Annotated in this window: 41 protein-coding genes and 1 other annotated feature; of the genes, 2 read left to right on the top strand and 39 right to left on the bottom strand. The window is 28.7% G+C overall.

The window, feature by feature from the left end:
- The 38 genes from J7M87_RS12420 to J7M87_RS12605 form a co-directional block, all read right to left on the bottom strand.
- Positions 1–356, bottom strand: a 356-nt coding sequence (locus J7M87_RS12420; RefSeq protein ID WP_291651364.1) for a substrate-binding domain-containing protein, incomplete at its 3' end; no start/stop codon positions are given.
- A gap of 208 nt (positions 357–564) precedes the next feature.
- The gene (locus J7M87_RS12425; protein ID WP_291651365.1) at positions 565–2,271 is read right to left on the bottom strand and encodes an ATP-binding protein; all 1,707 of its coding nucleotides are present in this window, start codon (positions 2,269–2,271) and stop codon (positions 565–567) included.
- 3 nt (positions 2,272–2,274) lie between these two features.
- Positions 2,275–2,973 (bottom strand): response regulator transcription factor, encoded by a 699-nt coding sequence (locus J7M87_RS12430; RefSeq protein WP_291651366.1) that lies wholly within the window; start codon positions 2,971–2,973, stop codon positions 2,275–2,277.
- Positions 2,974–2,984: 11 nt separating this feature from the next.
- Positions 2,985–3,722 carry a peptidoglycan editing factor PgeF gene (gene pgeF / locus J7M87_RS12435; RefSeq protein WP_291651367.1) on the bottom strand — a complete coding sequence of 246 codons (738 nt, stop codon included), beginning with the start codon at positions 3,720–3,722 and terminating at the stop codon, positions 2,985–2,987.
- A gap of 159 nt (positions 3,723–3,881) precedes the next feature.
- A complete protein-coding gene (nrdR, locus tag J7M87_RS12440; RefSeq protein WP_008678297.1) occupies positions 3,882–4,337 on the bottom strand; it encodes a transcriptional regulator NrdR in 456 nt (151 codons plus the stop codon).
- 80 nt (positions 4,338–4,417) lie between these two features.
- Positions 4,418–4,735, bottom strand: coding sequence for a YlmC/YmxH family sporulation protein (locus tag J7M87_RS12445; protein WP_291651368.1), 318 nt, complete (start codon positions 4,733–4,735; stop codon positions 4,418–4,420).
- Between the two features lie 128 nt (positions 4,736–4,863).
- The gene (gene sigG, locus J7M87_RS12450; protein ID WP_291651369.1) at positions 4,864–5,637 is read right to left on the bottom strand and encodes an RNA polymerase sporulation sigma factor SigG; all 774 of its coding nucleotides are present in this window, start codon (positions 5,635–5,637) and stop codon (positions 4,864–4,866) included.
- A gap of 81 nt (positions 5,638–5,718) precedes the next feature.
- Positions 5,719–6,426 carry an RNA polymerase sporulation sigma factor SigE gene (gene sigE / locus J7M87_RS12455; RefSeq protein WP_291651370.1) on the bottom strand — a complete coding sequence of 236 codons (708 nt, stop codon included), beginning with the start codon at positions 6,424–6,426 and terminating at the stop codon, positions 5,719–5,721.
- Between the two features lie 8 nt (positions 6,427–6,434).
- Positions 6,435–7,232: a sigma-E processing peptidase SpoIIGA gene (locus J7M87_RS12460; RefSeq protein ID WP_291651371.1), complete on the bottom strand. Its 798-nt coding sequence runs from the start codon at positions 7,230–7,232 to the stop codon at positions 6,435–6,437.
- Positions 7,233–7,452: 220 nt separating this feature from the next.
- Positions 7,453–8,574, bottom strand: a complete 1,122-nt coding sequence (gene ftsZ, locus J7M87_RS12465; RefSeq protein WP_291651372.1) for a cell division protein FtsZ — start codon at positions 8,572–8,574, stop codon at positions 7,453–7,455.
- 586 nt (positions 8,575–9,160) lie between these two features.
- Entirely contained in the window at positions 9,161–10,216 is a 1,056-nt protein-coding gene (locus tag J7M87_RS12470; RefSeq protein ID WP_291651373.1) for a type IV pilus twitching motility protein PilT, read from the bottom strand.
- A 117-nt stretch (positions 10,217–10,333) separates the two neighbouring features.
- Positions 10,334–11,029, bottom strand: a complete 696-nt coding sequence (gene sigK / locus J7M87_RS12475) for an RNA polymerase sporulation sigma factor SigK (protein WP_008678288.1) — start codon at positions 11,027–11,029, stop codon at positions 10,334–10,336.
- A 263-nt stretch (positions 11,030–11,292) separates the two neighbouring features.
- On the bottom strand, positions 11,293–12,906 hold the full coding sequence (locus J7M87_RS12480; RefSeq protein WP_291651374.1) for a penicillin-binding transpeptidase domain-containing protein: 1,614 nt from the start codon (positions 12,904–12,906) through the stop codon (positions 11,293–11,295).
- A 64-nt stretch (positions 12,907–12,970) separates the two neighbouring features.
- Positions 12,971–13,588, bottom strand: coding sequence for a uridine kinase (gene udk, locus J7M87_RS12485; RefSeq protein ID WP_291651375.1), 618 nt, complete (start codon positions 13,586–13,588; stop codon positions 12,971–12,973).
- Positions 13,589–13,609: 21 nt separating this feature from the next.
- On the bottom strand, positions 13,610–14,845 hold the full coding sequence (locus J7M87_RS12490) for a U32 family peptidase (protein ID WP_291651376.1): 1,236 nt from the start codon (positions 14,843–14,845) through the stop codon (positions 13,610–13,612).
- Positions 14,846–14,849: 4 nt separating this feature from the next.
- A complete protein-coding gene (locus J7M87_RS12495; protein WP_291651377.1) occupies positions 14,850–15,494 on the bottom strand; it encodes an O-methyltransferase in 645 nt (214 codons plus the stop codon).
- A gap of 48 nt (positions 15,495–15,542) precedes the next feature.
- A complete protein-coding gene (gene mltG, locus J7M87_RS12500; RefSeq protein ID WP_291651378.1) occupies positions 15,543–16,550 on the bottom strand; it encodes an endolytic transglycosylase MltG in 1,008 nt (335 codons plus the stop codon).
- A 96-nt stretch (positions 16,551–16,646) separates the two neighbouring features.
- Complete coding sequence (gene typA / locus J7M87_RS12505; RefSeq protein WP_291651379.1) at positions 16,647–18,473, bottom strand: translational GTPase TypA; 1,827 nt, start codon at positions 18,471–18,473, stop codon at positions 16,647–16,649.
- 150 nt (positions 18,474–18,623) lie between these two features.
- Positions 18,624–20,291 carry a ribonuclease J gene (locus J7M87_RS12510; protein ID WP_291651380.1) on the bottom strand — a complete coding sequence of 556 codons (1,668 nt, stop codon included), beginning with the start codon at positions 20,289–20,291 and terminating at the stop codon, positions 18,624–18,626.
- Positions 20,292–20,366: 75 nt separating this feature from the next.
- Positions 20,367–20,834 (bottom strand): Fur family transcriptional regulator, encoded by a 468-nt coding sequence (locus tag J7M87_RS12515; RefSeq protein ID WP_291651381.1) that lies wholly within the window; start codon positions 20,832–20,834, stop codon positions 20,367–20,369.
- A 52-nt stretch (positions 20,835–20,886) separates the two neighbouring features.
- Positions 20,887–21,162, bottom strand: coding sequence for a DUF1292 domain-containing protein (locus J7M87_RS12520; protein WP_291651382.1), 276 nt, complete (start codon positions 21,160–21,162; stop codon positions 20,887–20,889).
- A gap of 80 nt (positions 21,163–21,242) precedes the next feature.
- A complete protein-coding gene (gene ruvX / locus J7M87_RS12525; protein ID WP_291651383.1) occupies positions 21,243–21,659 on the bottom strand; it encodes a Holliday junction resolvase RuvX in 417 nt (138 codons plus the stop codon).
- 47 nt (positions 21,660–21,706) lie between these two features.
- Positions 21,707–21,964, bottom strand: coding sequence for an IreB family regulatory phosphoprotein (locus J7M87_RS12530; protein WP_008678270.1), 258 nt, complete (start codon positions 21,962–21,964; stop codon positions 21,707–21,709).
- A 159-nt stretch (positions 21,965–22,123) separates the two neighbouring features.
- Complete coding sequence (gene alaS / locus J7M87_RS12535) at positions 22,124–24,763, bottom strand: alanine--tRNA ligase (RefSeq protein WP_291651384.1); 2,640 nt, start codon at positions 24,761–24,763, stop codon at positions 22,124–22,126.
- A 65-nt stretch (positions 24,764–24,828) separates the two neighbouring features.
- Positions 24,829–25,001: a binding site (T-box leader), on the bottom strand.
- A 63-nt stretch (positions 25,002–25,064) separates the two neighbouring features.
- Entirely contained in the window at positions 25,065–26,096 is a 1,032-nt protein-coding gene (locus J7M87_RS12540; RefSeq protein ID WP_291651385.1) for an AI-2E family transporter, read from the bottom strand.
- Positions 26,090–26,572 carry a PRC-barrel domain-containing protein gene (locus J7M87_RS12545; protein ID WP_291651386.1) on the bottom strand — a complete coding sequence of 161 codons (483 nt, stop codon included), beginning with the start codon at positions 26,570–26,572 and terminating at the stop codon, positions 26,090–26,092. The genes J7M87_RS12540 and J7M87_RS12545 overlap by 7 nt, the downstream gene beginning before the upstream one ends.
- A gap of 87 nt (positions 26,573–26,659) precedes the next feature.
- On the bottom strand, positions 26,660–27,748 hold the full coding sequence (gene mnmA, locus J7M87_RS12550) for a tRNA 2-thiouridine(34) synthase MnmA (protein ID WP_291651399.1): 1,089 nt from the start codon (positions 27,746–27,748) through the stop codon (positions 26,660–26,662).
- A 2-nt stretch (positions 27,749–27,750) separates the two neighbouring features.
- On the bottom strand, positions 27,751–28,182 hold the full coding sequence (nifU, locus tag J7M87_RS12555) for a Fe-S cluster assembly scaffold protein NifU (protein WP_291651387.1): 432 nt from the start codon (positions 28,180–28,182) through the stop codon (positions 27,751–27,753).
- On the bottom strand, positions 28,166–29,365 hold the full coding sequence (gene nifS / locus J7M87_RS12560) for a cysteine desulfurase NifS (RefSeq protein ID WP_291651388.1): 1,200 nt from the start codon (positions 29,363–29,365) through the stop codon (positions 28,166–28,168). Before nifS ends, nifU begins: the two co-directional genes overlap by 17 nt.
- A gap of 2 nt (positions 29,366–29,367) precedes the next feature.
- Entirely contained in the window at positions 29,368–29,820 is a 453-nt protein-coding gene (locus J7M87_RS12565; RefSeq protein ID WP_291651389.1) for an Rrf2 family transcriptional regulator, read from the bottom strand.
- A gap of 102 nt (positions 29,821–29,922) precedes the next feature.
- A complete protein-coding gene (locus J7M87_RS12570) occupies positions 29,923–31,164 on the bottom strand; it encodes a replication-associated recombination protein A (protein WP_291651400.1) in 1,242 nt (413 codons plus the stop codon).
- Positions 31,165–31,190: 26 nt separating this feature from the next.
- On the bottom strand, positions 31,191–31,670 hold the full coding sequence (locus tag J7M87_RS12575) for a hypothetical protein (protein ID WP_291651390.1): 480 nt from the start codon (positions 31,668–31,670) through the stop codon (positions 31,191–31,193).
- Between the two features lie 145 nt (positions 31,671–31,815).
- Positions 31,816–34,440: a bifunctional acetaldehyde-CoA/alcohol dehydrogenase gene (gene adhE / locus J7M87_RS12580; protein ID WP_291651391.1), complete on the bottom strand. Its 2,625-nt coding sequence runs from the start codon at positions 34,438–34,440 to the stop codon at positions 31,816–31,818.
- A 698-nt stretch (positions 34,441–35,138) separates the two neighbouring features.
- Positions 35,139–35,552 carry a HutP family protein gene (locus J7M87_RS12585; protein WP_291651392.1) on the bottom strand — a complete coding sequence of 138 codons (414 nt, stop codon included), beginning with the start codon at positions 35,550–35,552 and terminating at the stop codon, positions 35,139–35,141.
- Between the two features lie 104 nt (positions 35,553–35,656).
- A complete protein-coding gene (locus J7M87_RS12590; RefSeq protein WP_291651393.1) occupies positions 35,657–36,109 on the bottom strand; it encodes a MarR family transcriptional regulator in 453 nt (150 codons plus the stop codon).
- 122 nt (positions 36,110–36,231) lie between these two features.
- On the bottom strand, positions 36,232–36,948 hold the full coding sequence (locus J7M87_RS12595; RefSeq protein WP_291651394.1) for an MgtC/SapB family protein: 717 nt from the start codon (positions 36,946–36,948) through the stop codon (positions 36,232–36,234).
- Positions 36,949–37,105: 157 nt separating this feature from the next.
- Positions 37,106–39,103 (bottom strand): methyl-accepting chemotaxis protein, encoded by a 1,998-nt coding sequence (locus J7M87_RS12600; RefSeq protein WP_291651395.1) that lies wholly within the window; start codon positions 39,101–39,103, stop codon positions 37,106–37,108.
- A 214-nt stretch (positions 39,104–39,317) separates the two neighbouring features.
- Entirely contained in the window at positions 39,318–39,722 is a 405-nt protein-coding gene (locus J7M87_RS12605) for a hypothetical protein (RefSeq protein WP_291651396.1), read from the bottom strand.
- A 289-nt stretch (positions 39,723–40,011) separates the two neighbouring features.
- Between J7M87_RS12605 and J7M87_RS12610 the strand changes: the two genes are divergently transcribed.
- Positions 40,012–40,332: a cytochrome C biogenesis protein gene (locus tag J7M87_RS12610; RefSeq protein WP_291651397.1), complete on the top strand. Its 321-nt coding sequence runs from the start codon at positions 40,012–40,014 to the stop codon at positions 40,330–40,332.
- 143 nt (positions 40,333–40,475) lie between these two features.
- The gene (locus tag J7M87_RS12615) at positions 40,476–41,744 is read left to right on the top strand and encodes an FAD-dependent oxidoreductase (protein ID WP_291651401.1); all 1,269 of its coding nucleotides are present in this window, start codon (positions 40,476–40,478) and stop codon (positions 41,742–41,744) included.
- A 93-nt stretch (positions 41,745–41,837) separates the two neighbouring features.
- On the opposite strand, the gene J7M87_RS12620 is transcribed toward J7M87_RS12615, so the two are convergent.
- Positions 41,838–42,448, bottom strand: a 611-nt coding sequence (locus J7M87_RS12620; RefSeq protein ID WP_291651398.1) for a collagen-like protein, incomplete at its 5' end; no start/stop codon positions are given.

Raw genomic sequence — 42,448 nt, forward strand, 5'->3', positions numbered from 1 at the left:
ATTATTGCTATACCATCATAAGCTATAACTGTTGATTTGACTTCCTTTTCTTCTTCAGTCTTTAATTCTCTTGAAGCCATACCGATTTCAGATACACCATTTATAGCATCTTTTATTCCTGCTGAAGATCCTACTTGATTTATTTCTATTGAAACATTACTATTGCTACTCTCATACTTTTCTGAAATTTTCTCCATTAAAGGTCCAATTGATGTTGATCCAGAAATTGATATTGTTGTAGATTTTCCTCCAGTGCTTTCACCATTTGCATCATCATTGCCACAACCAACAAAAGCCCCTCCCACCATTGTAACTAATAAAGCTGTACATATAAGTCTTAAGCTCTTTCTTTTCATAAAATTCTCCTCCAATTAATAATTTAATTTAATTCAATTTTGTTTAATAATCTATATTTATTAATTTTCTCTACACACTTATATTAATCCCTAAAAGTTAAGTAAATATTAGTTCAAAGTTAAGAAAAGTTATGAGACTGTTAAAAAAAATTAACAGTACTACGCATTTATATACAAAAAAAGAAAAGGCTAGTAAAGCCTTTTCTTTTTAATAGGTAAAATCATCTATTTTTATATTCTTTCTTAACTTTATTGTAAATTTAGTTCCTTCATTTAAAGTTGAATTAACAAAAATTTCCCCGTTGAACATTCTTGCTATATGTTTTACTATGGCTAAGCCTAATCCAGTCCCACCCTTAGCTCTTGATTTATCAACCCTATAAAATCTTTCAAATATTCTTGGTAAGTCTTCTTTAGGTATCCCAATACCATTATCCTCCACCTCTATATAAGTATAATCATTAATATCATACGTTCTAATACTTATTATAGTTTTATCATTTGAGTATTTTATAGCATTTTCAACTAAATTCAATATCATTTGAAAGAATTTATCTCTATCTCCACTCAATTCATTTGTACCCTTATTTAGAAAATTTATTTCTACTTGTTTACTATTCATCTGTGGAGTAACCATATTTATTACATCTTCTATTACTTTTGCTGGATTAAACTCTTCCGCTTTCATTCTATGATTATTTTCAATATTAGAAAGAATTAATATATCGTTTATTAAATTAGTTAATCTTTCTGCCTCTTTATCAATTATATCTAAAAATTTATTTCTAGTAGATAAATCCTCTACAAATTTAAGTGTTTCAGCAAAACCTTTTATGGATGTTAAAGGTGTTTTTAATTCATGAGATACATTTGCAACAAACTGACTTCTCATATTTTCAAGTCTTTTTATATCAGTAATATCTAGAACAGTAATTACTACACCTATTGGTATTTTTTTATCGTTTATTATTGGTGCCTTCTTAATTCTAAGTTCTCTTAATATTGGATGAATAAGCTTTATTTCCTTCATTTCTATTGCTGGAACATTCTTCATAAAGCTTAATATATCATAATCAATTATATACTCTGAAATATTCTCGCCTATAATATTCTTTTTTATACCAAACAACTTTTTAGCATATGGATTAATAAGCATTACCTTTTGCTTATTATCTACTGCAATTACTCCACTTTCCATACTTTCTAATATAGCTTCTAACTTATTTTGTTTATCTAATGAATCACTAATTCTAGATTGCAACTGATCTGCCATATTATTAAAAGTATTTGCAAGCGAACCAATTTCATCATTTGTATATATACTCACCCTTCTACTATAGTCACCGTTTGCAATTTTATTAGTAGCAATTTCAAGTTCCTTAACAGGATAAATTATAGCTCTGATCAGTTTTAAAGAAAGTCCTAAGGATAATAAAACTACAAATACTATAACTATAAAATAATATGTTATATAACTTTCAGAAAATACCTTTATTGTATACAAAGGTACAGAAGATCTTACTAATGTATTATCATCTATCTTAGTTGCATAGTAAATCACATTTGTAGCTTGAGTATTGCTATATCTTGTTGCAGAAGCCTCTCCATCTTTTAAAGCTTCTACTATTTCATCCCTATTCAAATGATTTTCAAGATTTTCATTACTAGTATCTTTTAATACATTTCCTTCATTATCTACAAAAGTAAACCTTACTTTTGTATTATTTATTTTAAAATCCTCTAAATCTCCATCCTTAAAGTTATTTGATTTTATTACTAATTTATTATAAACAGATAGAATTTCTTTAGTTTTATCAATTTCTTTAATATTAACTAATGCTATAAAGGAGCATGTTACGATTAGTAATGCAAAAATTACAGTTATTAATGACGATGCTAATATTCTCTTCTTCATAATTTAGTTATTAGGATTAAACCTATATCCTACTCCTCTTATAGTTTCTATAAACTTTGGATTTTTATCATCTAGTTCTATCTTTTTTCTTAAATATCTAATATGAACATCTACAGTTCTAGTTTCACCAACATACTCATATCCCCATATTTTATCTAGAAGAGTTTCTCTAGTTAATATTTTCCCTCTATTTTTAACTAATATTTCTAACAATTCAAATTCCTTTAATGTCAAATCTATTTTTTTATCAGATATAAGCACTTCTCTTCTATCAAAATTTATTAGAATTCCATTTGCCTTAAATATCTCCTCGTTTCCCCCTAATGACTTTGTTCTTCTTAAAACTGCTTTTATTCTTGCTAATAATTCTCTTATTGAAAATGGTTTTGTCATATAATCATCAGCTCCAAGTTCAAGACCTAATATTTTATCTAGCTCTTCTCCTTTTGCTGTTAACATTATAACTGATATATCTTTAGTATTATTATCGCTTCTTATAGCTTTACAAACATCATATCCATCTAATCCAGGAATCATTAAATCTAATAGTATAAGCTTTGGATTTTCTGCTTTTGCTAGTTTAACAGCATCTATTCCATTATTAGCAGTTATAACTTTATAACCTGAATTTATTAAATTGTAACTTATTAGTTCTACTATATGATCCTCATCATCAACTACTAGTATTTTTTCTTCTGCCATTAATATCCCCCCTATTTTATAAATGCAAATGAAAATAGTCTTCCGTAAGTACCCACTGATTTTCTATATGAATATAATTTTAAATTTTTCTCACAATGTGTACATAAATTTAATGAATATATATTATTTTCCATAATCCCAAATTCTCTTAAGTCTTTTAAAATACATTCCTGCATACTTAGATTTCTTCCATCAAATAATTTATCTTCATCTATCTTTGTTTTCTCTATAAACTTTTCTTTCAACTCCTCTGAAACTTCATAACAACATTTTCTTATATGTGGACCTATGAAAACCTTAGTTTCGTTGGTATCTATGTTAAATTCGTCCTTCATTTTTAATAAAGTCTTTAAAACTATTGAATTGTATGTTCCTTTCCAACCACTATGAATAGTTGCTACTACATCACTTTTTTCATTCGCTATAATTATAGGTACACAATCTGCTGTAAATACGCCTATCGCTATATTTTTTTCTTTTGTAATTAAAGCATCTCCTTCTTCATCTCTTATATTTATATAATTTTTATTATAAGTATAAATTTTATCACTATGGATTTGATTTAAATAAATAACATCACTTAAATTAAACTCTTTTATTATACTATTTAAATTATTAATTCCATACTCTGTATTTCGATTAAAACTTCTATCTTCTTCTGCTGTTGAAAAAACCAGCTCTAATTTTCCTAAATCATAAACTAAAAAATCTTTTTTTAACTTAAAATCCCTTACAGATAAGCTTATCATGTAGTCACCTCTTTAATTTGTTTTAATACATTTTACCATTTATTAAACATATTTTCTATTTTTTTTGCTTTATCAATCATGTTTTAACTTACTTTTAACCTTGTTTTTCACATAAAAAAGTTAACTTAAAATAGAATTTTTCTATTTTAAGTTAACTTTCTATTCATTAGATACTAAATTTTTAATTTCTTCTAAGAAAGTATTTATATCCTTAAACTGTCTATAAACAGACGCAAATCTAACATATGATATTTCATCTAGATTTTTAAGTCTATCCATTACCATTTCTCCAATGATTTTAGAATTAACTTCTGTTATCATTTTATTTGAAATAGCCTTTTCTATGTCTTCTGCTAACTCTTCTATTTGCTTTCTTGATATAGGCCTTTTTTGACAAGCTATAATTAGACCATTAATTATCTTTTCTTTATTAAAATTCTCTCTTGTTAAATCTCTCTTAACAACTAATATTGGAATATCTTCAACCTTTTCATATGTAGTATACCTTTTATTACAGTTTAAACATTCTCGTCTTCTTCTAATAGTAGTATTATCATCCGTAGATCTAGAATCTACTACCTTACTCTCTTCAAAGGAGCAAAAAGGACATCTCATTTTATTCACGCCTTTCCTAAGTATTGTCTTAAGTATATATAGATTATACAGATTTTTTTAGAATTTTACTAGATATTATTTTATAAATTAAATCCTTCTATATCTGCACTATCAACTAATATAACTTCTACTCCTGCTTTTTTCACCTTACTCCATGGTATTTCTAAATCTTCTTCTTTGCTAAACCACCCCTTAGCTGTTCCCGGTAATATTATTGATATAACCTTGCTTTCTTCTATATTAATAACAAAGTCTTTTATATATCCCATTTTGGATCCTGTTTTGATATCTATGACTTCCATAGTTCTTAATGCATTTAAAGAATGTAATAATAGATCGTCATCTTCAACTTCAGAATACATTTCATTTTCAGTTTTCATATTGTCAAATAGTCCCATAAAAAATCCCCCTTTAAATAATCTTTATACTAATAAATATTCTTATGCCTTTAAAATTTAATTTATTCAATATAAAATAATAGCATGTACACCTTTTATTATTTTAAAAGAGCTCTCTTAAAAGAGCTCTATACATATTTCCTCATATGCTTTAATGCAGTTTTCTCTAATCTTGAAACTTGAGCTTGAGATATTCCTATTTCATCAGCAACTTCCATTTGAGTTCTTCCATTAAAGAACCTTAATGTTAATATAAGCTTTTCTCTATCATTCAACTTTTTCATTGCTTCTTTTATAGATATATTTTCAAGCCAACTTTCATCAGTATTTTTTGAGTCACTTATTTGATCCATAACGTATATGGCATCTCCGCCATCATGATATATAGGCTCAAATAAAGATACTGGGTCTTGAATAGCATCTAATGCAAATACTACCTCTTCCCTTGGTAAATTAAGTTCTTTTGCTATTTGTGAAACGGTAGGTTCTTTATTATTTTCTTTTATTAGTTTATCTCTTACTAACAAAGCTTTATAAGCTATATCTCTTAATGATCTACTTACCCTAATTGAATTATTATCTCTTAAATATCTTCTGATTTCACCTATTATCATTGGTACTGCATAAGTTGAAAATTTAACATTTTGACCTAAATCAAAATTATCTATCGCCTTCATTAAGCCTATACATCCAACTTGGAATAAGTCATCAACATTTTCTCCTCTATTATTAAATCTTTGTATGACACTTAAAACCAACCTTAAATTACCTTTAATAAAAGTTTCTCTAGCACCTTTATCTCCGTCTCTCATTTTTAAAAGTAACTCTCTTTTTTCTTTTTCTTTTAATATAGGTAGTTTTGAAGTATTCACTCCACATATTTCTACTTTATTAATAATCAATCTCATCAACCCCTTCGGAAGTAATAACATACTGCATTAAAAAGTATTTCCGAGAGTGATTAGTTTTATACTAAAGACAACCTAAATCATTTTATTGATTTCTTTTTTCAATCGATTTATTATTTTCTTTTCTAATCTTGAAATATATGACTGTGATATTCCAAGCATATCCGCAACCTCTTTTTGAGTCTTTTCTCTAGTACCATTTAATCCAAATCTTAGCTTAACTATTTCTTTTTCCCTATCATTTAAATGCTTTAATGCTAGAAATAATAACTGTCTATCAACCTCATCTTCAATTAAATTATAAACTATATCATTTTCAGTTCCCAAAATATCTGATAATAAAAGTTCATTACCATCCCAATCAATATTTAATGGTTCGTAAAAAGATATCTCTGCTTTTACCTTACTATTTCTTCTTAAATACATTAATATTTCATTTTCTATACACCTAGAAGCATATGTAGCTAATTTTATTTTTTTCTCTGGATTAAAAGTATTAACTGCCTTTATTAATCCAATGGTTCCTACAGAAATTAAATCTTCTACGCATACTCCTGTATTTTCAAATTTTCTTGCTATATACACTACTAATCTTAAGTTTCTTTCAATTAATATATCCCTTATAGATTCATCCCCATGTATAAGTTTCTCTACAAGCTCTTCTTCCTCCTCCTTTTTTAAAGGTGGTGGAAGAGCATCATTTCCTCCAACATAATGGACTTCACTTTTAAAAATTTTAATTCTTTGTATAATTCTATTTATCAATACTCTTAAACTCATCATATTCTCACCTATATTACTCCTCTTGATAATAATGCATTAAATTCATTTTCTTTGCTTAATTTATTTTTACAGCTACAAATTATAGCTTCTATAGTTCTCCATTCTTTATCTTCTCCCCGAATCCTGACTTTTTCACTTTTGAATCCCTTTAAATTTCCTTCTTCTCCAATGGTGCTATAAGGAATATAAAATTCTTCATTCTTTTGTATATCAAATCCATTCAAAAAATCATTTTCTATTATAATGCAAGGTAAATTAGTAACAGGCTCCCTTAAAGCATTTCCAGTATCTAATAATCCTTTAATAAATAATGTATTTTTTTCATCCGATATTTCAATTTCATATATAAAATTATTAATTACAGCTCTTTCTCTTAAGTAATCTACTACCCTAACTATAACTATGTATAGTATCATTATTGATATTATTAAATATTTCATAGAGTAATTACTTATTTCAAAAGAGTTAAAAATACTATACCGGTTGTCCATCAATGAAAAACTAAAACTAACTCCAGCTAGCGTAAAGGACATAATTAAAAATGTTATTGAAGCCTTTATATTATTAAGTATTTTAAAACTTTTACTTGTTATTGATGTCATTATTAATACTACCAAAAGTTTAAATGGTAAAGATGTTAAAATACTATTTTCAAAGAATAATAATATCGTATAAAATGCTCCAATTGCAGCTGCAAAATAAATAGTTTTATTGTATTTATATCTAGACACCTTCATAGTAATTAACAGTAAAAATAAATTTACAATAAAGTTTTCTATTACAAGTATATCTATGTAAACTACCATACACATCTCCCCCTCGTACTTAAATTATAAACTGTTACTCTTTAAAATTTTGTCATAAAAACTCTTCGCAAAATATATTTTCATCTCTTATTTATTACATATAATTACAGTTATTTGATTATTATAATAAAAAATAACAAAGAAGTACCGTTATTATCAATATATATTAATAATAAAAAAAGACTAAGAAAGTATTACTTTCTTAGTCTTTTTTTATTATTTATTTTCTTGATCTTAAAAAGCTTGGTATATTTACACTATCAGTTTCAATATCTAAAAGAGGATCTACTCTTTTTGTTGGCTCTGGCATTTCAACTTCCTGTTTAACCGGTTGCTCTTTAATTATTCTTTTCTCAAATACTGGTTCACGATTCAATATTTTATTATTATCTTCTTCAAATCCTGTAGCTATAACTGTTATTCTGATTTCATCAGATAATGTTTCATCTATAACAGCTCCAAATATTATATTGGCATCTGGATCAGCCGCTTCCCTAACAATATCAGCAGCTTCATATACTTCTATAGCCCCTAAATCTACTCCACCTGTAAAGTTGATAATAACTCCAGTTGCACCATCTATTGATGTTTCAAGTAATGGAGATGAAATAGCTTGTCTTACTGCATCTTGTGCTTTAGTATCTCCAGTTCCATGACCCACACCCATATGCGCAAGTCCTTTATTTAACATAACAGTTTCTATGTCTGCAAAGTCAGCATTAACTACCCCTGGAATAGTTATAAGGTCAGATATAGCTTGTACCCCTTGTCTTAATACTTCATCTGCTAATTTGAATGAATCTAATAGAGTTGTTTTCTTATCCGCCATACTTAGTAATTTTTCATTTGGTATTATAACTAAAGTATCAACTGCTTTCATAAGATTTTCAATTCCCATTTCCGCATGTCTCATTCTTCTTTTACCCTCAAATGGGAATGGCTTTGTAACTACACCTACTGTTAATATACTCATAGATTTAGCTATTTCAGCAACTACAGGGGCTGCACCAGTACCTGTTCCTCCGCCCATACCAGCAGTTATAAATACCATGTTGGCTCCCTTTATAGCTTCTGCTATTTCTTCTCTACTTTCTTCTGCTGCCTTTTTTCCTATTTCAGGATTAGCTCCAGCTCCTAGCCCCTTTGTTAACTTTTCTCCTATTTGGATTTTAACATTAGCATGAGATAGCATTAAAGCTTGTTTATCAGTATTAACGGCAATAAACTCAACGTTTTTTAGCCCTTCAGCAATCATTCTATTAACGGCATTTCCTCCACCGCCTCCGCAACCAATTACCTTAATATTGGTTAACTCTTGCATATCTACTTCGAAATCTAACAAAATAATTCCTCCTTTAGAAAATATCTACTAGTAATTTTTCTACTTTGTTTCTTCTCTTCATTCATTTACTAATCTCAAATTCAATAATAATATATCTTCATATATTAATTTTACATCATACTGTACCTTTTTAACAATACTTTAATATCCTAAATAATAAAGATTTTGTTACTTAAAGACAATAAATGTATATTTTTGGACTTCCACTTGTATTTTTTTATTTATATTCCTTTTAATTACTATTAAAATTTAGAAATCAATGTAAATTTTATTTAGTTTTATAAATATAACCATAATTTTTATAATTAAATTTAATAAAATTCAATTATATTTTATCATCTACAATGAAATAACTCAACCTTTTAGTTAATATTATGATTATTTTTAAAGAAATCATACGTACTTCTTTTAATAACACTCCCTTTTTCTGTGTATAATAAGCTTTTCTTATTATCTATTGTTAAATACATTTAAAATATATAAAAAAACATTTATAATCTTATATTCAACAAAGATTCTAAATTTCCTCTAATAAGTTATATTATTTTATAAATTTAATAAAAAAAACAGAGCATATGCTCTGTTTTTATAACATCATTATTCTTTTTATAGTCTCTCTATCAACTGAATATGTTAATGCAGTTTCTCCACTTATGACACCTTTTTTATATAATTCTGCCAATGCCATATCCATAGTTTTCATTCCATATTTTCCACCTGTTTGAATTGCTGATTCTATTTGATGTGTCTTACCTTCTCTAATTAGATTTTGAATACCTGGTGTTGTAGTCATTATTTCTAAAGCAGCAACCCTACCTTTATTATCTTCAACCGGTACTAATTGCTGAGATACAACGCCTTGCAATACAGCTGCTAATTGTACTCTTATTTGCTGTTGCTGATGTGGTGGAAAAACATCTATAATCCTATCGATAGTTTTAGCAGCTCCTATTGTATGTAGTGTGGAGAATACTAAATGACCTGTTTCAGCTGCAGTTATTGCAATTGAAATAGTTTCTAGGTCTCTCATCTCCCCTACAAGTATAACATCTGGATCTTCTCTTAAAATAGCTTTTAGTGCACTTTGATAACTTTTGCTATCTTTTCCTATTTCTCTTTGATTTATTATGCAATTATTATGCTTATGAAGGTATTCTATTGGATCCTCTAATGTTATAATATGAGCCTCTCTTGTATTGTTTATTTCATTTATCATGGCCGCTAATGTTGTACTTTTACCACTTCCTGTTGGCCCAGTAACTAATACCAATCCTCTTTGTTTTTGAATTATATCTTTTATTACTTTAGGATGCTTTAATTCATCTAAACTCGGTATTTTTAATGCAATTACTCTAATAGCAATAGCATCGCTGTTTCTTTGTTTAAATATATTTACTCTAAACCTTCCTGTCCCAGAAATAGAATATGATGTATCCATTTCACCAGTTTTATTATATAATTCAAAATTTTCTCCTAGTATTTCTTTTGAAAAATCCTTTAATGCACTTGGCATTAGTTTTTCAGTTCCTAATTTAATCAAACTTCCATTAACTCTTATAGTTGGAGGTAACCCAACTGTCAAATGTAAATCTGATGCACCCTTTTCTATTGTCTCATTTAATAAATCATTCAACACATACATTATTCTATATCCTCCATGTTGCTAGATTATGTCCATCTTATTTTATTCGATAAAACTTTCTATATTCCTTCTTTATATTACACAATATTTCAACATAGGATAGATATATTTATAATTTTATTTTGTTGATAACTCTTTTTTCAATTTCTTTAAAGCTTTCTTCTCGATTCTTGAAACATATGATCTTGATATTCCTAATAATGCTGCTATTTCCCTTTGAGTCCTGCACCTACCATCAATAAGACCATATCTCATCTTTACAATCTCGCCTTCTCTTTCACTTAATGAAACACATATTTTATTATATAATTGCTTAATTTGAAGATTACTTTCAACTTTTTCTAAAACAGAATCTTTTTCACTACTTAATACATCAATTAAGCAAATTTCATTTCCTTCCTTATCAACTCCAATAGGATCCTGTAAATAAACCTCATTTTTTTGTTTTTTGTTATTTCTAAAAAGCATTAATATCTCATTTTCTATACATCTTGATGCATAAGTAGCTAATCTAGTTCCTTTTGATGCATCAAATGAATCTATTGCTTTTATAAGCCCAACAGTTCCTATAGATATTAGTTCATCAATGTCTTTATTGGGAAAATTATATTTCTTTACTATATGTGCTACTAATCTAAGATTCCTTTCTATTAATATGCTTTTTGCTTCTTTGTCCCCATTTTTTAAAAGTTTTAAATATTGCTCTTCTTCTTCTTCATCAAGCGGTTTTGGAAATGTATTATTGCCTGATATATAACCTGTTAAAAATACAGAATTACATAACAGCTCTATAATATTAGATAAAAAAAACACAGAACTTCCTCCTCGTAGTGCTTATTATATAATATGATAAAATCCGAAAATATTGCTTGTGTTTCATAAAATAAAGTTGGAATATTTTTTTAGTAACGCTATATGAGATATATTATTATTATTAAGATTTATAACCAAATATGATTAATTATAAAGTCCATACTATCTTATAAAATAAAAACAGCCATAAAATCTATATTGATTTTATGGCTGTTTTTATTATTTATAATAATTTTATATTTTCCTCTTAATATTAAGTATTCTTATTTCTTAGTTAATGATGTAACTATATCTCTAAAGATAGGGGCTCCAGTATTTCCTCCACCAAGTTCTCTTCCATCAGGATGTTTTTCTCCAATATTAGGTGCAATAACTACTACAGTGTACTTTTTGCCATCCATCTCAAAATATCCAGCAAACCACCCATGGTTAGTGCCCCCATTTCCAGTTGATGTACCAGTTTTCCCTCCAATATTAACGCCTTCTACCTTAGCTTCAAACCCTGAACCTTCCCAAATTACTTTTGACATTGTTTCCTGAGCTAATCTTGAAGCCGTTTGACTAAACACCCTTACTTGCTCTTCTTTAAATTCTTTTACAATATTATCATTATCATCCACTATTGACTCAACTATAGTAGGCTTTATATAAACTCCATCATTGACTATTGTATTATATAATCCAGCCATTTGTACTGGAGTAACCATTATAGTTTGACCTATTGAAATATTATTCATACTATTTTCTACAGTAGGTTTTACTCCTGAAGCTTCATTTCTATTTTCACCCTTTATATTAAAAACTGGCTTGAATAGTCCCATCTTTTCTAAGTAAGTCATTGTTTCGCTATAACCAACTTTTGCTCCTACTTTCGCAAAAACATCATTACATGATATTTTTAGTGCATCTTCTACTGATAAATCCCCATGACCATAAGGTTTACCGTCCTTACTACAGATTACACCAGTACAAGAAAAAACATCTGTTGGACTTATAACACCTTTATCTAATGCAATTGTTTCTGTTATTACCTTAAATATTGACCCTGGCTCATAGCCTAATTGCTCTATACCTAAATTTACATTTGCTTGAGTTTCATCCTTTTGAACCATAGCTTTTATTTTCCCTGTTTCTGCTTCGGATACCACTACACCAACATTTTTTAAAAATGCATAATTTTCTTTTTGAAGCACTTCTCTAACCTTATCTTCCCAAGTTTCATCCACAGTTAATTTAATATTATTATTATTTTCTAAAGTAAGCTCTCCATCTCCATAAACAGCTTTTTCATCCAAATAAAATTTAGCTTCTGGATAAGTATTGTTTTTTATATAAGAATTCAAATCATATTCTAGTGAGTTTTCAATAACACTTTCATCAGATATATTAGCTAAAAAGTTACTTGTCTTCCATGCTTCCTTAGTATCAACTTCATCGTATGTATAGGTATATATCCCTTTTATATTTTTCAATTTATTTACTTTATTAAAAGTTTCTTCACTAACAGTATAGTATATTTTACCATCATTTTTCATAACATCTGAATAGTTAAAATCAGGGTCTTCAGATTTCATGATAAAATTTAAAGCCATTAAGTCTTCCAATGTCTCTTCATAATTATTAAGCATAAACGGTTTGGTGTCTAATATTACTATATATTTTTTATTATAGTCCATCATATCCTTTCCGTTAGTATCAAAAATTCTATATTTCATCTGTGATAGATTTTCTGCTTGATAATTCTTCATTTGCCCTGAAACATTAGATGATGGATGTATCTGAAGAAAATATAATCTAACAACCAATAAAGATATAATTATTAAGTAACTCCCCGTTATTATTACAACTCTTTTTAAATCTGTTTTATTTTTATCCATTATTAAAAAAACACCTCCCTAGGCTTAATTTTAGCCTTTGGAGGTGTTTTTTATACATTTATTTCTATTTTATAATATCTTTTATTTTAGTTACAAGTATATCTATTGCAACTTTATTCTGTCCACCTTCTGGAACTATAATATCTGCGTATCTTTTTGTTGGCTCTGTAAATTGCATATGCATAGGTCTAACAACATCTAAATACTGACTAACTACTGAATCTACAGTTCTTCCTCTTTCATTAATATCTCTAATTAATCTTCTAAGGATTCTTATATCAGCATCAGTATCAACATATACCTTTATATCTAACAACTCTCTAAGTCTTTCATCTTCTAATACTAATATACCTTCAACAATTATAATATCTTTAGGCTCTATTCTTACTGTTTCTTTAGCTCTATTATGATTTGAAAAATCATAAATGGGCTTGTTGATAGCAATCCCATTAATTAAATCGCTTAAATGTTTAATCAGCAAATCATTATCAAACGCCCTTGGATGATCATAATTTGTTTTTACCCTTTCTTCCATAGATAAATGACTTTGATCTTTATAATACATATCTTGTTGTATCATTGCTATACATTCATTGGAAAAACTTGAATATATGGCATCTGCAATACTACTTTTACCCGATCCTGTACCACCAGTTATTCCAATTAAGATTGGCTTTTTCATTATAGTTCCTCCTTCTTATGTCTACAGCTCTAAAACTTTCTTTCCTTTAATTAACATATCTTTTTCTTTTAATGGAGTTTCAACTCTAGCTTTAAATACCATATGTGCTCTATTAGCAACATTAGTTTTAACATCTTTCTCCACATCAAACATTTCATCAAGTTTTACATTGAAATTAGGTGTATGAGCTCTTAAAACTTCAACTACATCCCCTTCAAAAACTCTATTTTTTTGAAGAATAGTTGCTTCTTTTGTTTCAGGATCATAGCTTTGAACAACACCTACTATATCATAATCTCTAACATAAGATGACACATCATAATTTTGTTCTCCAGTTTTTCCAAAGAAGAAACCTGTATGATATTGTCTATGACTTATTTTTAATAATGTATCCATCCATTCTTGTTTAAACTCGTACCCTTCAGGATTAGCCATATATGAATCAACAGCTTCTCTATAAGCTTTAACTACTGAAGCTACATAAAATTCACTCTTCATTCTACCTTCTATTTTTAATGAATGAATACCACTCTTAATAAGTTCAGGTATATGTTTTATCATACATAAATCTTTTGAATTCATTATATATGTGCCATTATCATCTTCTACAACTGGATAATATTCACCTGGTCTAGTTTCTTCAACTAAATAATACTTATATCTACAAGCATTTGAGCATATTCCCTTGTTAGCATCTCTTCCTAACATATAATTTGAGATAAGACATCTTCCAGAATATGCAATACACATTGATCCATGTATAAATACTTCTAACTCGCAATCTTCTGGAATATTTTCTTTTATTACATTAATTTCATTAAGAGTTAATTCTCTAGCTAAAACTACTCTTTTAACGCCTTGTTCATACCAAAACTTAGTCGCCATCCAGTTAACTGTATTAGCTTGAGTACTTAAATGTATTTCTAAATCCGGTGCTGCTATTTTAGCCGCCATCACTATTGATGGATCTGCAGCTATAATTGCATCTATTCCTAAATCGTATAATCCCTTAATATACTCTTCTACACCCTTTAAGTCATGATTTCTTGGAAATACATTCATTGTTACATATAATTTTTTTCCTCTATCATGACAGTACTTTACTCCTTCTGCCATTTCTTCATTGGTGAAGTTATCTGAAAAGGCTCTTAAATTAAGTCTTCCTCCACCTATATATACTGCATCGGCTCCAAAGTCTATTGCAATTTTTAATTTTTCTAGGCTCCCTGCTGGTGCTAAAATTTCTGGTTTAATCATTTTTTTACCTCCTTTTAGTCACTGCAATTCCATCCCCCATTGGTATTACAGAAGTAATTAAATCTTTATCGTTAGATACTAATTCTAAGTATTCTCTCATTCTTTTTACTATTGTTATTTTTCGTCTTTTTACTAGTTCATTAGATGCAACCATACCTCTAAACAAAACATTATCTGCTACTATAACTCCATCATCTTTTAACAATCTTAAACAATGTGGTAAAAAATGATTGTAGTGACCCTTTCCAGCATCCATAAATATTAAATCATATGGTTCATTTAAATCTTCTAAAATTTCTAGGCAATCTCCTTCTTTAATCTCTATTTTATCTTCAAGATTATATTTTTTGAAATTTTCCCTAGCATATTTTATCATATTTTCATCACGTTCTATAGTAGTAATAGTTGGTTTTGTTCCTGAAGCTTCATACATCAAAACCGCTGAATATCCTATAGCTGTTCCAAGTTCTAAAATTCTTAAAGGTCTTTTCATACTAACCATAAATTCTAAGAATTTAGCTGTTTCTTTTTGTGCTATTGGAACTTTATTTTCCCTAGCAAAATCCTCTAATTCTTTATATTTATCACAAGCTTTAGGTATTAAGCTTCTTATATATTCTTCCATATAATCATGGGTTATTCCACTCATGTTACTCCTCCGAATAGGCATTGTTAATTATAGCCTTAAGTTTTTATCTTAATATCCAAGATCATTTTGTTTTTTTATAAAATCTTCGTAGTTATTAGTGAAGTAATGTGTTTTGTCATTTTGTAAAACGTAAAACAAGTAATCTGTTTGTTCAGGTTTAAGTGCTGCTTTTATCGATTCTAAGCCCGGATTTGAGATTGGCCCAAGAGGCAATCCATAATTTTTATATGTATTGTATGGAGAATTTGTTTCTAAATGACTGTATAATACCGTATCAACATGTTCACCTAATGCATATATTACGGTTGCATCTATCTGTAGCATCATGTCTATATTTAGCCTATTAACTATCACAGATGCAATAATCGGTCTTTCCGAATCAATCCTAGCTTCTTTTTCTATCATAGATGCTATAGTAACAACAGTTTCTATATCCTCATCTTTAACAGTAGTATTTGATTCTTTGATTGCTTCATTAAGCATTTCTTCAAACCTTGAAACCATTTTTGTAATTATTTCTTTAGGTGTTTCTCCAACTTTTATTAAATATGTATCTGGAAATAAATATCCTTCTAAATTATATCTTTTTTCACTATTTATGTTTACAAACGACGGCAACTCATACTCTTTTATAGCTTTAATAAAATCTTCTTCACTACAGATTCCTTCTTTTTCTAACTTTTGACTTATATCATCTATTGTATACCCTTCAGGAACTGTAAACTTAACAATATTTAATGAGGATTCACTTGTTAATATATTTATTAATTCATTAACATTTAAATCCTTCTGTAAAACATATTCCCCTGGTTTCACATCTATATCTTTCCCTGAAATCTTAACAAATAATTTTATAAGTGGTAAATTCTTTATTTTCTTTTCCTTTGACAAGGTATTTATTATACTATAAAAACTATCCCCTTCTTGTACATTGATTACTATGTCTTCTGAAGTATTTAATGGTTTATTTATTATTCTTTTGAATAAAACAAAAAAACTTATAATTAGTATTAAAATTATTATTATAGGAATTGTTTTGGATTTCGATTTTCTCATAAAAACCCCCTACATATAAAGTAAATAGCCTATTATGGCTATTTACTCTATTATAATACTTTTTTTTATACTTATAAAGATATTTTATTTCATTTATTATTTTTTACTTCTACTTGTTATTCTTCTTCTTTCAGCTGCATCTAATACTCTTTTTCTCATTCTTATATTCTCAGGGGTAACTTCTACCAATTCATCAGCATTAATAAATTCAAGACATTGTTCTAATGTCATTTGTCTTGGTGGTGTTAACTTAAGTGAATCATCTGATCCTGAGGCTCTAGTATTAGTTAACTTCTTACCTTTACATATATTTATATCAATATCTTCTGCTCTTGAACATTCTCCAACTATCATACCTTGGTATACAGGAACTCCTGCTCCTATAAATAATGTTCCTCTTTCTTGTGCATTGAATAATCCATATGTTATTGCATCTCCATCTTCAAATGAACAAATTGATCCTCTGCTTCTTCCTGGAATTTCTCCTTTGTATTTATCATATCCATGGAATACATGGTTCATTATACCATTACCTTTTGTATCAGTCATAAATTCATTTCTAAATCCTATTAATCCTCTGGCAGGAACAACGAATTCTAATCTTGTATAACCATTAACTGCTGAAGTCATATTAACCATTTCAGCCTTTCTTGGTCCTAACTTTTCCATAACAGGCCCCATAAATTCTTCTGGCACATCTATAGTTAAGTATTCAATAGGTTCTAGCTTTTTACCATTTTCTTCTTTAAAAATAACATTTGCTTTTGAAACTTGGAACTCATACCCTTCTCTTCTCATAGTTTCAATAAGAATAGATAAATGTAGTTCTCCTCTTCCTGAAACTTCGAAGCAGTCTGAAGATATTTCATTAACTCTTAAACTTACGTTTGTTTCTAATTCTTTTAATAATCTATCTCTTAAATGTCTTGATGTAACAAACTCGCCTTCTCTACCAGCAAAAGGTGAATCATTAACCATAAAGTTCATGCTTAATGTTGGTTCATCTATTTCAACAAATGGTAGAGCTTCTGGCTCTTGTGCATCTGCTATAGTTTCACCTATATTACAATCTGGAATACCACTTAAAGCAATTATATCTCCAAGAGAGGCTTCTTGTGCATCTTCTCTATTTAATCCATTGTAAGTAAATATACTTGAAACTCTATAACTTGAAGTGCTTCCATCTCTTCTTACTAAAGCAACTTGTTGATTCTTTTTAACAGAACCTCTATGTATTTTACCAATAGCTATTCTTCCTACATATTCATTTGTATCTAATGTAGTTACAAGCATTTGGAATGGGCCATCTATATATCCCTTTGGAGCTTCTACATTCTCTAATATAGTTTCAAATAATGGAATCATATCAGTATTTGTATCCTCAACATTATATCTTGCAAATCCTTCTCTTGCAGATGCATAAATAATTTGGAAATCTAATTGTTCATCATCAGCACCAAGCTCTAGGAATAATTCAAATACTTCATCAATTACTTCTTCTGGTCTTGCATTTGGTTTGTCTATTTTATTTATAACAACTATTGGTTGTAAGCCAAGTTCTAATGCCTTCTTTAAAACAAATTTAGTTTGAGGCATTGGACCTTCGTAAGAGTCTACTACTAATAAAACAGAATCTACCATTTTAAGTACACGCTCAACTTCTCCGCCGAAGTCAGCATGCCCTGGAGTATCTACTACATTTATTTTAACTCCATTGTACATAATAGCTGTATTTTTAGAAAGAATTGTAATTCCTCTTTCTTTTTCTAAATCATTTGAATCCATGACTCTTTCTTCTACTTTTTCATTATTTCTAAAAACGTGACTTTCTTTTAATAAAGCATCTACAAGTGTAGTTTTACCATGGTCAACGTGAGCTATTATAGCTATATTTCTTATATCATCTCTACTTATTAAATTCATCTAATTTCCTCCAGTATATTTTATAATGTAAACCTATAACTTATTTTTCCCAAAATAAAATTGGATACACCTGTATCCAATTTTTTAAAATTTATATCTTAGACTATATTCCATTCTAAGATTATTATTGCAAAATGTCAACCTTACAGATTATATTTCCATTATTATCGGTAATATCATAGGCTTTCTTTTTGTTTTTTCATATAGATAGCCTCTTAGTTCGTCTCTTACCTTAGACTTTAAGCTTGCCCAATCAGTTATATTATTTTCTTCACACTGTTTCAAAGCATTCTTAACTATGTCTTTAGCCTCGTCCATTAATCCTTCTGACTCTCTTACATAAACAAATCCTCTAGATATTATATCAGGTCCTGCAACAACTGAATTATTTTCTTTTGATAGAGTTACTACAACCGTTAGAATACCATCTTGAGATAAATGTTTTCTATCTCTTAAAACAATATTTCCAACGTCTCCAACTCCTAATCCATCAACAAAAACTTGACCTGAATTTACAGAGCCGTTTCTTCTAATACTACTTCTATTAACTTCTATAACTCCACCATTTTCAGGAATTATAACATTTTGCTCTGGCATACCTAAAGATATTGCTAGCTCACCATGTTGCTTTAAATGTCTATATTCACCATGAATTGGTATAAAAAACTTAGGTTTAACTAAACATTGCATTAACTTCAATTCTTCTTGACACGCATGGCCAGATACATGAATTTCAGCTAATGATTTATATATAACTTCTGCTCCCTTTTGGAATAATTGATTTATAACCTTAGAAACTAATTTTTCATTTCCAGGGATTGGTGTTGCAGAAATTATTACAGTATCACCTTCTACAATGTTAACTTTTCTATGTTCTGAACTTGCCATTCTTGCAAGTGCTGACATAGGTTCACCTTGACTACCTGTAGTTATTATTACTACTTTATCATTTGTATATTTATTTATTTGATCTATACTTACTAGAATATCTTTTTCGAATTCTAAATATCCAAGTTCTGCAGCTACAGCAACTATATTTTCCATACTTCTTCCTGATACTGCCACTTTTCTTCCATGCATACTTGCTGCATCAATTATTTGTTGTATTCTGTGTACATTTGATGCAAATGTTGCAACAATTATTCTTCCTTTTGCTTTTGAGAATAATCTTGCAAAACTTTCACCCACTACTTTTTCAGACATAGTGTATCCTGGCTTTTCAACATTTGTTGAATCAGCCATCATTGCAAGCACTCCTCTTTTACCAATTTCAGCAAATCTTGCAAAATCCATTGGTTCTCCATCTATAGGAGTGTAGTCGATTTTAAAATCTCCTGTGTGTAAAACTACTCCTAGTGGAGTGTGTATTGCTATTGCAACTGAATCTGCAATAGAATGGTTTGTTTTTATAAACTCTACTGAAACTGAGTTTAATTTAATTACATCTCTTGGCTTAACTCTTACTAGTTCTGTTGAACTTAACAATCCGTGCTCCTTAAGCTTAGTTTCAACAATTCCAAGAGTTAACTTTGTTCCATATACAGGTACATCTAATTGTTTTAAAACATAAGGTAATGCACCTATATGGTCCTCATGCCCATGAGTTAAAAATATTCCTCTTATCTTATCTTTATTTTTTAATAAATAACTAATATCTGGTATTACTAAATCAATACCGAACATATCTTCATCTGGGAATTTTAAGCCGCAATCTATAACTACTATATCATTTTTATATTCTATTGCAGTTATATTTTTACCTATTTCATTTATCCCACCTAAAGGAATAATCTTAACTTTTGCCTTCTCGTTTTTCAATATGTCCCCTCCTTCTTCCTAAAATATGTATTACAAAGGTTGTCGTCTCAATAGAGAGGAGTTCCCTTATTTATCTTATTTATTGTTATCAATCTTGCTTTGACATTTTCTACAAAGCCCAAAGAATTTAACACTATGGTCTAAAATTTTAAATCCATATGACCTTTCAACTTCTTCTTCAAGTTCGTCTAATAAATCATCTTGAACTTCAATGACACTTTTACATTCATTACAAACTAAGTGATGGTGTCTATGCCCCTCATCTTTACGAACTAATTCATATCTGCTACAACCATCATTCAAATCTAGCTTACATATCACACCTAATTCTTCTAATAAAATTATAGTTCTATATACTGTAGCTAAACCAATTTCAGGACAACTTTTTTTAACTTCATCATAAATTTCTTCTGCAGTTAAATGTTCCCCTTCTTTATCTATAATAGTGTCAACTATAGCTCTTCTTTGAGGCGTCAATTTATACCCTTTTTGTTTTAAGTCTTCTTTTAAAACATTAAAATCTATACTATTTGATTGTTCCACAAACAACACCCCTTTCCTTTATTATTAGTTAGATTTTACTCTTAGTTAAATTTTATTCTTCATCAGCAAAAATAGTGTCATAAGCTTCTTGAACTGCTGCTAATTCTACTTCATCATCTATAGGTATTAATAGATCGTCTCCATCTTCATCTACTCCTACCTTTAAAGCAAATATATCATCTTCAGTATAATCATCATCATAAACTATAACATATTCACTTTTTTCTTCTGTATCTGGATTTACCATATCAAAAAATGCAACAACATTTAACTTTACTAATTTTCCATCTTCATCATATAATTCTAATTGTTTTAAATCCTTATTCATAAATTTTCTCTCCTTTTTTTATAATTGTAATTTTTACCTTAACGGTTGTCAATAATAATTTTCAATTGGAAATGAATTAATTATTTCATACTAAGCCTATCTAAATATCCTTGTAGTATATATGTAGCGGCTATTTTATCAACTATTTTCTTTCTTTTTCCTCTTGATAAATCTGCTTCAAGCATAGCTTTATGAGCTGCTACCGTAGTAAGTCTCTCATCCCACATCTCAATCTTTATACCTGTAGCTTCTTTTATAATTTTAGAAAGTTCTAGTACTCTTTCTCCTGATTCCCCTATAGTTCCATTCATATTTTTAGGCAATCCTATAACTATAGTTTCAACAGAATATTCTTTACATAACCTCTTTATTTCTTCTATATCTTTCTCTTTTTTACTTCTTCTTATCGTAGTAATCCCCTGTGCAGTCCAACCTAATGGATCACTTATAGCAACACCTATAGTTTTAGATCCTACATCTAAACCTAGAATTCTCATATTTATCTCCTTAAACAATAAAGAGTGCCCGATTAAACGGGCACTCTTTATTTTATTTCTAAATAAGATTTTATAACTTCCTCAAGAATTTCATCTCTTTCAAGTTTTCTTAGTAAAGCTCTTGCTCCGTTGTAGCTTGTGATGTAAGAAGGGTCCCCTGAAATAAGATATCCAACTAATTGGTTGATTGGATTATAACCTTTCTCCTGTAACGCATTGTAAACATCTGTTAATATTGACTTTGTCAAATCCTCTTTGTTGATGTTCAAATTAAATTGCATTGTTTGGTCTAAGTTATTATTCATACAACTGCTGCTATCTGCAGCTCACCCCCTTACTTATATTTAGTTTAACAGTATCCCTAATAATATTATCTCATATTTTCAAAATTCTATACACGGGTTTACTTAATTTAATTATATTATAAACCATATAATTATAAAAGTACACCATTTTGCTAAAGATTATTTTATTAAAGATTCTACTACCAAGTATGTTTTCTCTATTGCAGCTTTTATATTTTCTGGATTCTTACCGCCAGCTTGAGCCATGTCCGGTCTTCCACCGCCACCTCCGCCAACTACTGCCGCAACCTCTTTAATTATCTTTCCACAATGGATACCTTTTTCTAAAACATCCTTAGTAGCCATAGAAACCACATTAACTTTTCCACCTACATTACTTAATAAGACAACAACCCCATTTGAAAGTTTATTTCTCATTTTATCGCCTAAGTCTCTTAATGCATTTCCATCTATTCCTTCTAAACCATAAGCTACTACTTTTATACCATTTACTTCTTTAACAGAAGATAAAATATCATCTTCAATACCTGATGTTAATTTACCCTTAAGATCTGAAATTTCTTTTTCTTTTTCTTTAATTTCAGCACCTTGTGAAGCTATCTTCTTTAATACATCTTTTTCACTACATTTTAAAGCACTACATGCTTCTTTTAAAAGTCTTTCTTTTTCTTCCATATATTTTATGGCATTTAGTCCTGATACAGCTTCTATTCTTCTTATACCTGCTGCAACACCTGCTTCATTTATTATTTTAAATAATCCAATTTCTCCTGAGTTATTAACGTGAGTACCTCCACAAAGCTCTTTTGAGAATTCTCCAACACTTACAACCCTAACTTTATCTCCATATTTATCATCAAATAAAGCCATTGCTCCAGAATCTTTTGCTTCATCTAAAGTCATAATATTTGTATCAACATTAAATACTTCCATTATCTTCTTGTTAACTAACTCTTCTATTTTTTCTATTTCCTCTTCTGTTAGCCCTTGGAAGTGAGCAAAATCAAATCTTAATCTTTCATCATCAACATATGAACCAGATTGATTTACATGTTTACCTACTATTTGTTTTAACGCTTCATGTAACATATGTGTAGCAGTATGATTTTTAGCTATATTATTTCTTCTTGAGATATCTATTCTTAAGATTGCTTCTTCATTTACTTTTATTGTTCCATCTACAACCTTAATATAGTGAATTGTTTTTCCACCAACATTTTTCTTTGTATCATAAACATACGCTTCTCCAGAAGATGTTTTTATAATACCCTTATCTCCTACTTGACCACCCATTTCAGCATAAAATGGTGTTTTTCCTGTTACTATATAACCTTTTTCACCTTTTGATAATTCATCTACAAAGTCATTATCATTAGCTAAAACAATAATTTTAGAATCTACTTCAACATTATTATATCCTATAAACTCAGTGTTTATAGATGCATCTATCTTGTTAATTGGATTTTCATCACTTCCCATATATGATGATTCCCCTCTTGCACTTCTAGCTCTTTGTCTTTGCTCATCCATTTCTTTTCTAAATGATTCATGGTCAACCTTCATGCCTTTTTCTTCTAAAATTTCTTCTGTTAACTCTATCGGGAAGCCATAAGTATCATATAACTTAAATGCTTTTTCTCCTTTTAATGTTTTTTCATTAGAAGCTTCCATTTCTTCAATATAATCATTCAAAATATTCATTCCAGAATCTATAGTTTCATTAAATCTTTCCTCTTCTAATGAAACAATTCTTTCAATATATTCTTTATTTTCTATAAGCATTGGATAAGCGCCACTATAGTTTTCAACTACTGATTCAACTATATCAGTTAAGAATAATCCCTTTATTCCAAGCAACCTTCCATGTCTTGCAGCTCTTCTTAAAAGTCTTCTTAATACATATCCTCTACCCTCATTACTTGGCTGAACTCCATCTGAAATAAGCATAGTAACTGATTTAACGTGATCTGTAATTATTCTTAAAGAAATGTCTTTTTGTGAATTTTCACCATACTTAATACCTGAAAGTTCTGCAACTTTATTTAGTATATTTTTAACAGTGTCAATTTCAAATATATTATCTACACCTTGCATTATTGTTGCTATTCTTTCAAGTCCCATTCCTGTATCTATATTAGGATTTACTAATTTATTATAAATCCCTTCTTCATCTTTATCAAATTGTGTAAATACAAGATTCCAAAATTCAACTACTCTATCTTCATCACTTGCTTTAACGAAGTCATCAACATTTGTAATAACTCCTTCACCTCTATCATAATGGATTTCTGTACATGGTCCACATGGTCCAACACCTATTTCCCAGAAGTTATCATCTTTTCCAAGTCTAAATATTCGCTTTGGATCTACATCTGTCTTTTTACACCAAATATCATAAGCTTCATCATCTTCTAAATATATTGTTACATATAATTTATCTTTTGGTATTTGAAGAGTTTCAGTTATAAATTCCCAAGCCCATGGAATAATTTCTTCTTTAAAATAATCTCCAAATGAAAAGTTCCCAAGCATTTCAAAGAAGGTACCATGTCTTGATGTTTTACCTACATTTTCTATATCCCCTGTTCTTATACACTTCTGACAAGTTGTTATTCTTTTTCTTGGTGGCTCTTGTAATCCAGTAAAATATGGTTTAAGAGGTGCCATACCTGCATTTATTAATAATAATGATTTATCATTTTTAGGGACTAGAGGAAAACTCTCTAATCTTAAGTGATCTTTTGATTCAAAAAATTTTAAATAAGCTTCTCTAAGTTCGTTTGTTCCCATGAACTTCATATCTATTACCTCCATTTGTTTACTTTATAGTCTTTTTATAATAAAAAAAGTTTCCATCCCTATAAAAAAGGGACGAAAACATATATTCCGCGGTACCACCCTAATTATGTATTAAAAATACATCACTTAGATAATATAGCTCCAAGATAGCTTCAATATATAATGTAAGAAGTTTTCACCTTCCACTTCCTCTCTGAATACATAATCTATATTTACTCATTCTCTTCAACGCTAAATATTAAATTTTCTTATATTTCAATGAAATTATAATTTATTTATTAAAATATGTCAATTATTTTATTTAAAACAAATAATCATTGATATCATCATATATTACTTTCACTATAACTCCTATTGGAACTGCAACTATCATTCCTATAAGTCCACCTAATTTTTCTCCTACTAATAATAAAATTATAATTATAATAGGGTGCATATTAGTACTATCTCCTGTTATTTTAGGTGACAATATATTTCCCTCTATTTGTTGTATTAAAAATATTGCTAAAAGTGTCCATAATGCTTTATTAGGTGATTCCATAAGTGCTACAAATATAGCAGGAACTCCACCTATTATAGGTCCAAAATAAGGCACTATATTTAATATCCCATTAAATATACCAAGTATTAAAGCAAATTTTACATCTATTATTACAAGAATTATAAAAGTCAATGTTCCTATAATTAATGATAATAACAATTGACTTATTATATATCTTGATAGAACTTTGTCTATATGGCTAATGACCCTTTTAGCAATTATTCTTTTTTCTGTTGGTAATATTAATAAAAGCTTATTATAAATTAAATCCCCATCAACTAAGAAATAATATGTTACTATTGGTACAATAGCAAGAGATATTAAGCTTTCAAAGCAAAGCATCAAATTTTCCAAGAAATTATCAGTAACTTTACTAAAAAATATATTTGCTTCTTCACTTATTTGATTATATATAGATTCAAAAAAAGATATATCATTCAAATTTAATTTGTATACTATATTCTTAACATACTCATCTATATTATCTAATATATACCCAATATTATAACTTTCTCTTATTATAGATGGAATAACTATATACGAAAGTAATATCAAGCTAAAAAATATAGTTAGTATTATTGAAATTGATGAAATTCTTTTACTTAGCTTAAATTTCTCGCTTATAGTATCCCTAAGAGGTTTCAAGGCATAAGCAAGTATAAATCCTATAAAAATAATATTTACTATACTACTTATCGTCTTGATTTTTATATACAAAATTAGAATTAATAATATTGATAGGATTATTAAGATTGAATTTATAATCTTTTTATGTTTTTTATATATCAGCATGTTTTCCTCTTTCGAGGTAGACTTTGAAGTCTAACCTCATCATTTCCATAATATAAAATAAAGTCTTCCCCTAATAAACAGTCCTTTAATAGTAATATTTCCTTTCCTTTTATCATCCTATCGAATATTCCTGAACTCATAACTAACCCTTTTATTGATAAATCTTCCTTTTCAATGATTAAATCTTCTAATACACCTCTCATTATGTTATTTTTATCTTTGATATCTATATCTTTTATACTTTTAAAAGATATCCCTTCTTTTTTGGTTAACTCTTTTACAATCATTACCTCTTCTAAAGAAATAATATCACTGCTTCTAACAAAATTTTTCTTGCTAAATAAAAGATAATTTGAAACAAAAAAGCCAACTATTTTACCTTTATGAAAATTAATATATATATCATCTATAATACCTAGGTACTTCCCCCTTATGTCGTACACTTTTAGCAAATAGAAATCCTTACTCTTTAGCATAAGTTTTCTCCCTTCTATAATAGAATAACTATATTATCTCCTAAAGATAAAAAAAAATTCTCATATCTACATATGAGAATTTTTTATTTATATAATTTCTTCTATTATTCCGCCACCAACAACGACGTTTCCATCATAAAATACAACTGATTGACCTTTAGTTATAGCTCTTTGCTTTTCCTTAAAAGAAACTTTAACTCTTCCATCTGCAAGTGGTGATATTATTGCTTCAGAAGGTTTTGCTTGATATCTAACTTTAGCAAATACAGTTATTTCTTCATTAAGAGAATCAAAAGGAATAAAGTTAACATCCTTTGCAATCAAATCAGTTTTAAAGACATCTTCTTCTGGTCCTATAACAACTTCATTAGTTCTTGGGTTTATATCAGTAACAAAAATAGGAGTCCCTAATGCTAAGCCTAAGCCTTTTCTTTGACCTATTGTATAATAAACTATACCTTTATGTTTACCTAATATATTACCATTCTTATCAACAAAATTTCCTTCTCTCACTTGATTTGGTCTAGCATTTAAAATGTATTTCCCATGATTATTATCAGGTATAAAGCATATTTCTTCACTATCTTTTTTATTGTGAACTGCAAGACCAATCTCTTTAGCTATTTCTCTTATTTTATCCTTAGTATAATCTCCACAAGGCATTAATGTTTGACTTAATTGTTCTTGTGTAAAGTTATATAAAGCATATGTTTGATCTTTCCTATCATCATCTGCTTTTATTAAAAAGTATCTACCATCTTCATTTTTTTCTATTTTAGCATAATGTCCTGTAGCTACGTAATCAGCTCCAATTCCCTTTGCTCTTCTTAGAAATTCATCAAACTTTATATGTTTATTGCACGCAATACATGGATTAGGTGTTTTTCCTTCCATATACTCTTGTACAAAATAATCTATTACCTTTTCTTTAAACGAATCCTTAAAATTAAGAACATAAAAAGGTATTCCTAGTTTATCGGCAACTCTTCTTGCATCCTCTACTGAAGAAAGAGAACAACATCCACCTTCTCTTTCAACATAGTCTTCATCTTCATCATCAAAATGCTTCATTGTTACGCCTATTACTTCGTAACCTTGTTCTTTTAAAAGGTATGCAGCGACAGAGCTATCGACTCCGCCACTCATACCTACAACTACTTTTTTCTTCATATTAATTCCTATTCATGACCATGAACATGATCGTGTATATCATCATATTCTTCAAAGTCCCAAAGCTCTAAACCTGTGTTTTTTCTATAGTCATTAATTGCCTTATGTATAGCTTCTTCTGCTAAAACAGAACAATGCATTTTTACAGGTGGAAGTCCATCTAAAGCTTCTGCTACTGCTTTATTTGATAATTCCCAAGCTTCTTCTACAGTCTTTCCTTTTATTAATTCTGTTGCCATTGATGATGAAGCAATAGCAGATCCACATCCAAATGTTTTAAATTTAACATCCTTAACAATATTGTCTTCAATTTTTAAATAAACCTTCATTATATCTCCGCATTTAGCGTTTCCTACTTCGCCTACGCCATTTGCATCTTCAATTTCCCCTACATTTCTTGGATTTCTAAAATGATCCATAACCTTATCGCTGTACATCATAATATTTTTCTCCCTTCTTTAAAAAGTCTTCCCATAATGGAGACATATTTCTAAGTCTTTCTATAATAGGTGGAACAACTTCAAGTACATAATCTACATCCTCATCTGTTGAACCATCACCTAATGTCAATCTTAATGATCCATGAGCTAATTCATGAGGTAATCCTATTGCTAATAAGACATGAGATGGATCAAGTGATCCTGAAGTACATGCACTACCACTTGATGCACATACACCTTCAAAGTCTAATGATAGAAGTATTGATTCACCTTCTATAAATTCAAAAGTAATATTAGCATTACCTGGTAATCTATTTTCTCCCATTGGTCCATTTAATCTTGTATGTGGTACCTTTAGTAAGCCATCTATTAATCTATCTCTAAGTTTAGTTATTCTCTTATTATGTTCTTCTAAATTTTCAGTTGCAAGTTCAAGTGCTTTACCAAGTCCTACTATAGAAGCTGTATTTTCAGTTCCTGCTCTTCTAGCTCTTTCTTGGCCCCCACCATGAATTAGGTTATCAATTCTAACACCTTTTCTTATATAAAGTGCTCCTGTTCCTTTCGGTCCATAAACTTTATGTCCAGCTAAAGATAATAAATCAATATTCATTTCTTTAACATCTACTGGAATATTCCCTATTGCTTGAACCGCATCAGTATGGAATAATACTTTTCTTTCTCTACAAATTTCACCTATTTCTTTAACTGGTTGAATAGTTCCTATTTCGTTATTTGCAAACATAATTGAAACTAATATAGTTTTATCTGTTATAGCATTTTTAAGTTCTTCTAAGTCAATAAAACCTTCTTTATCAACATTTAAATACGTTACTTCAAATCCATTTTTTTCTAAGTATTCGCAAGTGTGAAGTACTGCATGGTGCTCAATCTTTGTTGTTATAATATGATTTCCTTTTTTTCTATGAGCTGATGCTATTCCTTTAATAGCCCAGTTGTCTGCTTCTGATCCACCGCCAGTAAAATAAACCTCATTCGGATCACAATTTAATGCTTTTGAAACCCTACTTCTAGCCTTATCAATAGCCATTTTAGTTTCCCTAGAAATTCCATAAAAAGATGATGGATTTCCATACTTTTCAGTAAAAAATGGCATCATTTCTTCTAAAACTTCCGGTTTAACATATGTAGTTGCTGCATAATCCATATATACATTTCTCATGTCTATTCGCTCCTTTTAACAATCTTAACGAATTGATTTTCATCCTTCATTCTTACATAATCATCTACTATATCTTGAAGTGTAATGTTCTTCATTACTTCATCAATACTATTTTTTATTTTTTCCCATAACAATCTAGTAGCACAAAAATCTATGTTATCACACTCAGTTCCTTCAATGCATTCAGCAATTTCAACAGGACCTTCTAGTACATTCATAACATCTGCTACTGTTATATCCTTTGGAGCATAATTTAACACATATCCACCTTGAGCGCCTCTTATACTTTTAATAAGTTTCGCTTTTCTAAGTGGTGAAAACAACTGCTCTAAATAATATTCTGATATATTTTGTCTTTGGGAGATTGTTTTTATTGAAACGGGGGCATCTCCATAGTGCATTGCAAGGTCTACCATAGCCTTGACCCCGTATCTACCCTTAGTAGAAAGCTTCATTATACTTCCCCCTTTTAATGTTGACTATTTTACTAGTATTTACTTTTATATCTTATCAAAACACTCTGCTATTGTCAATAATCATAATACTATCTCAACGCCTTATTTTATCTTGCTCCAATACATGTTTATACTTTCTTCATATTTATTTTTTTGAGGAAAATAGTATTTAGAATCTTTTATTTTTTCAGGCATATATGATTGCCTTACATAATTATTTTCATAGTCATGAGGATATTTATATCCCGAAACTCCTAAATTTTCTGCTCCCGCATAGTGTGCATCCTTTAAGTGATTAGGAACATCTCCTATATTCTTGTTTTCTAAATCCTTCATAGCATTAGCTATAGCTAAATATGCACTATTAGATTTAGGTAATGTTGCTAAATATATAACAAGTTCTGCTAGTATTATTTGTGCTTCTGGAAATCCTACCTTTAAAGCTAACTCTATACCTGAATTCACTACACTTAGTGCATTAGGATGTGAAAGCCCTATATCTTCTGCAACTATTACAGAAATTCTTCTTATTATTGCTGTTAAATTTCCTGATTTAATAAGTCTTGCTAAATAATGTATAGCTGCATCTGGATCACTACCTCTTATACTCTTTTGTAATGCACTTAATAAATTATAATACTCATCCCCACTTGCATCAGCTCTCATATGTGATTGATTTAAGCTTTCTATATATTCTACAGATACTTCTTTTATATGTTTAAGTTGTGAATTTATAGTTAGTTCTAGTATATTATAAGCTTTTCTATAATCTCCTTGAGAAATTTCACCAATATATTTCAAAGCTTCCAAAGAATACTCCACATCAATCCCTTCATTTATTAACTTTTTTATTGCTTTTTCCAATCCTATAGTTATGTCATTTATATTTAATACTTCAAACTTAAATATATTACATCTACTTAATATTGCCTTATGAATTGCAAAATAAGGATTTTCTGTTGTACTAGCTATTAACGTTACTCTTCCGTTTTCAATAAACTCTAAAAGTGCCTGCTGTTGCTTTTTACTAAAATGCTGCAATTCATCAATATATATAACTACTCCATTATAGTTAAGTAAACTATCTAAACTCTCAGTAATTTCTTGTATATCTTTTACAGAAGCAGTCGTAGCATTTAATTTATAAAATTTTCTATCAACATAGTTTGCCATTATATTTGCTAAAGTTGTTTTTCCTGTCCCTGGTGGCCCATATAATATACAATTAGGAATCATCTTATTTGTAATTAAGTTATATAACGGCTTTCCTTTAGCTAATATATCCTTTTGACCAACAAAATCCTCTAATGTTTTTGGTCTCATTATTTCTGCTAATGGTTTCATTATTTTCATCTTTCCTTTTCTTATTTTTATTTAAATCCATTATTCAATTCTTTAGCTTTTTCAATATTTTCATATTCAGTAAATCCTTCTATATAAAACTCTCCATCTTTTTCTTCTACAACTACTTCAATTGGAACATCTTCACCTACTGCCTCATCACTAGCCTCTTCATCTCCATGTGTTTCTAATGCTTTTGCTACCATATCAAGAGTCATATACACTTTATACTTTCCATTTTCATTCTTAATGCTTACTATATTGCTTTCATATTTTTCAAGGTTTAATTCACCTAAATATAGTGAATAAAACTCTACGTAATTACAAATATAAAAATTCTCCTCACTTATATGTTTCTTCATAATATCATCATATCCATCTTTATATGATAAAACTAAATCAATTGTATCTTTTATCCTTTTTTCATCTTGCTTACTTATATCCTTTGAACACCCAAACATAAGTATTTGTACAAATAATAGAGCTATTATTAATATTTTCTTTTTCATATATTTCCTCCATGCTGTAATATTAATTTTTGTAACATCTTAATAAATTCTCTCTATAAATAATATCATAATTTCTTGTTATATATGAATAATATGCAAATAAAAATAGAGGCTACACAAAGTAACCTCTATTTTTATTTACATATTATTTTTTCTTATTCTCTTTTTTAGATTCTTTAGCCTTTGGGCCTTCAAAAGCTTTTATATACATTTCTTTTAATTCACTCATTAGTGGGTATCTTGGGTTAGCACCTGTACATTGATCATCAAACGCTTGCTCAACCATTTCATCTAAAGTTTCATAGAACTTAGTTTCAGATACTCCTGCTTCCTTTATAGTTTTTGGCATATTAACTTTAGCTTGTAATTTTTCAACAGCTTTTATTAATAATTCAACCTTTTCTTCTTCAGTATTTCCACCTAATCCAAGATGATCTGCTATTCTAGCATATCTCCATGCTGCGTTAGGATACTTATATTGAGCAAATGCTGCTTGCTTAGTTGGGGCATCAGCTGCATTGAATCTTATAACTTCATTCATTAATAATGCGTTAGCCATTCCATGTGGTAAGTGATGGAATGCTCCTAATTTATGAGCCATTGAGTGTGTAATTCCTAAGAATGCATTTGAGAATGCCATTCCAGCCATACATGATGCATGAGCCATTTTTTCTCTAGCTTTAACATTAGTTGTTCCTTCATTATAAGCATCTGGTAAATACTTAAATACTAATCTTATTGCTTCTAAAGCTAAACCATTAGTATATTCTGAAGCCATTATTGATACATATGCTTCAATTGAATGAACTAGTACATCTATACCTGCACAAGCTGTTAATCCCTTTGGTGAAGTCATCATAAGTTCAGCATCAACTATTGCCATATCTGGAGTTAGCTCATAATCTGCAAGTGGATATTTAACACCTGTAGTTTCATCTGTAATAACAGCAAATGGAGTAACTTCTGAACCAGTTCCTGCTGATGTAGCTATTGATACCATCATCGCCTTTTCACCCATAGTTGGGAATTTATATATTCTCTTTCTTATATCCATAAACGTCATTGCTAAGTCTTGGAAATTAACTTCCGGATGCTCATACATTACCCACATGATTTTAGCAGCATCCATTGCTGATCCACCACCAAGTGCTATTATTACATCTGGATTGAAATCTAACATTTCTTTTGCTCCAGCTTTCGCACATCTAAGAGTTGGATCTGGTTCAACATCTGAGAATATTTTAAATTGTATTCCATTTCTTTCTAAAACGTCTGTAACTTTATTTGTATATCCCATTTCAAATAATACCTTATCAGTTACTATAAATGCTTTCTTTTTACCCATGTCTCTTAATTCTTCTAGGGCTACTGGTAAACAACCATATTTGAAGTAAGTTTTTTCTGGTACTCTAAACCAAAGCATATTTTCTCTCCTTTCAGCAATGCTCTTAACGTTAATTAAGTGCTTAGGACCAACATTTTCTGAAACTGAGTTACCTCCCCATGATCCACATCCAAGAGTTAATGATGGAGCTAACTTGAAGTTAAATATGTCTCCAATAGCACCTTGAGATGCTGGCATATTTATTAATGTTCTAGCTGTTTTCATCTTTTCTCCAAATTTTAATATTCTATCTCTTGACTTAAGTTGATCAGTGTAAAGTATTGAAGTATGACCCATACCACCTAATTCTATTAATCTATTAGCTTTTTCTAAAGCTTCTTCGTATGATTTTACTTTATACATTGCTAGAATTGGAGATAATTTTTCATGTGAGAATGGTTCTTCTAATTCTACAGATTCAACTTCTCCAACTAAAACTTTAGCTGTTGTTGGAACATTAACTCCTGCCATTTCTGCAATTTTATAAGCTGATTGACCAACTATATTTGCATTTAAGCCACCTTTTTCATTTAATATAATTTTTCTAACTTTATCTATTTCTTCTCCTTTAAGAATATAAGCACCTCTATCACTTAATTCCTTTTTAACTTCATCATAAACTTGATCTAAAACAACTAAAGATTGCTCTGATGCACAGATAACTCCGTTATCAAATGTTTTTGAAAGTAATATTGAGTTTACCGCCATCTTTATGTGAGCAGTTTCATCTATTATAGCTGGTGTATTACCTGCTCCAACTCCTAAAGCTGGTCTTCCTGATGAATATGCTGCTTTTACCATTGCTGGTCCGCCTGTTGCAAGGATTATATCAGACTCTCTCATAACATTTTGAGATAATTCTACTGATGGCTCATCTATCCATCCTATGATTCCTTCTGGAGCACCTGCTTTAACTGCTGCTTCTAATACTATTCTAGCTGCTTCAATTGTAGCTTTTTTAGCTCTTGGGTGTGGTGATATAATTATTGCATTTCTAGTTTTTAATGCTATTAATGTTTTGAATATAGCTGTTGAAGTTGGATTTGTTGTTGGAACTATAGCTGATATAACACCTATAGGTTCTGCAACCTTTGTTACACCAAAAGTTTTATCTTCTTCTAAAACTCCACAAGTTTTCATATCTTTATATTGATTATATATATATTCAGCTGCGAAATGATTCTTAATAACTTTATCTTCTACTATTCCCATACCAGTTTCAGCAACCGCCATCTTTGCTAATTTAATCCTATTATCATTTGCCGCCATAGCCGCTTGTCTAAAAATCTCATCTACTTGCTCTTGAGTATAAGTAGCAAATACCCTTTGCGCTTCTCTTAATTCTTTAATTCTTTGAGTTAATTCTTGTGCATTTGTTACAGCCATTTTTTATTCCTCCTAAATATCTATAAGATAATTTTTACATTTAAAATTATTTTCTTTATAATATTTTGCTTTTTCTTAACTTGATTACAATATTATTCTATTTCATTGTTATATTTTTGTCAATATATTTTTGTTAAAAATTTATCATTTATTTTTTTCTTAAATGTTTGTAATATTTTTATACAATTTAATTAAGTTGTTCTTCTCCTTTTCTTGACTATTTTATATTTTATTTTAATATTTTTTATTCTATTCGACTTTTTGTTCTTACTATTTTATTGTAGTATAGTAAATTCTCAATAATAATATAATTTAAAATGATTTCTTTTAGAAATAGTACTTAAAACTAATTTTATAAATCTTAGTATTTCATTGTTATATTTATAACAATAAAATACTTAATCATAACTACTTTTAAAATAATATTTTTTATTATAAATACTAAATCTACTATTAATTTTCCAAAAATCCTTTTAAATATTCATTTATATTAATCTTTTTAATATATATAAGATTAATATATTACACTTTATATATTAATCTGTTAAAATCCCTTTTTCTTGAATAATCCATTATTAATTTTAATTTCTTACTATATCATTATTGAAATAAATATTCAAAAGAATTATTTTTGTAAATTATAAAAAATAAAGGTAATATGCTTATATTTATAAGCATATTACCTTTATTTCTACTAATTATTCATGAATAGCTCTATGACCTATTCCAATCACTACTTCGTCTAAATGTAGGAGTCCAACGCTTAGAAAAATACATACAGTTAAGTGTTCTCCACTTCTTGCAATTCCTATTTTCCCTCCGACATTTTGTCCACTTGCTCTATTCCAAACCTGCATCAATGCATCTCTTGTTGCTCCTATTACTCCACCTTCGTGTAAATGTTCTTCTCTTATTACTCCATTTCTCTTTGAAGCTACTAATGCTCTTTCTAATATTTTGGATGTTGAATCATTTATGTTCCCACCTATATTTACAGCTGTTACTAATACACCTTTTTTCTTAAATTCAATCTTTAATTCTTCCTCTTCCTCTCTAGATGAAATTGCCATTCTAGTTGCATACTTAGCAACTTCTAAACTAGTGTTTCCCATAATATCCTCCCATACTTCTTCTTAATATACTAATAATATCATAAATACCAGATTCATTATAGTAGATTTAATACAACTACTTTATAATAATATAGGGGAATTTTCTATTTTATAGATTCACATTTATCTTTGAAGTATTCATTTAGTTTATCTAAAGATCCTATTAAAACATTCTTTTCTTCTTCTGAAAGATCATCCATCATACTTCTTACCATTTCATTATGAAACCTTTCATGCAGTCTATGTGCAACTTTCCCCTTCTTAGTTAATTCAACTAAAACTACTCTTCTATCTTCTTCTATTCTTTTTCTATCTACATATCCTTTTTTAATTAATCTATTTATTGATGTAGTTAATGTACCAACAGTTATACCTAAATCCTGTGATACTTCACTCATCATTCTTTGTTCTTTTCTTCCTATTGTTTCTATAGTATGCATTTCTCTAACAGATAAGTCTGAAAAATGCCCACTTTTCAATGTTTTTTCTTCAATTTGCAATATCTCATTAAATATTTTTACAAGCAGCTCATTAATTATACTTTCACTTCTTTGCATAATAACATTATCCCATCCTTCTTCTATAGTTCCTCAATTAAATAATAATCTAATAATCATCAAATTTCAATTGTATAATTAATATTTTTATTTAAAGTATTTTGATTATCAAAATTATTTAATTAACTCAACATTTTTATATAAATTATATTTTCATTTCCTCTTAATCCTTCTATTATTTTATCTAATTTAACATATCCAGGCTTTATAACTGTATATATAGCATGAACCTCTTTTTGATCATATTGATCTTTGTCTTTTTCTAAAATGTATTCAACTATTTTTATCTTTAAATTTTCATTTTCAAAACATTTTTGTATTTCTATATTTAAATTTTCTATATTACGATATTTGATTTCAACTTTCTTAACTATATTTTTTGATATAAATTTATTTTCTATTCTTTTTAAAAAAACTAATGTTATTACTATTATAATGGCTCCAAATACACTTATATAGTATTCTCCCATTCCTATAGATAGTCCTAGGCAAGCTACTACCCATAAAGTTGCTGCTGTTGTTAGCCCTTTAATATTTCCTTTAGTGTGAATTATAGCTCCTGCACCAATAAATCCAACTCCAGTAATTACTTGAGCTCCTAATCTTCCATAGTCTATTTTTATAACTTCACTCAACTCCTTATTTGCTTCAATCATAGCAATAGCTTTATTTCCAATATCAATTTGTAATAAAGATATTATTGTTGCTCCTAAGCAGACTAATATATGAGTTCTAAACCCAGCTGCTCTATTTTGTCTTTCTCTTTCATATCCAATTATCCCTCCAACTATTACAGCAAGAACTAATCTAATAACTATTTCTCTAACGTTTAGTATCATCTTATCCTCCCATAAAATTATTATATTTAAATAAATGAATTATTATTTATATTATGATTAAAGTATGATATTTTGATTATATTTGTAACAAACATATATTATTTTCTATAGTTATAATAAAAACGCTAGCACTTTAATATTATACTAGCGTTAACTTCTATATCCTAAACCTATCTATAGATTTTAAAACTTCTATACTTCTATATGCTAAATCCTCAGAATCCTCAGCCACATTTTCACTAAATTTATTTAAATCATTTGATGATGCTGTTATTTCTTCAGATGCACTTGATATATCTTTTGATGCTTTTGCCACATTTATAATTTTTTCTAATATATTCATCTTCTTTTCGTCTATTTCAGTAAATGAAGTGTTTATATTACTTATTCTAGGGGTTATACTTTTCACTTCTTTTGCTATATCATTAAATGATCTAATTACTTTGTTTATAGTACTTCTTTGTAATTGTAGCTTTTTATTAATTTCTACAGTATCTTCAGCTATTCCCTTTGTATTTTTAAATACATTATTTAGTATATTATGAATATTATTTGATGCATTATTTGAATTTTCTGCAAGCTTCCTTATTTCATCAGCTACTACAGCAAAACCTTTTCCAGCTTCTCCGACTCTAGCTGCTTCAATAGCTGCATTTAAAGCTAATAAGTTTGTTTGCTCGGAAATATCATTTATTAAAACTAATATATCTTTTACTGTACTTATATCAGTAAGCATATTATCCATATTATCGCTAAATTCACTAAATTTATAATCGAAATCTTCAGTTGAAACTATTAAAGTATTCATCTCAATACTATTCTTTACTGATTTCATTTCAATATCTTTTGCCATATCATCTATCTTTATAATATTCTTAGAAATTTCATCTACTTCTTCACTAAAAACATTTATTACATCTATTGTATTTTCTAATTCATCTTTTTGATTACCACTAAAGGCTGCAACTTCAAAGATAGAAGTAGATATATCACTTGCTAGTTTATTTAACTCTTTAGAAACAACAGCAAGAGAAGTTGATTTTTCTGTGACATCTCTTGAAGATATTTTTATTTTAGATATAATATCCTTTACTGAACTTCTAGTAGTTTCTATAGACTTACATATATCCCCTATTTCATCTTTCCTATTTAAATGATTTTCTCCAAAACTAACTGTTAAATCTCCATCAGAAATATGTACCATATTAGTTTTTATATTATCTAATACTTTTGTTATTCCCCTAGTAATAATGTAAATTAATATAATACTAAAAATTAATACTGAGAAAACTATAAAAATTGTAGTATTTTTAAATTCTTTCAATAATTTAAGTAAATCATTATTTTCCACAGTTATTCCTATAGACCAACCAGTACTTGCTATAGGTGAATAGGCAATGTAAGATTTATTACCGTTTAAATTATACTCTGAAGAACCACTCTTTCCAGAAATCATATCTTTTTGTACATTTACAACATCCTTATACTTCTCATCACTTCCATACTGATTAATTAAATTACTTTTTTCCATAACAAAATAAAAATCATCATGAGATATAACGGTTCCTTCAGAATTTAAAATAAAAGCTGATCCTGTCTCCAAAAATTCAATATCATTTGATAATTTACTAAAATCCTCTGCTGATTTTAACCCTATTATAGCTCCAATTATTTTATTATTCATTTTTAGCGGTACAGTATATGCAGTAACTCTACTTTTATCAATGGTCGATATAAATGGATCTGATATAACCTCACTACCGTTTATTGTTTTCTTAAAATAATCCTTATCTTTTATTTGTTCCATTCCCTCCTTATAATAAACGACTCCATCCAACCCACATATTCCTATATTATCAAAGTTACCTTTTTCAAGCTCTTTTTTAAGCATATCTCTTTTTTCCTTAATTGATATCTCATCGCTAGAAAGTCTTTTATCCATAGCAATTTCTTCTAAGTTTTTGATACTTTCTAAAAACTTATCATTAATTCTCATTGAAGCTTGTTTTGACATTTCTTCCATTATAGTCAAACTATTTTTTATTAATGTATTCTTCGCAGTATAATATGATATAGTTGAATTGCTAATAGTACCTATAGCTATTACTGGTATAAAAAATAGTAACATCTTTACTAATAGCTTTTTAAAATTCATTATAATCCCACCCTATACTTATTCTTTTTAGGTAACGTTTCCAAATATTTTTATTATAAATTTATTTAATATAAGATAATTAAACCTTTACTTTTATATTTCAATTATATATCCTAAATTTATATAGACACAATTGTATATTTGTATAAGCATTTTGTAATATTTAGGATTTGTATACAATTATTAATTAACAAAGGGCTAAAAATTAGCCCTTTTAAATTATTGTCATTGATAACAAAGTAATTGCTATCCCTATTATAATTGTTGAATAATAAAAGTTATATATCTCTTCATTACTATATATCTTAAGCTTTTCCACTTTTCCTCTTGGATATATTACTTGAATTTCATCTCCTCTTTCAAAATTATACTTTTCATATAAATATGGAATAGCAACTTTTACTTTCTTATCATCTTCCTCAATTTCTAAAATAGGATAGACGTTTGCATTATAAACTGTATGATATTCGGCTCCTGGCATTAAATAAGTGTAGCTTTCAAAACCTATTACTTTAGCTCTTTTAATTATAGCTTTTTTCTTTAATTCTATGCTTCTTATTAAATTAAAAGATGTATAAATAGTTAACACAATACCAATAATCGTAAATAAAACTCCCATTTTAAAATTCCCCCAACCAAATATTATTTTCTTCATTAATATAGTATGCTATATCTCTTTAAAAGATATATAATATAATATCTTTCACACTTTTTCAGTTTTTTCTTTACTTATCTGATATTATCTTTCATAAAATTTAGTATTAATAATAATTTATTAGTTTTTTTAGGTATTTTATGAGTTTTTTTAAATTTAACTTTTGTTTGTAATAGACATTTATTTCGTTTACTATTTTATTATAATGAGCTATTATTTAACTATAGCTATTAATAGGGGGTCTATTAAATATATGAATTATACCAAAGTTAAATTTGAAATATATGTTCCTTTAGAATATATAGACAAATTAAGAGAGGCAATAAATAGAACTGGTGCTTTAACTATAGGAAATTATGATAATTGTATGTCTATAAGCGAAGTTAATGGTTACTTTAGGCCTTTAAAAGGATCAAATCCGCATCTTGGAAAAGAGGGGAACTTATCTATTGAGAAAGAGGCCAAAATTGAATTTAGATGCGATAAAGATTTGGCCTTTGAAGTTATTAACGTTATAAAAAACCTTCATCCATATGAAGAACCTGTTTATAACATATTTCCTGTAATAAATTAATTTATAAAAAATTATTATGGCGACTTTATTTTAAAGTCGCCATTACCATTTTAACAGCTATGTAATAAAACTTATATTTATAGTAGCATTTTAATGATCATAGAATAATTTATTATTAAAATTAATATTTGAGGTATAAGATGATGAAAATTATTATAATAGGCGGTGGTTTTGCTGGTTGCCAAGCTGCTATACAGGCAAGGAAAATGGGTGCAGAAGTTCATATAATCGAAAGAACTGATATGCTTTTAGGTGTTGGTAATGTCGGTGGCATAATGAGAAATAATGGTAGATTTACAGCAGCAGAAGAACTGTCATTATTAGGTGCTAATGAATTAATAGACATTATGGATTCCCTTGCTATTCATCAAAATATAGAGTTTTCTGGTCATAAACATGCTAATTTAACCGACATAGCTAAAGCAGAGCCAGAGATTAGAAGATACATTTTATCTTTAGGAATTAATATTCATTTTAATAGCAGGGCTATTAATGTTTCTTTAGAAAACAATTCTATAACTAGAATCAAATTAGCAAATGGCTCTTTTATAGATGGTGATGTATTTATAGAAACTACAGGGTCCACTGGTTCTATGACAAATTGTAATAGATATGGCAAAGGCTGCTCTATGTGCATATTAAGATGTCCATCTTTTGGTAGTAGAGAAAGTTTAAGTGCTAAAGCTGGAATAAAAGATATTGTGGGCGAAAGATCAAATGGTACCCCTGGAGCAATGAGTGGTTCCTGTGAACTTCCCCGTGAATCATTCTCTGAAGATATTATAGAAAAACTCGATAAATATGGAGTTGTTACTTTGCCAGTTCCTAAAGAGGATGTAAATTTGGATAAGCTAAGCCAAAAGGTTTGTCAACAATATGCTTTAAAAGAGTTTGCTGAAAATATTATTTTATTAGATACTGGCCATATTAAACTTATGACATCATATTATCCTTTAGATAAACTTAGAAGAATACCTGGACTTGAGAATGCAAGATATATTGATCCATTATCTGGTGGTAACTCAAATTCAATTAGATATTTAGCTTCAAGTCCTAGAGATAATTCTATGAAAATACTCGGATTAAATAATATGTTCTGCGCTGGGGAAAAATCCGGATTTTTTGTAGGGCACACAGAAGTTATGGTAACAGGTGCACTAGCTGGATATAATGCCGTTAAATATGCATTAAATGAACCATTGTTAATTTTACCTAGAGATTTAGCAATAGGTGATATAATTGCTTTTGCAAATGATGCCTTAGATATGGAAAATGGCAAAAGCCTAAGGCATACATTTTCTGGTGGAGAATACTTTGAAAGAATGAAAAAACTTAATTTATATACAACAGATAAGCAGCTAATTTACGAAAGAGTTAAATCTTTAGAATTATTGAATATATTTAATAATTAATATAAGAAAGAGATATAGCTTTAAAATTTTAATAAAGCGTATATCTCTTTTATTTTTATTATAAATAATCCATAAAATTATTAAATTTTAAATTTAATTACTTAACCTAATAATATTAATTTGTGCTCCTATTGCTGGTGCTAATGGTAATGTTAAAGCAATCAATGAATTATTACGCAATGTTATTACAGAATTTGCTGATAAAGTTAACATAGCTGTTCCACTTAGTTCACCCGTAGATATTAATGCTGAAATATTAGTTGATGCTTGAACTGTTCCACCTACAGCGATTGCAATTGATGCTCCAACACCTGCTGTTATAAATAGATTGTACGTTATTTTATATACTCCACCAATTGGAACTGTTATACCAGTTGCTCCTGCTGTATGAGTTATTCCTGCTAATGGACCGTTATTACTAAAAGGAACATCTGTGCCACCTGCAATAACAGATGTTAATGCAGTTGCCAAATGATATACATAACCATAAGTGGATATTCCTGATCCAGTTGCTCCGGTTACTCCTGTTGCTCCAGTTATTCCTGTTGCTCCAGTTATTCCTGTCGCACCTGTTACTCCTGTTATTCCTGTTATTCCTGTTGCTCCTGTTACTCCGGTCGCTCCAGTTGCTCCGCTCACTCCTGTTGCGCCAGTAACTCCAGTTGCTCCAGTAACTCCAGTTGCTCCAGTAACTCCTGTTAATC

Origin of the sequence: Clostridium sp. (assembly GCF_017888565.1) — a bacterium.
Classification (GTDB): Bacteria; Bacillota; Clostridia; order Clostridiales; family Clostridiaceae; genus Clostridium.

Coding starts and splice junctions, on each gene's coding strand:
- J7M87_RS12595 (WP_291651394.1), bottom strand. CDS start 36,948: ATGATACTAAACGTTAGAGAAATAGTTATTAGATTAGTTCTTGCTGTA.
- nrdR (WP_008678297.1), bottom strand. CDS start 4,337: ATGAGATGTCCTTTTTGCTCCTTTGAAGAGAGTAAGGTAGTAGATTCT.
- pgeF (WP_291651367.1), bottom strand. CDS start 3,722: ATGATAAGCTTATCTGTAAGGGATTTTAAGTTAAAAAAAGATTTTTTA.
- J7M87_RS12530 (WP_008678270.1), bottom strand. CDS start 21,964: ATGAATAATAACTTAGACCAAACAATGCAATTTAATTTGAACATCAAC.
- J7M87_RS12545 (WP_291651386.1), bottom strand. CDS start 26,572: ATGCTAAAGAGTAAGGATTTCTATTTGCTAAAAGTGTACGACATAAGG.
- nifU (WP_291651387.1), bottom strand. CDS start 28,182: ATGATGTACAGCGATAAGGTTATGGATCATTTTAGAAATCCAAGAAAT.
- J7M87_RS12570 (WP_291651400.1), bottom strand. CDS start 31,164: ATGAAACCATTAGCAGAAATAATGAGACCAAAAACATTAGAGGATTTT.
- typA (WP_291651379.1), bottom strand. CDS start 18,473: ATGAATTTAATAAGTAGAGATGATATAAGAAATATAGCTATAATAGCT.
- sigE (WP_291651370.1), bottom strand. CDS start 6,426: ATGATGAGTTTAAGAGTATTGATAAATAGAATTATACAAAGAATTAAA.
- mltG (WP_291651378.1), bottom strand. CDS start 16,550: ATGAGAAAATCGAAATCCAAAACAATTCCTATAATAATAATTTTAATA.
- ruvX (WP_291651383.1), bottom strand. CDS start 21,659: ATGAGAATTCTAGGTTTAGATGTAGGATCTAAAACTATAGGTGTTGCT.
- J7M87_RS12445 (WP_291651368.1), bottom strand. CDS start 4,735: ATGGGACTATTTGACAATATGAAAACTGAAAATGAAATGTATTCTGAA.
- J7M87_RS12495 (WP_291651377.1), bottom strand. CDS start 15,494: ATGAGTGGAATAACCCATGATTATATGGAAGAATATATAAGAAGCTTA.
- udk (WP_291651375.1), bottom strand. CDS start 13,588: ATGAAAAAGCCAATCTTAATTGGAATAACTGGTGGTACAGGATCGGGT.
- J7M87_RS12600 (WP_291651395.1), bottom strand. CDS start 39,103: ATGAATTTTAAAAAGCTATTAGTAAAGATGTTACTATTTTTTATACCA.
- J7M87_RS12470 (WP_291651373.1), bottom strand. CDS start 10,216: ATGTATGTGTTGAATGATTTATTAAATGAGACAATAGAAAAGGGTGCA.
- J7M87_RS12480 (WP_291651374.1), bottom strand. CDS start 12,906: ATGGATAAAAATAAAACAGATTTAAAAAGAGTTGTAATAATAACGGGG.
- J7M87_RS12610 (WP_291651397.1), top strand. CDS start 40,012: ATGAATTATACCAAAGTTAAATTTGAAATATATGTTCCTTTAGAATAT.
- J7M87_RS12425 (WP_291651365.1), bottom strand. CDS start 2,271: ATGAAGAAGAGAATATTAGCATCGTCATTAATAACTGTAATTTTTGCA.
- J7M87_RS12540 (WP_291651385.1), bottom strand. CDS start 26,096: ATGCTGATATATAAAAAACATAAAAAGATTATAAATTCAATCTTAATA.
- J7M87_RS12430 (WP_291651366.1), bottom strand. CDS start 2,973: ATGGCAGAAGAAAAAATACTAGTAGTTGATGATGAGGATCATATAGTA.
- J7M87_RS12520 (WP_291651382.1), bottom strand. CDS start 21,162: ATGAATAAGGATTTAAAACAATTAGAATTATATGATGAAGATGGAAAA.
- J7M87_RS12615 (WP_291651401.1), top strand. CDS start 40,476: ATGAAAATTATTATAATAGGCGGTGGTTTTGCTGGTTGCCAAGCTGCT.
- J7M87_RS12490 (WP_291651376.1), bottom strand. CDS start 14,845: ATGATTAAACCAGAAATTTTAGCACCAGCAGGGAGCCTAGAAAAATTA.
- J7M87_RS12575 (WP_291651390.1), bottom strand. CDS start 31,670: ATGAAAAAGAAAATATTAATAATAGCTCTATTATTTGTACAAATACTT.
- alaS (WP_291651384.1), bottom strand. CDS start 24,763: ATGAAGTTCATGGGAACAAACGAACTTAGAGAAGCTTATTTAAAATTT.
- adhE (WP_291651391.1), bottom strand. CDS start 34,440: ATGGCTGTAACAAATGCACAAGAATTAACTCAAAGAATTAAAGAATTA.
- J7M87_RS12605 (WP_291651396.1), bottom strand. CDS start 39,722: ATGGGAGTTTTATTTACGATTATTGGTATTGTGTTAACTATTTATACA.
- nifS (WP_291651388.1), bottom strand. CDS start 29,365: ATGAGAAATGTATATATGGATTATGCAGCAACTACATATGTTAAACCG.
- J7M87_RS12460 (WP_291651371.1), bottom strand. CDS start 7,232: ATGGTAGTTTACATAGATATACTTGTAATAGAAAACTTTATTGTAAAT.
- J7M87_RS12565 (WP_291651389.1), bottom strand. CDS start 29,820: ATGAAGCTTTCTACTAAGGGTAGATACGGGGTCAAGGCTATGGTAGAC.
- J7M87_RS12590 (WP_291651393.1), bottom strand. CDS start 36,109: ATGCAAAGAAGTGAAAGTATAATTAATGAGCTGCTTGTAAAAATATTT.
- J7M87_RS12585 (WP_291651392.1), bottom strand. CDS start 35,552: ATGGGAAACACTAGTTTAGAAGTTGCTAAGTATGCAACTAGAATGGCA.